Origin of the sequence: Salana multivorans (genome assembly GCF_003751805.1) — a bacterium.
Taxonomy (GTDB): domain Bacteria; phylum Actinomycetota; class Actinomycetes; order Actinomycetales; family Beutenbergiaceae; genus Salana; species Salana multivorans.
This window is the reverse complement of sequence record NZ_RKHQ01000001.1, coordinates 1,030,931-1,087,480: the sequence shown is the minus strand read 5'-3', so window position 1 is coordinate 1,087,480 and position 56,550 is coordinate 1,030,931. Positions and strand designations below refer to the sequence as shown.

Annotated in this window: 51 protein-coding genes and 1 tRNA gene (2 of these 52 only partly in view); 21 read left to right on the top strand and 31 right to left on the bottom strand. The window is 73.4% G+C overall.

The window, feature by feature from the left end:
* The 3 genes from EDD28_RS04940 to EDD28_RS04930 all read left to right on the top strand — a co-directional run.
* On the top strand, positions 1-416 hold the final stretch of the coding sequence (locus EDD28_RS04940; protein WP_245968034.1) for a Gfo/Idh/MocA family protein. 721 nt of this gene lie to the left of the window's left edge; only the last 416 of its 1,137 coding nucleotides appear in the window; its start codon lies off the left edge, out of view; the stop codon is at positions 414-416.
* A 91-nt stretch (positions 417-507) separates the two neighbouring features.
* Positions 508-1,212 carry a ThuA domain-containing protein gene (locus tag EDD28_RS04935; protein WP_123738595.1) on the top strand — a complete coding sequence of 235 codons (705 nt, stop codon included), beginning with the start codon at positions 508-510 and terminating at the stop codon, positions 1,210-1,212.
* Positions 1,185-2,297, top strand: a complete 1,113-nt coding sequence (locus tag EDD28_RS04930; protein WP_123738594.1) for a Gfo/Idh/MocA family protein — start codon at positions 1,185-1,187, stop codon at positions 2,295-2,297. The genes EDD28_RS04935 and EDD28_RS04930 overlap by 28 nt, the downstream gene beginning before the upstream one ends.
* Before the next feature lie 40 nt (positions 2,298-2,337).
* Here the strand turns inward: EDD28_RS04930 and EDD28_RS04925 are convergent, their stop codons facing one another.
* From EDD28_RS04925 to EDD28_RS04910, 4 genes are all read right to left on the bottom strand, one after another.
* Positions 2,338-3,339: a LacI family DNA-binding transcriptional regulator gene (locus tag EDD28_RS04925; RefSeq protein WP_123738593.1), complete on the bottom strand. Its 1,002-nt coding sequence runs from the start codon at positions 3,337-3,339 to the stop codon at positions 2,338-2,340.
* 127 nt (positions 3,340-3,466) lie between these two features.
* Entirely contained in the window at positions 3,467-5,299 is a 1,833-nt protein-coding gene (locus EDD28_RS04920; protein ID WP_123738592.1) for an amidase family protein, read from the bottom strand.
* Positions 5,300-5,349: 50 nt separating this feature from the next.
* Positions 5,350-6,177, bottom strand: a complete 828-nt coding sequence (locus EDD28_RS04915) for a cohesin domain-containing protein (RefSeq protein WP_123738591.1) — start codon at positions 6,175-6,177, stop codon at positions 5,350-5,352.
* Between the two features lie 156 nt (positions 6,178-6,333).
* The gene (locus EDD28_RS04910; protein WP_148059550.1) at positions 6,334-7,179 is read right to left on the bottom strand and encodes an alpha/beta hydrolase; all 846 of its coding nucleotides are present in this window, start codon (positions 7,177-7,179) and stop codon (positions 6,334-6,336) included.
* A gap of 87 nt (positions 7,180-7,266) precedes the next feature.
* Between EDD28_RS04910 and EDD28_RS04905 the strand changes: the two genes are divergently transcribed.
* Entirely contained in the window at positions 7,267-7,608 is a 342-nt protein-coding gene (locus EDD28_RS04905; protein WP_123738589.1) for a VOC family protein, read from the top strand.
* Positions 7,609-7,613: 5 nt separating this feature from the next.
* On the opposite strand, the gene EDD28_RS04900 is transcribed toward EDD28_RS04905, so the two are convergent.
* The 11 genes from EDD28_RS04900 to EDD28_RS04850 all read right to left on the bottom strand — a co-directional run bounded on the left by EDD28_RS04900 (position 7,614) and on the right by EDD28_RS04850 (position 19,506).
* Positions 7,614-7,705 (bottom strand) — tRNA-Ser (locus EDD28_RS04900).
* A 63-nt stretch (positions 7,706-7,768) separates the two neighbouring features.
* Positions 7,769-8,797, bottom strand: coding sequence for a LacI family DNA-binding transcriptional regulator (locus tag EDD28_RS04895; protein WP_123738588.1), 1,029 nt, complete (start codon positions 8,795-8,797; stop codon positions 7,769-7,771).
* Between the two features lie 142 nt (positions 8,798-8,939).
* Entirely contained in the window at positions 8,940-9,647 is a 708-nt protein-coding gene (locus tag EDD28_RS04890) for a gluconate 2-dehydrogenase subunit 3 family protein (RefSeq protein ID WP_123738587.1), read from the bottom strand.
* A 64-nt stretch (positions 9,648-9,711) separates the two neighbouring features.
* Positions 9,712-11,364 carry a GMC family oxidoreductase gene (locus tag EDD28_RS04885; RefSeq protein WP_123738586.1) on the bottom strand — a complete coding sequence of 551 codons (1,653 nt, stop codon included), beginning with the start codon at positions 11,362-11,364 and terminating at the stop codon, positions 9,712-9,714.
* Positions 11,365-11,425: 61 nt separating this feature from the next.
* Complete coding sequence (locus EDD28_RS04880) at positions 11,426-12,373, bottom strand: aldo/keto reductase (RefSeq protein WP_123738585.1); 948 nt, start codon at positions 12,371-12,373, stop codon at positions 11,426-11,428.
* Positions 12,370-13,464 (bottom strand): LacI family DNA-binding transcriptional regulator, encoded by a 1,095-nt coding sequence (locus EDD28_RS04875; RefSeq protein ID WP_245967921.1) that lies wholly within the window; start codon positions 13,462-13,464, stop codon positions 12,370-12,372. The genes EDD28_RS04880 and EDD28_RS04875 overlap by 4 nt, the downstream gene beginning before the upstream one ends.
* A complete protein-coding gene (locus EDD28_RS04870; protein ID WP_123738584.1) occupies positions 13,461-14,468 on the bottom strand; it encodes a Gfo/Idh/MocA family protein in 1,008 nt (335 codons plus the stop codon). Before EDD28_RS04870 ends, EDD28_RS04875 begins: the two co-directional genes overlap by 4 nt.
* Before the next feature lie 57 nt (positions 14,469-14,525).
* Positions 14,526-15,626 (bottom strand): nitrilase-related carbon-nitrogen hydrolase, encoded by a 1,101-nt coding sequence (locus EDD28_RS04865; protein WP_123738583.1) that lies wholly within the window; start codon positions 15,624-15,626, stop codon positions 14,526-14,528.
* A gap of 43 nt (positions 15,627-15,669) precedes the next feature.
* Entirely contained in the window at positions 15,670-16,746 is a 1,077-nt protein-coding gene (locus tag EDD28_RS04860) for a substrate-binding domain-containing protein (RefSeq protein ID WP_123738582.1), read from the bottom strand.
* A 107-nt stretch (positions 16,747-16,853) separates the two neighbouring features.
* Positions 16,854-17,960, bottom strand: coding sequence for an ABC transporter permease (locus tag EDD28_RS04855; protein WP_123738581.1), 1,107 nt, complete (start codon positions 17,958-17,960; stop codon positions 16,854-16,856).
* Between the two features lie 25 nt (positions 17,961-17,985).
* Positions 17,986-19,506, bottom strand: coding sequence for a sugar ABC transporter ATP-binding protein (locus EDD28_RS04850; RefSeq protein ID WP_123738580.1), 1,521 nt, complete (start codon positions 19,504-19,506; stop codon positions 17,986-17,988).
* Between the two features lie 336 nt (positions 19,507-19,842).
* On the opposite strand from EDD28_RS04850, the gene EDD28_RS04845 reads away from it, so the two are divergent.
* Positions 19,843-20,865 (top strand): ketopantoate reductase family protein, encoded by a 1,023-nt coding sequence (locus EDD28_RS04845; RefSeq protein ID WP_123738579.1) that lies wholly within the window; start codon positions 19,843-19,845, stop codon positions 20,863-20,865.
* 193 nt (positions 20,866-21,058) lie between these two features.
* Here EDD28_RS04845 and EDD28_RS04840 read toward each other — a convergent pair whose 3' ends face one another.
* Positions 21,059-22,027 (bottom strand): resuscitation-promoting factor, encoded by a 969-nt coding sequence (locus tag EDD28_RS04840; RefSeq protein WP_123738578.1) that lies wholly within the window; start codon positions 22,025-22,027, stop codon positions 21,059-21,061.
* 214 nt (positions 22,028-22,241) lie between these two features.
* Positions 22,242-24,797, bottom strand: coding sequence for a glycoside hydrolase family 31 protein (locus EDD28_RS04835; RefSeq protein WP_123738577.1), 2,556 nt, complete (start codon positions 24,795-24,797; stop codon positions 22,242-22,244).
* 161 nt (positions 24,798-24,958) lie between these two features.
* Here EDD28_RS04835 and EDD28_RS04830 point away from each other — a divergent pair, with 161 nt between their 5' ends.
* Both EDD28_RS04830 and EDD28_RS04825 read left to right on the top strand, forming a co-directional pair.
* Complete coding sequence (locus tag EDD28_RS04830) at positions 24,959-25,687, top strand: DUF5701 family protein (protein WP_245967920.1); 729 nt, start codon at positions 24,959-24,961, stop codon at positions 25,685-25,687.
* Positions 25,688-25,719: 32 nt separating this feature from the next.
* On the top strand, positions 25,720-26,199 hold the full coding sequence (locus EDD28_RS04825) for an NUDIX domain-containing protein (protein ID WP_123738576.1): 480 nt from the start codon (positions 25,720-25,722) through the stop codon (positions 26,197-26,199).
* A 24-nt stretch (positions 26,200-26,223) separates the two neighbouring features.
* Here the strand turns inward: EDD28_RS04825 and EDD28_RS04820 are convergent, their stop codons facing one another.
* Positions 26,224-27,957: an ABC-F family ATP-binding cassette domain-containing protein gene (locus EDD28_RS04820; protein WP_123738575.1), complete on the bottom strand. Its 1,734-nt coding sequence runs from the start codon at positions 27,955-27,957 to the stop codon at positions 26,224-26,226.
* Positions 27,958-28,090: 133 nt separating this feature from the next.
* Positions 28,091-29,599: an MFS transporter gene (locus EDD28_RS04815; RefSeq protein ID WP_123738574.1), complete on the bottom strand. Its 1,509-nt coding sequence runs from the start codon at positions 29,597-29,599 to the stop codon at positions 28,091-28,093.
* A gap of 62 nt (positions 29,600-29,661) precedes the next feature.
* Between EDD28_RS04815 and EDD28_RS04810 the strand changes: the two genes are divergently transcribed.
* From EDD28_RS04810 to EDD28_RS04800, 3 genes are all read left to right on the top strand, one after another.
* Positions 29,662-30,591 (top strand): aminotransferase class IV, encoded by a 930-nt coding sequence (locus EDD28_RS04810; RefSeq protein ID WP_245967919.1) that lies wholly within the window; start codon positions 29,662-29,664, stop codon positions 30,589-30,591.
* 126 nt (positions 30,592-30,717) lie between these two features.
* A complete protein-coding gene (glsA, locus tag EDD28_RS04805; protein WP_123738573.1) occupies positions 30,718-31,740 on the top strand; it encodes a glutaminase A in 1,023 nt (340 codons plus the stop codon).
* Positions 31,733-33,385 (top strand): MFS transporter, encoded by a 1,653-nt coding sequence (locus tag EDD28_RS04800; protein ID WP_245967918.1) that lies wholly within the window; start codon positions 31,733-31,735, stop codon positions 33,383-33,385. The genes glsA and EDD28_RS04800 overlap by 8 nt, the downstream gene beginning before the upstream one ends.
* A 14-nt stretch (positions 33,386-33,399) precedes the next feature.
* Here the strand turns inward: EDD28_RS04800 and EDD28_RS04795 are convergent, their stop codons facing one another.
* The 9 genes from EDD28_RS04795 to EDD28_RS04755 form a co-directional block, all read right to left on the bottom strand.
* Positions 33,400-34,749 carry an FtsX-like permease family protein gene (locus EDD28_RS04795; RefSeq protein WP_123738572.1) on the bottom strand — a complete coding sequence of 450 codons (1,350 nt, stop codon included), beginning with the start codon at positions 34,747-34,749 and terminating at the stop codon, positions 33,400-33,402.
* Positions 34,746-35,555, bottom strand: coding sequence for an ABC transporter ATP-binding protein (locus EDD28_RS04790; protein WP_123738571.1), 810 nt, complete (start codon positions 35,553-35,555; stop codon positions 34,746-34,748). The genes EDD28_RS04795 and EDD28_RS04790 overlap by 4 nt, the downstream gene beginning before the upstream one ends.
* Before the next feature lie 229 nt (positions 35,556-35,784).
* Positions 35,785-36,024 (bottom strand): hypothetical protein, encoded by a 240-nt coding sequence (locus EDD28_RS04785; protein WP_148059549.1) that lies wholly within the window; start codon positions 36,022-36,024, stop codon positions 35,785-35,787.
* A 16-nt stretch (positions 36,025-36,040) separates the two neighbouring features.
* Complete coding sequence (locus tag EDD28_RS04780) at positions 36,041-36,361, bottom strand: hypothetical protein (RefSeq protein ID WP_123738569.1); 321 nt, start codon at positions 36,359-36,361, stop codon at positions 36,041-36,043.
* Positions 36,362-37,069: 708 nt separating this feature from the next.
* A complete protein-coding gene (locus EDD28_RS04775) occupies positions 37,070-37,996 on the bottom strand; it encodes a PfkB family carbohydrate kinase (protein ID WP_123738568.1) in 927 nt (308 codons plus the stop codon).
* Entirely contained in the window at positions 37,993-39,066 is a 1,074-nt protein-coding gene (locus EDD28_RS04770) for an ADP-ribosylglycohydrolase family protein (RefSeq protein ID WP_123738567.1), read from the bottom strand. Before EDD28_RS04770 ends, EDD28_RS04775 begins: the two co-directional genes overlap by 4 nt.
* Positions 39,067-39,125: 59 nt before the next feature.
* Positions 39,126-39,695, bottom strand: coding sequence for a peptide deformylase (gene def / locus EDD28_RS04765; RefSeq protein ID WP_123738566.1), 570 nt, complete (start codon positions 39,693-39,695; stop codon positions 39,126-39,128).
* A 26-nt stretch (positions 39,696-39,721) separates the two neighbouring features.
* Positions 39,722-40,321 carry a 1-acyl-sn-glycerol-3-phosphate acyltransferase gene (locus EDD28_RS04760; RefSeq protein WP_123739933.1) on the bottom strand — a complete coding sequence of 200 codons (600 nt, stop codon included), beginning with the start codon at positions 40,319-40,321 and terminating at the stop codon, positions 39,722-39,724.
* Between the two features lie 91 nt (positions 40,322-40,412).
* Positions 40,413-42,896 carry a lysylphosphatidylglycerol synthase transmembrane domain-containing protein gene (locus EDD28_RS04755; RefSeq protein WP_123738565.1) on the bottom strand — a complete coding sequence of 828 codons (2,484 nt, stop codon included), beginning with the start codon at positions 42,894-42,896 and terminating at the stop codon, positions 40,413-40,415.
* A gap of 150 nt (positions 42,897-43,046) precedes the next feature.
* On the opposite strand from EDD28_RS04755, the gene EDD28_RS04750 reads away from it, so the two are divergent.
* Positions 43,047-43,802 carry an EF-Tu/IF-2/RF-3 family GTPase gene (locus EDD28_RS04750; protein ID WP_123738564.1) on the top strand — a complete coding sequence of 252 codons (756 nt, stop codon included), beginning with the start codon at positions 43,047-43,049 and terminating at the stop codon, positions 43,800-43,802.
* Here EDD28_RS04750 and EDD28_RS04745 read toward each other — a convergent pair.
* Complete coding sequence (locus tag EDD28_RS04745; protein ID WP_123738563.1) at positions 43,799-44,578, bottom strand: SGNH/GDSL hydrolase family protein; 780 nt, start codon at positions 44,576-44,578, stop codon at positions 43,799-43,801. The genes EDD28_RS04750 and EDD28_RS04745 overlap by 4 nt on opposite strands.
* A gap of 236 nt (positions 44,579-44,814) precedes the next feature.
* Here EDD28_RS04745 and dnaK point away from each other — a divergent pair, with 236 nt between their 5' ends.
* From dnaK to EDD28_RS04725, 4 genes are read left to right on the top strand one after another with little or no spacing between them, the layout of a single operon-like run.
* The gene (dnaK, locus tag EDD28_RS04740) at positions 44,815-46,677 is read left to right on the top strand and encodes a molecular chaperone DnaK (protein ID WP_123738562.1); all 1,863 of its coding nucleotides are present in this window, start codon (positions 44,815-44,817) and stop codon (positions 46,675-46,677) included.
* Positions 46,674-47,300: a nucleotide exchange factor GrpE gene (locus EDD28_RS04735; protein WP_245967917.1), complete on the top strand. Its 627-nt coding sequence runs from the start codon at positions 46,674-46,676 to the stop codon at positions 47,298-47,300. The genes dnaK and EDD28_RS04735 overlap by 4 nt, the downstream gene beginning before the upstream one ends.
* Positions 47,301-47,352: 52 nt before the next feature.
* Positions 47,353-48,405: a DnaJ C-terminal domain-containing protein gene (locus tag EDD28_RS04730; RefSeq protein WP_123738561.1), complete on the top strand. Its 1,053-nt coding sequence runs from the start codon at positions 47,353-47,355 to the stop codon at positions 48,403-48,405.
* Between the two features lie 27 nt (positions 48,406-48,432).
* Positions 48,433-48,852, top strand: coding sequence for a heat shock protein transcriptional repressor HspR (locus tag EDD28_RS04725; RefSeq protein ID WP_123738560.1), 420 nt, complete (start codon positions 48,433-48,435; stop codon positions 48,850-48,852).
* 36 nt (positions 48,853-48,888) lie between these two features.
* Here EDD28_RS04725 and EDD28_RS04720 read toward each other — a convergent pair whose 3' ends face one another.
* Entirely contained in the window at positions 48,889-50,028 is a 1,140-nt protein-coding gene (locus tag EDD28_RS04720; protein ID WP_123738559.1) for a glycoside hydrolase family protein, read from the bottom strand.
* 123 nt (positions 50,029-50,151) lie between these two features.
* Complete coding sequence (locus EDD28_RS04715; RefSeq protein ID WP_170169358.1) at positions 50,152-50,883, bottom strand: IclR family transcriptional regulator; 732 nt, start codon at positions 50,881-50,883, stop codon at positions 50,152-50,154.
* A gap of 212 nt (positions 50,884-51,095) precedes the next feature.
* Here EDD28_RS04715 and EDD28_RS04710 point away from each other — a divergent pair, with 212 nt between their 5' ends.
* The 6 genes from EDD28_RS04710 to EDD28_RS04685 form a co-directional block, all read left to right on the top strand.
* Positions 51,096-51,557 carry a MaoC/PaaZ C-terminal domain-containing protein gene (locus EDD28_RS04710; protein ID WP_123738557.1) on the top strand — a complete coding sequence of 154 codons (462 nt, stop codon included), beginning with the start codon at positions 51,096-51,098 and terminating at the stop codon, positions 51,555-51,557.
* 118 nt (positions 51,558-51,675) lie between these two features.
* Positions 51,676-52,875, top strand: coding sequence for a CaiB/BaiF CoA transferase family protein (locus EDD28_RS04705; RefSeq protein ID WP_123738556.1), 1,200 nt, complete (start codon positions 51,676-51,678; stop codon positions 52,873-52,875).
* 43 nt (positions 52,876-52,918) lie between these two features.
* Positions 52,919-54,253, top strand: a complete 1,335-nt coding sequence (locus tag EDD28_RS04700) for a sugar ABC transporter substrate-binding protein (protein ID WP_170169357.1) — start codon at positions 52,919-52,921, stop codon at positions 54,251-54,253.
* A 66-nt stretch (positions 54,254-54,319) separates the two neighbouring features.
* Positions 54,320-55,246 carry a carbohydrate ABC transporter permease gene (locus tag EDD28_RS04695; protein WP_123738554.1) on the top strand — a complete coding sequence of 309 codons (927 nt, stop codon included), beginning with the start codon at positions 54,320-54,322 and terminating at the stop codon, positions 55,244-55,246.
* Between the two features lie 2 nt (positions 55,247-55,248).
* Positions 55,249-56,103: a carbohydrate ABC transporter permease gene (locus EDD28_RS04690; RefSeq protein WP_123738553.1), complete on the top strand. Its 855-nt coding sequence runs from the start codon at positions 55,249-55,251 to the stop codon at positions 56,101-56,103.
* Between the two features lie 53 nt (positions 56,104-56,156).
* On the top strand, positions 56,157-56,550 hold the start of the coding sequence (locus EDD28_RS04685) for an MFS transporter (protein WP_123738552.1). It continues 1,079 nt past the right edge of the window; 394 of the gene's 1,473 nt are visible here — the first part of the coding sequence; its start codon is at positions 56,157-56,159; its stop codon lies beyond the right edge, outside the window.

Genomic DNA, 56,550 nt, shown 5'->3' with positions numbered 1-56,550 from the left:
CGGCGCGGTTCGCCACCGGGGCCCTCGGCGTCTTCGAGGCGACCCGGATGGCGACCGGACGGCGCAACGCCAACCGGATCGAGATCAACGGCACGCTCGGCTCGGTGGCGTTCGACTACGAGCGCAGCAACGAGCTCGAGGTGTACGACGCGACCGCGCCGGGGCCGGCGGGCTTCCGGCGGGTCCTCGCGACGGAGCCGGAGCACCCCTACATGTCGGCCTGGTGGCCGACCGGGCACGGCATCGGGTACGAGCACGGCTTCACGCACCAGGTGGTCGACCTGGTGCGCGCCATCGCGGGGCAGGGCGAGGCGTCCCCGTCGTTCGCCGAGGCGCTGCAGGTCCAGCGCGTGCTCGACGCCGTGCAGCGCAGCGCGGCGGACGAGTCGCGGCTGACCTCCGTCGCCCTGGACTGAGCCGGCCGCGTCGCGCGCCGGAGCGAGGACGACCGACCGGGACACCCGATCGGTCAACGAGAGCAACGAGAGCAAAGAGAGAGGAAGACGCATGACGCGACGCGCCATGGTGGTGCGCGGTGGCTGGGACGGTCACCAGCCGGAGGCTGCGACCGACCTGTTCATCCCGTTCCTGAGGGAGAACGGGTTCGAGGTGAGCATCGAGACCGACAACGAGGTGTACGCCGACGCCGACCGGATGGCCGCGCTCGACCTCGTCCTGCAGTCCGTGACCATGTCCGAGATCTCGTGGGACGCGCTCACGGGTCTGCGGCGGGCGGTCGAGCAGGGGCTCGGCCTCGCCGGGTGGCACGGGGGGATCGCCGACTCCTACCGCAACAGCTCCGACTACCTCCAGCTCGTCGGCGGGCAGTTCGCCACCCACCCGGGCAAGGAGCCGCACCTGCGGGAGGGCGACGCGAGCGACAACTACCTGCCGTACACGGTGGAGATCACCGAGCTCGGGCGGGAGCACCCGATCACCGCCGGGATCGAGGACTTCGAGCTGGAGACCGAGCAGTACTGGGTCCTGCACGACGACCTCGTCGACGTCCTCGCGACGACGACCCACCCGGTCCGGCCGTGGCACCCGTGGCACCGCCCGATCGTCTCGCCGGCCGTGTGGACCCGCCTGTGGGGCGCCGGCCGCGTGTTCGTCGCGACGCCGGGCCACTCGCCGGACGTGCTGGAGCACCCGAGCGTCCGCACGATCGTGGAGAGGGGGCTGCTGTGGGCGAGCCGCACGGAGTCGGCATAGTCGGTCTCGGGGTCATCCTCGAGGCCTACCTCGCGACGCTCGCCGACCACCCGCGGGTCCGGATCGTCGCCGTCGCCGACCTCGACCCGGAGCGGGTGAGGACGCAGGCGCAGCGACTCGGCGCCCGGGGCTGCACCCTGGCGGAGATGCTCGACATGCCGGAGGTGGAGACCGTCCTGGACCTCACCACGCCCGCGGCCCACGCCGCCGTCGCGCTCGCGTGCGCCGCCGCCGGCAAGCACCGGCTGGGCGAGAAGCCGATCGCGGCGACGCTGTCCCAGGCGTTCGACGTGGTCGAGGCCGCCGGCGCGGCCGGGACGATGCTCGGCTGCGCGCCGGACACCGTGCTCGGGACCGGCGTCCAGACGGCGCGGGCGTGCGTCGACGGAGGTCGGATCGGCCGTCCGACGTCGGCGGTCGCGACGTGGATCTCGCCCGGGCACGAGTCGTGGCACCCCAACCCCGACTTCTACTACGCGGCGGGCGGCGGTCCGCTCCTGGACATGGGGCCGTACTACCTCACGAGCCTCGTGCACCTGCTCGGGCCGGTCCGCGCCGTCACCGGTGCGGCGTCGAGCCTGCGCGGGACGCGCACCATCGGGTCGGGACCGCGCGCCGGGCAGAGCGTGCCGGTGGAGGTGGCGACGCACGTCGCGGGGACGCTCGAGCACGTCGACGGCGCGATCTCGACGATCACGGTGAGCTTCGACGGGTTCGGCTCGCGGGCGCGTCCGATCGAGGTCCACGGCGAGGACGGCTCGCTCGTCGTCCCCGATCCCAACGGCTTCGGCGGCACCGTCGAGGTGCTGACCCGCGGTGACGGGGAGTGGCGCGAGGTGCCGCCGAGCGCGGGGTTCGTCGACGGCTCGCGGGGTGTCGGTCTGCTGGAGATGGTCGGCGCGGCCGGCCTCCCGCGGCAGGGCGACGGCTCACCGCGCGCGAGCGGCGCCATCGGGCTGCACGTCATGGACATCATGAGCGGGCTGCTGGACTCGGCGCGCGAGGGGTCCCGCGTGCTCATGGCGACCTGCCCGCAGCGCCCCGAGATCGTGCCGCTGACGCCGTTCGACGTCTGGCACGGCTGACGGCCGACGGGTTGACGGGGCGGCCGTGCGCCGGGCGGGCTCAGCCGCCCGGCGGCGCGGTCGACTCGCGGACCACGAGCGCGGTGGCGAGGTCGACGCGCGGCGACCTCGCCACCGCGCCGCGGTGCAGGTCGAGCAGCATGATCGTCGCCTCCGCCGCCATCTGCTGGAGCGGCTGGTCGACCGTGGTGAGCCGGGGCGCGAGCCAGTCGGCGAACGGGAGGTCGTCGTAGCCGACGATCGAGAGGTCCTCGGGCACCCGCAGCCCGAGCTCGCGAGCCGCGCGCATGACGCCGACCGCCTGGTGGTCCGACCCGGCGAAGATGGCGGTCGGAGGGTGCGGGAGGGAGAGCAGCGACCGGGCGTGCTCGTAGCCGCCGCTGACCTCGAAGTTGCCCCAGCGCACGAGCTGGGGGTCGCACGGCACGTCCAGCTCGTCGTGCGCGCTCCGGTACCCGTCGACCCTGGCGCGCGAGCACATCATCGCGTCCGGACCGGAGATCATCCCGATCCGCCGGTGGCCGAGCGCCAGCAGGTGGCGCGTGGCGTCGAGCCCGCCGAACCAGTTGTTGGAGCCGACGGTCGGGACCGCCGCGGGCGGCGCTCCGAAAGTGTCGACGACGACGGCGGGGATGGAGCGGGCCGCCAGCAGCTCGTACTGCACGTCGGCCAGCACCGACATGACCATGATGACGCCGATCGGCCGCCGGAGGAGGACGCCCTCGGTCCACGACTGGGACGGCTGGTGGCGCCCGTGCAGCGTCGTGAGGACGACCCCGATCCCTGCGGCGGACGCGACCTCCTCGACGCCCTTGATCAGCTCGAGGGACCAGGACGTGTCGATGTCGTGGATGACGAGCTCGAGCTGGGAGGACGTCGAGCTCGAGCGGCGTCGGTAGCCCGTCGTCTCGAGCTCGCGCTCCACGCGCCGGCGGGTCTCCGGGGCGACGTCGGCGCGGCCGTTGAGGACCTTCGACACGGTGGGGACGGAGACGCCGACCGCCTCGGCGACGTCCGCGATGGTGACCCTCCGACCGCGCATGTCACCTGCTTCCCGAGCCCCGCGGTCGATCGACCGAAAGTTTCGGTCATCCTACCACCGCCGGGGTCGGTCCGGGCGGTGTCGCCCCCCGGATCGACCCCGGCCGAGGTCGGCCGAGCTGGACAGATCAGCCGAGCGGGCCGTAGCCCGTCGGCGTGACGCGGTGCTGGGTCGCCTGCTCGTAGGCGAACGCCAGGCCGAGCAGTCCGCCCTCGTCGAAGTCGCGCCCGAGCAGCTCCAGGTTGACCCCGGCGCCGGCGATGGTCCCGTCCTCTGGCGTCGCCTGGCCCATCGGCACCGTCACGGCCGGCATCCCCGTGTTGGGGCTGAGCCGCATGTTGGTCGAGAGCGACGCGTAGGGGTTGGTGCTCGGGTACACCAGGGCGTCGAGCCCGGCGTCGTCCAGCATGCCCGTCACCAGCTCCTTGCCGGCGGCGAGCGCGAGCGTGTGCGTTCCGTCGGGACCGGCCCACCCCTCGTACGTCTCGTCGGTCACCGCGGCGCGGGCGACGTAGGAGCCCTGGCGGCCCGTGACGAACCGACCGGAGTCGATGATCTCCTGCAGGCTCCGGTAGGGGACGGCCGGGTCGAGGTTGGCTGCGATGTAGGCGTCCAGGTCGTGGCGGAACTCGTTCGTCGAGCCGCTGGGCTCGGCGAGGACCGCGGCGAACCCGGACGGGGGCGTCACCGGGACGACGACGGCGCCCGCGTCTTCGAGGTCGGCGAGGGCCTGCTGGAAGAGCCGGACCGTCGTCGGGTTGGTGCCGACCATCGCGGGGACGTAGCCGATCCGGGCACCGTCGAGCGCGCCGGTGTCGAGGGAGGCGGTGTAGCTCTCCGGGACGAGACCGGCCTGCGCCTGCGTCACCGGGTCGGTCCCGTCGACGCCCACCACCGCGTCGAGCGCAACGGCGGCGTCCGTCACCGAGCGTCCGAGGGGCCCGGCGGTGTCCTGGCTGAGCGCCAGCGGGACGATGCCGGAGCGGCTGACCAGGCCGACCGTCGGACGGATGCCGACGAGCTGGTTGTAGGAGGACGGGACGCGGATCGAGCCGCCGGTGTCGGTGCCGAAGCCGACGGCCACCAGGCTCGCGGCGACCGCGGCGCCGGTCCCGCCCGAGGAGCCGCCGGCGCTCTGGGTCGTCACGTACGGGCTGGCGACCAGCGCCGTCGTCTGCGGGACCGTTCCCGGCGGGCCGGGCAGGAACGCCGAGAACTCCGAGACGAACCCGAACGCGAACTCGTCGAGGCTCGTCTTCGCGACGATGACGGCCCCCGCCTCGCGCAGCGCCGCCGCGATCGTGGCGTCGGTGGCCGTCTGGTTGGTCTCCCAGCAGGCGCAGCCCGCGGTCGTCGGCAGGTCGAACGTGTCGATGTTGTCCTTGAGGCCGACCGGGATCCCCAGCAGCAGGCTCGTCATCCCCTCCTCGGCGCGCACGGCGTCCGCCTCGGCGGCGGCCGTCAGCGCGGCGGTCGTCGAGGCGGTGATGACCGAGTTCAGCGCCCGGCCGCCGGACGGCACGCGGGTGTCGTAGGCGTCGATGCGCTCGAGGTAGGCCGAGGTCAGGTCCGCCGACGTGATGACGCCCGCGTTCATCGCCGCCTGCATGTCGACGAGGCTCGCCTCGACCAGCTCGAACGGCCCGTCGTCGTAGATCATGCGTCCCGAGACCGCCGCCAGGTCGGCGACGGTCAGGATCCCGTCCCCGTCGACGTCGGCGATCGGGTTCCACGCTGCGTCGCCGCTCACGGCGCCGAGCCCGGCGGCGACGACGTCGAGGTCGGCGACGGTGACCATGGCGTCACCCGTGAGGTCCAGCTCCGTGTAGAAGGGGGCGAGCATCGGTGCGGTGGCCGGCGTGACCGGTGCCGCCGAGGCGGGGAGGGCGGTGCCGACGCCGAGCGCGGTGCCGACGGCGAGGACGGCGACGATGGGACGGGCGCGATGCGCAGCTCGCATGGGGACCTCCGAGGTCGGGGGAGTCGGACCGGGGGCTCCGGGCTGGGTGGTCATCGCCGCGCCGCCTTCCGCCGCACGGCGAGGAACGCGCCGAGGCCGGTGAGCGCGAGCGCGCCCAGGAGGAGCGGGAGCACGTCGGCGCCGGTGGAGGAGAGGCGACCGCCGGAGGAGCCGGAGGTCGCGGTGTCGGTGGGGTCGGGGGCGGACCCGGTCGTCGAGGACGGGCCTGACGCGCCGTCCGAGGTCGTCGGGGAGGCGGACAGGGAGGCCGAGGTCGTCGGTGAGGGGGACGGGGAGACCGACGGCGCTGGCGCGAGGACGGTCACGGTCGTCTCGGGCAGCGTCTCGGGCGAGGAGACCTCGCCGTCGGAGCCGACCAGGTCGAGCGCGGTGACGACGAGCTGGGAGTCGCCGGGTGCGGAGGCGGTGAAGACCAGCTCGACGGACAGCTCGCCGGCGAGCCCGGGCGAGGTGCCGAGGCGGGAGTGCACGACCGCGACCCGTCCGCCGTCGGCGTCGGTCGAGTCGAAGCCGCCGTCGGGCGCGGTCGCGGAGACGAACGTGAGGACGTCGGCGTCGTAGGCGAGGTCGAGGGCGTAGGAGTAGAGGTCCGTGACCTCACCCAGGTCGACGACGACGGAGACGGTCTCCTCGACCGCCACCTCCGCCGGCGCCGTGATCGTGAGGGTCGACGTGGACGGCGCCGCGAGCGCAGCCGGGGCGATCGTCGCGGTCAGCGTCGCGAGCGCGAGGACCGCGATGGTGCGGATCGGCGTGGCGGTGCGGGCGGGCGTGGTGCTCGTGGTTGCGCGTCGGCCAGCGGTCGCGCCGGGGCGCTGGCGCCACCCCCGGGACGGTCGCGTCGGGGCAGGGCTCATGGTGGGGGGTCCTTCCGTGGGGGACCGGCGGGATCGACGCCCGCCGGTCGGGGCGCCCCCGTCGGCCTCCCGACTCTCCCGGGGACGTGTTGCCCCGCCGTTACCGTCGGCGGCGCGCGTCGTTTCGGGGAGGGACCCGCCGTGTTTCGCTACCGCCTACCCGCGGGGCCGTCCCGCGTCCCAGCCGGCGAGCAGCCAGCGCAGCGCGGCCGGGAGGCGCTCGGCCCAGGCGTCCTCGTGGTGCGGGGCCGTCGAGTCGTAGACGTAGCGGACCGGGACGTCGGAGGCGCGCAGGGCGCGCAGCGCCAGCTCGGAGGTGGAGACCTGGACCTCGGCCTCGAACGCGTTCGCGCCCTCGCGCCCGCCGACGTCGAGGTAGACGCGGGCGCCGGTGCGCGGTTCGCGCAGGGCAGCGGCGAGGTCGTCGATGGCGCGCTCGCCGGGGAACCAGAACGAGGTGGAGAACAGGCCCGCGCCGCCGAAGGACTCGGGCCGGGTCTGCCACAGGTAGGCGCTGGCGATCGCGCCGAGCGAGCTTCCCGCGACGATCGTCGAGGTCGGCCCCGGCTCCGTGCGCAGGGCGCGGTCGATCGCCGGCTTGAGGTGGTCCGCGAGGAAGACGGCGTACTCCTCGACGCGTCCGCCGCCGTGCTCGGCGTGGGGGTGCGGCGTGTACTCGCCCGCGCGGTCGGTCGGGTGGCTCGGGATGCCGACGACGATGGCGGGGATCCCCTCCGCGTCGAGGGCGCTCATCGCCTCGCCGACGCGCCAGGTCGCTCCGGCGAACGAGGTCGCGCGGAGGAACAGGTTGCCGCCGTCGTGCAGGTAGACGACGGGGTAGCGGCGGGCGCTCGCGGCCGCGTCGTCGTAGCCGCTCGGCAGCCAGACGGAGAGGTCGGCGCGACGGTCGAGGCCGGGCAGGTCGACGTCGGTCCAGGCGCGCAGGTCGCCCACGGTGTCGTCGTCGACGACGGGCGCGAGCCGTGCGGGGTCGAGGTGCATGGCGCTCACTGTAGGCGGGGGCGTCCGGCGGGGCGGGAGGAACGTTGGTCCCGGGGCCGGGCCGGTGCGGGGGACTAGCCTCGCGCCATGGCCCCGTTCGTCCGCGTCGACTGCGTCACGATCAACTCGCCCGACCCCGAGGGCCTGGCCCGGTTCTGGGCGCACCTCGTCGGAGGCGTCCCGCGGGACGCCGGCAACGGGTTCGTGCTGGTCGACCCGGGCGAGGGGCACGTCCGGCTGCTCTTCCAGAGGACCGGCGCCGTCCCGGATCGCCAGGACCGGGTGCACCTCGACTGCCAGGTTGCCGACCGCGAAGACGCGATCGCGCGGGTCGAGGAGCTGGGCGGGCGACTCCTCGAGCGTCGCAGCGACAGCAACGGCGCGTGGGCCGTCATGACGGACCCCGAGGGCAACACGTTCTGCCTCTAGGGCGATGGCGGAGACGGTGGGATTTGAACCCACGGAGGGCTTGCACCCTCACATCCTTAGCAGGGATGCGCACTAGACCTGACTATGCGACGTCTCCAAGGGCGGCCTGAGCCGCTCGGGAGAGCCTACCCGCCCACTCGCGCGCACACAAAGCGGCCAGTCACGCGCCCCGGTCGGAGTCCGCGCCGACGTGACTGCGGGGCGGCGCCGTCGACGATCGCACCACCAGCTCCGGGGCCGGTGGGTCGACGGCCTCCGTCCCGCCGTCGCTGCCTCCGTCGCCGAGCATGCGCAGGAGCCGTCGGAGCGCCGAGCGTCCGGCCGCCTCGAAGTCGAGCCGTAGCGTCGTGAGCGGCGGCAGGTAGTAGGCGGACTCGGGAGCGTCGTCGAATCCCACGACCGAGACGTCGTCCGGCACCCGCAGCCCCGCCTCGGCCAGCGCCCTGTAGACGCCGAGGCACATCGCGTCGTTGGAGACCAGCACGGCCGTCACGCCCGTCGTCGTCGCCAGCCGCTGCCCCGCGCGGTAGCCGGAGGCGACGCTCCAGTCCTCGCACGGGATCGGCTCCGGCGCGTGGCAGCCAGCGATGGTCAGCTCGCGGCGCCAGCCCTGCTCGCGCGCCTCGGTGGCCATCCAGCCATCGGGCCCGCGGACGAAGTGGACCGTGTCGTGTCCCAGGTCGAGCAGGTGCCGGGTGCCGAGTCGCGCCGCGAGCACCTCGTCCAGCGCGACGGCGGCGTCCGCACCCGTCGCCCCCTGCTCGAACGACACGACGGGCATCGGAAGGTCGAGCCCGGCCAGCGAGTGGGTGGTCTCGACCATCGGGGCGAGCAGGATCACGCCGTCGACCGCGTCGTCCGCCAGGTGCGCCAGCGCCGACCGCACGCTCTCTGGGCTCACCGAGTCGAGCGTCACGAGGTTCGTCGAGTACCCCGCGGCGCGCGCCTCCTCCGACACCCCGAGGAGTGCCAGCGACGGGCTCGTCACCGACAGGGCGTACGTGATGACGCCGAGGCGCTTCGTCCGGTTGGTCACGAGCGCGCGCGCGACCGAGTTCGGTCGGTAGCGGAGCTGGGCGATGGCCTGCTGGACACGCTCGCGCACCTCCGGCGTCACGTGGGTGTAGCCGTTGACGACGCGGGAGACGGTGGGGACGGAGACCCCGGCGAGCCGCGCGACGTCAGCCATCCGGGGTGTCCGCGCGGCTGGCTCTCCCACGTCTCGACTCCCTCGATCAGCCGAGCGCGCCGGTCGCGCGCCCTGTGGGGGAGCCTAGGGGAGGATGCGCCGACGGTGCCGCGCGATCCCACCGCCGGGTCCAGCCGCACCCTCAGCGGTACCGCAGGACGGCGGGGTGACGTTCGTAGGGCCAGGTGGCCTCCGGGATCATGTACTGGACGGTCGTGTAGCTCCCGTCGGTGGTGCTCCTGAGCGACGGCGGGCCGTCGAACCCGATGACGCCCCAGCCGATCCGGTCGAGGTTGCCGCCGTAGACGGGATCGGCGTAGAAGCCCTGGCGCGTGTTGAGGACCAGCAGCGGGAAGAACTCGAGGAAGTCCTCGTTCACCGGCTGGTTCCCCGCCGGCGCCCCGCCCGTCCCGGTGGCATCGCCCGGCACCTCGTACGGCTGCGGTTTCGGCTCGCCCGACAGCTGCTCGAGCACGCGGTCCTGCGCGTCGTCGTCAAGGTCGGCGAAGTCGCGCTCGCCCTCCTGGCGGGCCAGCCGATCCAGCTCCGCGACACCGTCGCGGTAGAGCCGGCCGCGGTGCGCGATGCGCTCGGCCCAGGCCGCGTCGTCCCTGCCGGTCATCCGCAGGAAGCCGGAGCCGTCGGCCGAGGCGAACACGTAGTCCGTGCCGGCGAGCATCCGGTCGATGAATCGGACCACCTTGGCCTCCCGGGCGCCCGGGTGGTGGTCGGTCGGGATGATGCGTGCCGTCGCGGCCTCGACCGTGCGCCACTCGTGGTCGGTGAAGAAGATCGGGTCGTCGTCCGCCGCAGCGGAGATCGGGATGGTGACCCACTCGGCCTGTCCCATGGTTGCTCCTTGGAGTCTCGTTCGTGTCGTGGGATGCGTCGTCCGCGCGTCGGGGGGCCGGTGCTCAGGCCCAGCCGCGCCGGTCGTAGGCGAGCATGTGGTCGACGCACCGCCACGTGTTCGCCATGATCGTCAGCGCCGGGTTGATCCCGGTGGCCGTCGGGAAGAAGCTTGCATCGAAGACGTAGAGGTTGGGCACGTCGTGGGTGCGGCACCAGCGGTCAACGACGGACGCCGCCGGGTCGTTCCCCATCCGGGCCGTCCCCAGCTCGTGCGAGGTGTTCCCGGTGATCCGCTCCATGTTGACCGGGATGACGCGGCTCGCCCCCGCCGCCTCGAGGATCTCGCCGTTCTTCGCGATCTGCCAGCGCTCCTGGGCGTAGTCGTTCGGGTGCGGCGTGTGGGTGATCCGCGCGACGGGCAGCCCCCACGCGTCGACGACGTCCGGGTCGAGATCGACGCGGTTGCTCTCGACCGGCAGGTCGTGCAGCAGTACGCCGATCTTCATCGAGTGGTTGAAGAACTCGCGGTCCGCGTCCTTGGCTGCCTGGCCCCAGGTCGGCTTGCCGGGGAAGGTCCAGTTGATCGGATGGCCGATCATCGAGGGGAAAATGAGCGAGCCGAGCACGTGCCCCCGTGACTCGTCCGTCTGGTAGAAGTCGAACGAGCACAGGTTCATGTAGTGACCCGACCAGCCGTAGAGCGGGTCGTGCAGCTCCCGGTCGAACAGGCCCACCGAGAACGAGTACTGGTGGAACGTCGCGTTCCTGCCCACCATGCCGGAGGAGTTGGCGAGCCCGTCGGGGAACTGCTGGCTCGTCGACATGAGCAGCAGCCGCGGCGTCTCGATGCCGCCGCCCGCGACGATGACGGCCTTCGCCTCCTGGACGAGCTCGGTCCCGTCCGCGTCCTGGTAGAGCACGCCGGTCGCCCGGCCATCCCGGCCGACGAGGATCTCCCGCACGTAGCAGTCCGGACGCAGGTCGAACAGGCCCGTGGCGAGTGCGTCCGGGACGAACGTGATGAGCGTCGAGCTCTTGCCGCTGCCCGGGTCGGGGTACTGCTGCCAGAACCCGTTCTCGCTGAACGGCTCGCGCCCGCGGTACGGCTCGGTCACCATGCCCTGCGGCATCGGGAACGTGCTGTGCCCCAGCCGCTCCATCGCCGTCGCGAACACGCGACCGATCTGGCTGAGGTTCGACGGCTTCGTCGGATAGCCGCGGCTGCGCGGCCCCTCCCAGCGGTTGGCGCCGGCCAGCCCCGACGTGCCGAACTCCCACTCCACCCTCGAGTAGTACGGCTCGAGCTCCTCGTAGGTGATCGGCCAGTCCACGAGGCTCGCCCCCTCGATGTCTCCGAGCAGCGAGTGCATCCGAAAGTCGTCGACCGTCATCCGGGGCACCATCCCGCCCCAGTGCGTCGTTCCGCCGCCGACCACCTGCGGGGTCGCGGAGAAGTTCGTGACGACGGCCTGCTCGGACTCGCTCGCGCGGAACGTGCGCGGCTTCAGCCTGGGGTCCTGCCACAGGTAGTTGCGGTTGAGGATCTTGAGCTCGTCGCCGGACGCGTGCTCCGGCGTGAGCCACGGTCCGCGCTCAAGTCCGACGACCCGCAGCCCCGCCTCCGTGAGCACCTTCGCGGCGGTCGCGCCGCCTGCTCCGACGCCGATGATGACGACGTCGGTCGGCTCCGGCTTCCTCTTCGTGTGCTTGATCATCTCGTCACGCCCTCCTTGGTCGCGATGTCGTGCTGGTCATGGCTGCCCGGTCCGACGCGGCTCAGCCGTCGGCCGCCGGGTGGAAGCCCGCCCTGCCGGGGGCGATGAGGTCGGCCAGGTCCGACCACATCCCGTCGGGGATCGGTGTCTCGAGGAGGTCGCGCACCTGCGCGAGACGCTCCGGCGACGACATCCCGACCACCGTCGACGCCACCCGGTCGTCCCGGGTGGAGAACTGCAGCGCGGCCGCGGCGAGCTGGACGCCGTGGTCGGCGCACACCTGCTCCATGCGGCGGACGCGGGCGATCACCTCCTCGCCGGCCGGCTGGTAGCAGTATCGCGGCACTGCCTGCGGCCCGCGCGCGAGCATCCCGCCCCCGAACGGTGCGGCGTTCACGAACCCGACGCCGCGCGCGGCGCACTCGGCTATCAGCTCCTCGGCGCTGGAGTCGACGAGCGTGTATCGGTTGTGGCTGAGGACCACCTCGAACGCGCCGGTGCGCAGGTAGGCCAGCTCGAGCTCGATGGGTCCGCCCGCGACGCCGAGGTGCCCGATGACGCCGGCCTCCCGCAGGTCCAGCAGCGCCTCGAGCGCGCCGCCGGGTCCCGTCGCCTCCTCGAACGTGATCTTCTCCGGGTCGTGCAGGTAGACGAGCGGCAGCACGTCGAGCCCGAGGCGCTCGCGGCTCTCCTCGACGGATCGACGTACCCGCTCGCCCGAGAAGTCCTGGCTGCCGGGGAGCGGGTCGACCTTGGTGGCGACCAGCGCGTCGGACGGCAGGCCGCCGTGCTCCGCGATCGCGCGGCCGATCCGCAGCTCGCTCGCGCCGCCGCCGTACTCGTTCGACGTGTCGATGAACGGGAACCCGTGCTCGAGCGCCGCGAGGATCGTGTCGATCGCCGTGCGTTCGTCGACCTCGTAGCCGTACTGTGCCGGGAAGCTGCCGAGGGCGCTGGTGCCGACGCAGATCGGCGGGACGGTCAGGCCCGTGGTGCCGAGCGGTCTCATGGGTTCTCCTTGGGAGTGGTGGGGATCGGTGGGGTCGACGACGTCGCCGGGGGCGTTCCCGTGCTGGCGCGGACGACGAGCGTTGGTGGGGTGAGCGGGTCGCTGACCTCCTCGCCCTCGATGAGCGCGAGGAGCTTGCGCACGGCGAGCCGGCCGAGCGCGGCGAAGTCGACGCGCACGGTGGTCAGGGGCGGGGAGAAGTACTCCGACTCGGGGAAGTCGTCGAAGCCGACGACCGAGACGTCCTCCGGGACGCGGACGCCGTGCTCGGTGAGACCGCGGATCAGCCCGAGGGCCGTCTGGTCGTTGGCCGCGAAGACGGCGGTCGAGCCCGAGGCGATCACCCGGTCGACAGCCTCGAACCCGGACGCCGCCGTCCAGCTCGTGGCGACGGGTGCGGGGGCGTGCCGACCCGCATCGGACAGAGCCTCGCGCCACCCGCGGATCCGGGCCGTCGTGGCGAGCCACCCGGCAGGCCCGGACAGGTGGAGGACGGTCTCGTGACCGATGTCGAGCAGGTGCTGCGTCGCGAGCCGGGCTCCGAGCACCTCGTGCGCCGCGAACCCCGCCGGCCGCGGCGGGGCGCCGGGTTCGAAGATGACGAGCGGCACCTCGGTGTGCAGCCCCGCGACCGCGTGGACTGCATCGTCGACCGGGGCCAGGAGCACGATCCCGTCGACGTAGTCGTCCATGAGGTGGCCGAGCGCCCGGCGCAGGGCCGCACGGTCCAGCTCGACCAGGCCGACGAGGTTCGTCGTGTAGCCGGCCTGGCGCGCGGCGTCCGCGATCCCGGTCAGGGCGACGGACGGCCCGTGCTGCGCCAGGCCGTAGGTGACGACGCCGAGGCTCATCGTGCGCCGGGTCGCCAGTGAGCGGGCGGCCGGGTTGCGACGGTAGCGCAGCGCCACGACGGCTTGCTGCACCCGCTCGCGGACCTCGGCCGAGACGTTGGGGTGGCCGTTGATGACGCGCGAGACGGTCTGCGGCGACACCCCGGCGAGGCGGGCGACGTCGGCCATCCGCGGGGCGCGGGCCGGATCGGTCGGTCGGTCGGCGGGCTCGGACGTGCGGCGGTGCGTCGTCCCGGTCATGTCGCGTCCCCCAGGGGCGGCAACCCGGTGGCGTCGCGCAGGTCGAGGAGCAGTCGGAGGCTGCGGGCGTGCTCGGCGACGTCCGTCAGCACGGGCACCCCCGCGATCCCGGCGAGGAACGTGCGCAGGACGTCCGCGAGGTCGGTGTCGTCGTGGACACCCGGCGTCACCGCGCGGGCGGGAGCCACGACCTGGTCGTCCCGGAGCACCGCGAGGTCGCGCACCTCGACGAGCCCGCGCTCGCCCCGGAACGTCCAGTCGCCGTCGTACGGGGTCTCGCGGCCGCGGGCCGCCCACGTGCCGTGCATCGCGACCGTCGCGCCGCCGGACAGGCGCAGGAGCGCCGCGGCGTCGGGGGTGCCGTCGTAGCTGGTCCACGGCGGTCGTGAGCTGGTGGCGGCCAGCACCTCGGCCTCCTGCCCGGTGAGGTGGCGAAGGAGGTCGACGTGGTGGATGGCAAGGTCGTCCAGCAGCGGGTGGGCCAGGGCGCCCCGGCCGCCGTCGAGGAGCTCCCGTCGGGCGATCTCGACCGTGACGTGCGTGAGCGGCCCTAGCGTCGTGAGCTCGACGCGCACCCGGCGCGCCCAGGGGCGCTCGCGGTAGTTCTGGCAGACCATGACGACCCCGGGGGCGCGCGCCGCGACGTCCTCCAGCGCGGCCAGCTCGCCGCGAGCGAGCACGGCGGGCTTCTCCAGGAGCACGTGGAGGCCCCGAGCGGCCGCCTCGCGCGCCGCCGCGAGGTGCAGCGGCACCGGCAGGGTGACGAGGACGGCGTCGAGATCGTCCAGCGCGTCCTCCCATCGCCCGACGTGGCGCACGCCGGTACGCAGCGTCGGGTGGGAGGACGCGCCGGACGGGCCCGTCGCGCCGGACAGTCCGCCTGCGACGGCGACGACCTCGACGTCGGGCTCCGCCTCGAGGACCGGGAGCCAGGTCCGACCCCAGCGCCCGAACCCCAGCACGCCGACGCGGATCGCGTCGCCGGTCCGGCTGCTGCGTGACATGTCGGGCCTCCTTCGTGGTGCGGGTTGACGGGGCGGTGGGGTCGGATCGTGGCCGGCTCAGGCGCCGGGGGCGCGGTACCCGGTCGGCGGAGTGAGGACGCCGCGCTCGATGAGCCGCTCGATGTTCCCGGCCCTCGTGCGCTCCTCGCGGGCGAGCCAGCCCTCGCTCGGCGGAGCGTCGAGGTACTGGTTCTTCGGGTAGATGGGCTCGTCGTAGATCGCGCGGTACTGCTCGGTCCGCAGGTCCTTGAACTGGTTGTAGAGCCCGTTCGCCACGCGGGCGCGGCGCAGCGCCTCGATGTCCAGCGTCGTCGTGACGAACGAGTCGCCCGTCGTCCAGCCCTGCTGACGGGTGAGGATCTGGCCGCGGGGACCGACGATCATCGAGTTCCCGCCGAACAGGTCCTGGACCCCGCCGTCGTCGCGGTACTCGGGACCGAGATTGGGCGCGACGACGTACGCCGAGTTGAACATGGCGTGGGCGCGGTTCTGCAGCTCCCACATCCCGTTCTGGACGGCCGGCTCGATGAGGGTCGGCCGGATGATGATCTCCGCGCCGTTCATCGCGAGCCCGCGCACCACCTCCGGGTAGACGCCCTCGTGGCAGATGGCGATGCCGATGTTGCCGATCTCCGTCCGCGCGACGGGGAAGATCGCGTCCATGACGCTGCCGTCGCCGCGCTTGGCGATGAACTCGTCCCACACGTCGTGCGGGTTCATGTTGCCGAGCATGCCGCCCTCGTAGGCGTCGCTCGTCGCCTTGTACCGCCGGTAGACGATCTCGCCGCGCGGGTCGATGATGAACGCGACGTTGAAGTAGCGGTCCGGGAAGTCCGGATCGGCGACCATGTAGAGCTCGGCCGCGATGAAGGCGTCCAGCTCGACGGCCTTCTTGGCCAGCTCGTCGGTCTCGGGGCCAGGGATCGTCACGGCGAAGTGCTTCTCCCGGGCGCGGTTGCCCGGTGTGTTTGCGATCATGCCCTGGATCGCCATCTCGGGGATGACGACGAGACGGACCGGGGCGCCCTCCCAGGCGCCCACCATGCAGGCCGTGTCGATGAACTGGTTGATCCGCTTGACGTTGCGGACGCCGTCGCCCGGCTGCTTGACGGTGAACGTGCGCGGCGAGACCGCCACCACGGCGTAGGGGTCGATCATGGGTTCCTCCTTGTGTCGAAAAGGGATCGGCTGGTCGGGCTCGTCAGAACTGCCGCGTCGGGTCGTAGAACTCGGCGGCATTGGCGGGCGTGGCGAGGAACGTCTCGATCCAGAACTCCCCGCCGGGGCAGACGGCGTCCTGCGTCTCGCCCTTGATCGCGGCGATGGCCTTCTCCACGGCGGTCTGACCCTGCTTGTACGGCTCGTTCGACGCATTGGCCTGGACCGGGCCGGTGGGGTTGTCGATCATCTCCTTGACGACGGACATCTGGCCGTCGTAGCTCCCGATGACGACCTGGTCGAGGATCCCCGCGTCGTCCAGGCCCTGCTTGATGCCCGGCAGCATGACGTCGCTGAGACTCAGCACGACGCGCAGGTCCGGGTTCGCCGTCGCGATGTCCCGCACCGGCCCGAGGGCCTTGTCGGGCAGCCACTCGCCGTACCGGATCGGCAGCCACTCCACGTCGCCGCTGTAGGACTCGAAGCCCTCGACGACACCCTGGTTGCGCAGGTCGGTCACGGTCTCGCCCGAGTATCCGCCGATGACGACGGCCTTGACGGGCTCACCGCCGAAGTTCTCATCGGCCCACGCCGCGATCTCCTCGCCCATCCCCCGGGCGACCTGGACCTGGTTCTCCGCGACGTAGCAGAACTGCTGGGGCGCCAGATCCTCGGAGAGGTTGGAGTTGACGACGACGAGCGGTACCCCGGCGTCGGTCACCGCGGCGACGCCGGGCGCGACGCCCGTCGGGTCGTGCGGGTTGAGGATGACCGCGTCGACACCCTGCGTGAGCAGCGTCTGGATGTCTGAGTTCTGCTTGACGGTGTCACCGCCGGCGTCGGTCACGATGATCTTCGCGCCGAGCTCGGCCGCCTTGTCCTCGGCGCCCTGGAGCAGGGTCGCCCACCAGTCGCTGCCGGCCAGCCGGCGCTGGGAGAAGCCGATGACGATCGTCTCGCCGTCGCCCTCCCCGGCGCTAGCCGTCTCGCCGGAGGTGGTCTGACCGTCGCCCGACGCGGTCGCGCCGCCGTCGGAGCCCGTGCCGCAGGCGGCGAGCAGGGTGAGGGAGGTGAGTGCTGCGGCCGCTGAGGCGAGCCGCATCGTTGCGTGCTTGCGCATGGTGGTTCCTTTCGTGGTGGCAGGTCGGGACGCGCCGGCGATGACCGTGCCGTTGGTGGGTGGAACGGGTGGAGCAGGTGCGTGGGTCGGTGGCTGACGGGTCGGCGTCAGGGCCGCGGGGTCGGGGCGTCGATCGTCTTCACCGGGGCGTCGATCGGTTCCGGTTCCGGTGCCGGGACGTCGCGTCGGAACCGGCGCAGGAGGGTGGCGATGCCGTCCCTGATCCGCTGGATGCCGCGCCCGGAGGTGAGGAACACGGCGAGGAGGATGACGATGCCGCGGATGACGAGCTGGGGCTCCGACTGGATCCCCATGAGGTTCATGATGTTGCCGATCATCCCGATGACCAGGGCGCCGAGGACGGTGCTGACCGGGTCTCCGGTGCCGCCGAAGAGTGAGGTCCCGCCGACGACGGTGGCCGCGATGGAGTCGAGCTCGTACCCCTGGCCGACGAGCGAAGACCCCTGGGAGAGTCGGCCGGCGAGCATGAGTCCGGCCAGCCCGGCCAGCAGGCCCGACGTGACGTACGCCATGAGCGTGTCGCGGTTGACCGGGAGCCCGGACAGCCGCGCCGCCTCGGGGTTGCCGCCGAGCGCGTAGAGCCGTCGCCCGAGGGGACTGAACTTCATGGCGAACGCCGCGACGACCGTGACGGTCAGCGCGATGATGACGACGTTGGGCACGCCGGCGGAGCGCCCGCCGAAGAGCTGGAGGAACTCCTGGTTGCTGATGACGATGAGCGTGCCGACCTGGACGATGAACGCCACCCCGCGTGCGATCGACATCATGGCGAGCGTCGCGACGAACGGCGTGATCCGTGCGTAGACGACGAGCACGCCGTTGACGAGGCCGCAGAACGCGCAGGACATGACGGTCACGACGATCGTCGTCCACACGCCGTTGCCCTGGCGGAGCATGACGGCGGCGATCACCGTCGCGAGGGCCGCGATCGAGCCGACGGACAGGTCGATGCCGCGGGTGACGACGACGAAGAACTGGGCGACACCGAGGACGGCCACGACCGAGGCCGCGACGACGATGTTCTCGATGTTGCGCACCGTCAGGAAGTAGGGGGACGCGAGCGTCCCGACGATGGCGACGGCGATGAAGACGCCCACGAGGTAGACCTGGGGCCCGATGCGGACACCGCGTCTGCGGCGCTCGGGCGTCGGCTCGGGGACCGCGGTGGTCGGCTGGGTCGAGGTGGTGGACATGGTCTCTCCTGTGCGACTGATCGGCTCAGCGCAGGTGCGCGAGGAAGGCGTCGTGGTCCCGTTGGACCTGGTCGTGGTCGAGCTCGGCCACCACGCGGCCGACGGACATGACGAGCACGCGGTCGCAGAGCGCTGCCTCCGAGACCTCGGAGGTAACGATGACGGCGGCACCCCCGCGCCGCAGGTGCCCCCGGACGAGGCGGTAGATCTCCTCCTTGGCCGCGACGTCGACGCCGCGGGTGGGTTCGGCCAGCAGCAGGACCCTGCTGTCTCGCGTGAGCCAGCGGGCGAGGAGCACCTTCTGCTGGTTGCCGCCGCTCATGGTCCGCACGTGCTGGTGGACGGAGTGGCAGGCGATCTGCAGCTCGCGGACGTACTGGCGTGCGTGCTCGGCCTCGGCGCGGGTCCGCAGCACGCGAAACCGCGTGAACCGTCCGATGGAGGCGAGCGTCATGTTCTTCATGGCGCTCATGTCCAGGACGAGGCCCTGGGTCTTGCGATCCTCCGGGATGAGACCGAGGCCGCGAGCGATGGCGCGCCGGGGGTTGCCCGGCGGGACGACCCTGCCCCCGACGCGGACGGTTCCCGCCACCGACGCCCGCATCCCGAAGATGCACTCCGCGAGCTCGTTCTGTCCGGCACCGAGCAGCCCCGTGATCCCGACGACCTCGCCGCTGCGCACCTCGAACGACACGGGCGCGACTCGCTTGCCGTCGGTGAGGCCGTCGACCTCGAGGGCCACCTCGCCGGGCGTGATCCCGCCCAGCCGGCCGGCGGCTCCCTCGGCGGCGGCCGCGGCGAGCGAGTTCTCGTAGCGGTCGCCGACCATCGCCCGGACGATCTCGTGGTGGGACGGGACGGCGTCGAACCTGCGGATGCGGTGACCGTCGCGCAGGACCTCGACGCTGTCGCACACGGCCGTCACCTCGTCGAGCCGGTGCGAGACGAAGACGAGACCGACCCCGCCGCGGGCGAGGTCGCGCATGACGGTGAGCAGCGCGTCGACATCGTTCGGTGGAAGTGTGGTCGTCGGCTCGTCGAGCAGGAGGGCGGCCGGGTTCCCCTTGAGCGCCTTGGCGATCTCGACGAGCTGCTGCTCGGCCATCGTGAGCGACCCGACGGTGGCGTGGATGTCGATGTCGGCGCCCAGACGGTCGAGGAGACCGCGGGCGGTCTGCTCGAGGCCACGGCGCCGCACGACGAGGCCGCCGGAGCGGAAGCCGTCGAGGAAGATGTTGTCGAGCACGGTCATGCCTGGAACGAGGCTCATCTCCTGGTAGATCGTGTAGATCCCGGCCTGTCGGGCGGTGTGCGGGCTGACCACGCGGGTGGGGGTGCCGCTGACCAAGATCTGACCGTCGTCGGGTTGCTCGGCGCCCGAGAGGATCTTGACGAGGGTGGACTTGCCGGCGCCGTTCGCGCCACAGAGGCCGACGATCTCGCCGCGGTTGACCCGAAGGTCGACGCCGCGCAGCGCCTGGACGCCCGGGTAGGACTTGCGAAGCCCGCGGACCTCCAGTGCGGGGACCACGTCGTTGAGCGACATCTCCCACTCCCTCCGAAGCTGCTCTGCTTCAGATCGGTCGGTGTTGATAGCGCTATCAACGTAACAGCGTGACGTAGGTCACGCAAGACCCCCGGCGGAATCGGCGGTGGCCGAGCTCGTTTCTGTCGCACCGGAAACCGAGCAGATCCGCGGTTTTTCGGGCATCATCCGAGACGGGCGGCCGCCGGAGCGGGTTCGACGGGCCTGCTGGGCGAGCAGCGTCGGGCATCGGATCGGCCTGGGCGACGGTGTGCCATGTGAGCGATATCAATGTCATTGGCTGGACGGTGCGCCGTATCGACCACACCGGACCCGCTGACCTGGGACGATCGGGGGATGGACCAGCCCGACCCCGCCACCACCCCCCGCATCCTCGTCGTCGGCGCCGGAGCCGTCGGCGGCTACCTGGGGGCGCGGCTCGCCGCCGCCGGTCGCGACGTCACGTTCCTGGTCCGTCCCACGGCGGCGGACCGGCTGCGCGCGACCGGCCTCGTCCTGCGCGACCTCCCGGCCGGCGCCGAGCAGCGGCTCGCGCCGCGCGCCGTCACGCCGGAGGACCTCACCGCGGCCGTCGCGGCGGACGGGCCGTTCGACGTCGTCCTCGTCACCGTCAAGGCGCCCGGTCTCGACTGGGCCGGGAGCGCGCTGGCGACCCCGGGCCTCCTCGCTCCCGGCGCCGCGGTCGTCCCGCTGCTCAACGGGATGGCGCAGCTCGACGTGCTGGCGGCCGCGCTCGCCGGCGTCGCGCCCGGCGCGCTCGTCGGGGCGACCGTCCGCATCGTCGCGAGCGTCGACGACGACGGCGCGGTCGTCCTGCACCAGCCGATCCACCGCGTCACGCTCGGCGCGCTCGCCCAGATGCCTCCGGCCGACGACGACGCCGCCGATGCCGACGACGCACCCGTCGCCCGCGCCGCGGCCGTGCTCGACGTCAGCGGCATCGACGTCCTCGTCACCGGCGACGCCGTCGGCGAGCTGTGGAACAAGTGGTACTTCATCGTCGCGAGCGGCGTCCTCGGGGTGCTCACGCGCGGCACGGTCGGGCAGGTCGTTGCGACGCCCGGCGGGGTCGACGTCGTCGACGCGATCCTCGCGGAGACCGCCGCCGTCCCCGCCGCGGCCGGTCACGTGGTGCCCGCCGCCGACCTCGACTTCTCCCGTGGCTTCCTCACGGCGCCCGGCTCGGGGTTCGTGTCGTCGCTCTACCGCGACGTCGTCGCGGGGCGCGCGGGGGAGTCGGAGCACATCGTCGGCGACTTCGTGGCCCGCGCGCGCCGGCTCGGGGTCGCGACGCCGCTGTGCGACGTCGCGCTGCTCCAGATGCGGGTCGTCACCGCGGACCGGCCTGGGACTCGCTGAGCGCTGGACCCGCTGTGCCGTTCGGTGCGACCGTCGTGACCCGCGTGGTTCGTGCACGTCGCGTCGCGACGTCGCCGCCGAGGCCCTGACCTGCTCGGATACCCGAGAGCTCAGCTACGCACACGATGCGTTCCGGACGGAAACCCCCGTGGGCCGCCGGCGCTGGCGGCGAGCGCGCGGCGCCCGCCGTCCGTCAGCGCACGTAGACGTCGTAGTGGTTGCCGACGGTCCCGCGGTCGTAGACCTTGCCCTGGTACCCGAACGGGGTGTCGATGACGGTCCCCTTCGCGGCGGAGCTGGCGAGCACGATGTAGCCGTCGCCGTCGCTCACGTACCCGTCCTCGTTGACGTGCCGGCCGGGGATCGACAGCCCGCCGCCCGGCAGCACGCTCTGCGAGTAGTAGGTGAACTTGTACCCGCCCCACGTGACGACGCCGGCGCTCATGAACTGGCTGAGCGTGTAGAGCTTCGCGGGCCCGACGCGCGTGCCGACCTCGACGATCTCGGGCACCGCCGGCGTGGTCTCGACCGACGCGAGCTGGGTGCGCGCGACCTCGGTCCCGTCGACGAACGACACCCGGCTGGTCACCTGCGCGAACCCGTCGACCCCGGCCTGGACGACGCGGGTCTCGCCCTTGGCGAGCGACGAGGTCTCGCGAGTCTCGCTCGTGTGCGGCGTCGTCACGTCCTCGGTGACCGTCTCGACGCTGGACCGGCCGACCGTGACCGTCGTCCCCGCCTGCGGCGGAGCGCTGAGGTCGGCGTCGACGACGTCGTCCCAGCCCAGAACGATCCCGGCCTCGGCGAGCGCGTCGGCCAGCGTCGCGGCCTGCGTCGTGACGTCGCGGGTCTCGCCGTCGACGACGACGCCGAACGTCACGCCCTCCCCGTCCGCCAGGGCGGCGCGGGCCTCCCCGCGCGAGGCGGGGGTGAGGGCGACGAGGTCGCGGGCCTCGAGCTCGGTGTTGAGCAGGGGGACGTCCGCGCTGACCGCGGTTCCGTCCACCGTGTCCGAGGTCGACGCCGGGTCGGCGAGCTGGGCCGACGCCGCGCGCGCGTCGAGCGCGTTGAGGACGCCGCCGCCGGCTGCGAGCAGGACGCCCGCGAGGACGCCGGCGCCGACAGCGATCCGGCCCGCGCCGGGCCGCCGATGAGAAGTCACGCCCTCGACCGTAACGGAACGTCCGGCCGACGGCGAGGGCAGGGCGGTCGACCGGTGCGCACGCTCACGGAACCTTCGCAGGAGCTGTGGCCCCCGTCACGACACGTCGAGCCCGACCGCCCCCGCCCACTCCGACAGTGGGGTGGATCGGGTCGCGAATCGCGATCGAACCCACCCCGATATCGGAGCGCGGGGGTGTCGGACCCGGGCTCGGCTACCAGGGGCGCACGACGGCGGCGCGCTCGATCAGCGCTCCGCGCAGCGCGGCCGGGATCTGCAGTGCGCCGATCTCCTGCGCCAGCTCGAGCCCGGTCAGCTCCTTGACGGTGCGCCAGGCGTGCTCCTTGTTCCAGAACGGGATCTCCGCCGCGTCGAGCAGGGCGAAGGTGTCCTCGACCAGCGTGTCGGGCGCCGCCTCGAGCCCGATCAGCCGCACCTCGAGCCCGCGGGCCAGGTCGACCTCGCCGAGCCGCACGCGCAGGGCCGGCGCCAGCAGCTCGTCCCGGTGCACCGCGACGACGGAGGCGTCGGTCCCGGACAGCTCGACCGTCGGCAGGTCGGCGCCGCTCGCGCCCGCGGCGGCGTCCTCGTCGTCGGCCGCCGGCGTCCCGAGCGCCCCGAACGGCGCCAGCACGACGCGCTCGACGCGCACCGCCCCGACGACGTCGAGCGTCACCTCGCGCACCGCGAGCGGGTCCGGCCCGGTGGTCGGCTCGATGCGCAGGACCAGGTCCGCGAGGCGCCCGGCCCCGTAGCCCGCCTCGCCCGCGTCGCCGGTCGTGAGCGTCTGGACGAACCGCGTGACGTTCCGGTCCGCCAGACCCGGCGCGGCCTCGCCGTGGTCCTCGACCAGGTGGGAGACCCCGTCGCCGGGGAAGACGCGCAGCTCGAGCGCGTCGGGCACGTCGCCGACGGGCGCGAACGGGTCGGCCGCGAGCGGCAGGACGGCGCCGGCGCGCGCGAGGACCGGGTAGACCTCGAGCGGGCGGTGGAACGTGGCGAACCGGCCGCCGCGGTAGCGCTGACCCGTGAACAGGTCGAACCAGCCGCCCTCCGGCAGCCAGGCGCGCGTCGTGCCGAGCCCGGACGCGGGCTCCTCCGGCCGCGTGATCGGCGCGACGAGCAGGTGCTCGCCCAGCATCGCCTGGTTCGGGATCGTGCGGGCCTCGACCCGGTCGGGGTGGTCGTGGTACATCGGCCGCACGACCGCGACGTTGTCCGCGTGCGCGGCCCACGCCGCCGTGTACAGCGCGGGCACGAGGCGGTGCCGCAGCCGCAGGAACCGCGACATGATCCCCTGCGCGCGCGGTCCGAACGCCCACGGCTCCTTCGTCGTGAACGGGCTGTTGGACGAGTGGAGCCGGTTGATCGGGGAGAACACGCCGTACTGGTACCAGCGCGTGGCCATCTCGACGTCGCGGCCGCCGAACATGTGGCCGCCGATGTCGTGCGACCACCACGTGAAGGCGACGTTCGCCGCCGTGTTCGTGAAGTACGGCTGGAAGTCGAGCGAGTCCCACGTGATGATCGTGTCGCCGGAGAAGCCGACGGGGTAGCGGTGGCTGCCGAGGCCGGCGTACCGCGAGAACGTGAGCGGACGACGTGCCCCGTCGGTGCGCTCGCGCCCGGAGTCGCGGAAGTGGATGTGGTTGAGCATCCACAGCGGGTCCAGCCCGGGCACCGAGGTGACGCCGCCCGACTGCCAGTCGAGCCACCAGAAGTCGACGCCCTGCTCCTCCAGCGGGTGGTGGAGCAGTCGCAGGTAAGCGTCGACGAACGTGCGGTCGGTGATGTCGAAGCCGACCGGGAGGCCGCTGGCCGGGTCGATGCCGAGGGCGCGCGCCATCTCGGGGTAGGCGTCCTCGTGCCGGCGCACGCCGTCGGCCGGGTGGACGTTGAGGGTCACCGCGAGGCCGCGCTCGTGCAGGGCGGCGAGGAAGCGCTCGGGGTCCGGGAACAGCTCGCGGTCCCAGGAGTACCCCGTCCAGCCGGTGCCGATCTCGGGGTCGACGTCCACCTGGTGCCAGTCCATGTCGATGACCGACACGCTCAGCGGGACGCCCTCGTCGCGGAACCGGTCCATCAGCTCGACGTAGGAGTCCTCGGTGTAGCGCCAGTAGCGGCTCCACCAGTTCCCCAGCGTGTACCGGGGGACGAGCGGCGTCGGGCCGGTCAGGTGGTGGTAGGCGTCGAACGCGCCCCGGATGTCGCGGCCGTAGGCGAGGAGGTAGAGGTCCTTGCGGCCCGCGCCGCCGTCGGGGCGGGGCGTGATCCAGCCGTCGTCGGACAGCAGGACGGAGTGGGAGTCGTCGACGAGCGCGAACCCGAACGTCGAGAGGATGCCCTCGTCGAGCTCCGTGGCGCCGTCGACCTCGTCGAGCGTGCGGGCCGTGCCGAGCAGGTTGCCGCGGAACGGGAGGTCCTGCGGGTAGCTCATCCCGTAGTGCCACACGGAGTAGTGGGCGTCGAGGGCGTCGCGGGTCAGCGTGACCGACAGGCCGCCGCTGGTGAACTCGCCGCCGTCGTAGCGCAGGCGCAGGTAGTCCGTGAGGATCTCCAGGCCGCCGCCCGGCACCTGCGTCACCGTGAACGCCGGCACCGGGAAGTCGCGGTCGACCACGAGCTGCGAGCGCTCGTCGACGAACCGGCCGTCGGGGCTCCACTCCATCCGGATGAGCCGCGGGGTGAGGACGGTGAAGCGGTACGTGTCGCCCTGGACGACGGCGGCGGGGTTCGCGGGCGCGGGGCGTCCGTCCGACATGGCGAACATGCGTGGCTCCGGAGGGGTGGGTGCTGAGGACTGCGCCCCATTGTCCTACGTCCGGCCCCGGCGCCGGTCGGGTGCCGTCGCGTCCGGGAACAGGGAGCTGCCGCGCGGCGTTGTCACCCGTCCGGCGCGCGCGACGCCGGCCCCCGACGCGAGGAGCGCCCGTGACCACGACCCAGACGAGCACGACCCGGCCGACGACCGCCCAGCCGACCCCCACCCGGCCGACCCCGACGACGCTGCCCGCGCTCGACGTCCAGCTCGACCGGCTCCTCGCTCTCGGCCTCGCCGACCTGGCGGGGGTGCCCGAGGCGGAGCTGCGCTCGACGGTCGCGGCCGTCGTCGGTGACGAGGGGATCGGCGCGTCCGACGTCCCGGGCGCGGACGATCCCCTGCTCCTCGCCATCCACCCCGACCTCGTCCCGGCGCGAGCGCTGGCCCCGCTGCTGGAGCGCGCCGGCCGTCCGGGCTTCGTCGTCGTCGACTGGACGGACCTGGAGGACTTCCGGACCGTGCCCGACGTCGAGCTGCCGGACCGCGCGCTCTACGTCGTCCGGGGCGCGGACCGGGGCGACGACCTGCGGGGCGCGTCGCCGGAGGAGGCGCTCGCGGAGCTGACCGGTCGAGGTCGCACGCCCCTGACGCTGCACGAGGGGATCGGCTGGCTGATGCAGGACCCGAGCCGGCTCGAGCCCAACCACTGCTTCATGTGCCTCGCGACCCGCAAGCCGCGCCCGCGCGGCGCGTTCGACGCGCGGACGCCGGCCCTGTGGATCAGCGGGGGCACCGGACGCGACGGCGTCGAGCGGCGCGGTGCGCCGAAGGTCGGCTGGTGCTGGTGGCGCAACCGGCACACCTGGCTCGGCTTCGCCTCGGCGACCGGCCGCGGCTGAGCCCCGGTGGACCGATCGGGAAGGATGGGCGCGTGGCAACGGTGAGGAGCGCGGCGCTCGCGGTGGTGCGCCTGCGCGAGGCCGGCCCCGAGGTCCTGCTCGGGCACATGGGCGGCCCGCTGTGGACGCGCAGGGAGCGGTCGTGGTCGATCCCCAAGGGGCTGTACGGCGATGACGAGGACCCGGCGTCCGCCGCCCGACGCGAGCTGGCGGAGGAGACGGGGTACGTCTGGCCGCAGGACCGGGTGCTGACCGACCTCGGCGACTTCCGGGTGACGAGCGGCAAGGTCGCGCGGGTCTACCTCGGCGTCGAGCGCGACCCGGTGCCGTGGGCCGAGGCGGACTTCGTCTCCAACACCTTCGAGCTGGAGTGGCCGCCCCGGTCGGGTCGCGTCCAGTCCTACCCGGAGATCGACCGGGTCGAGTTCTGCCGGTTCGACCGGGCCCGGGACGTCCTCGTCGCGGGTCAGGTCCCGGTCGTCGACGCGATCGAGGCGGCCCTGCGCGGCTGAGCCCCGCGGCCGAACCCCTCCGGCTCAGCCGAGCCGGAGCGTCCGCCCGGCCCAGTCCCGGCGCAGCCAGCGGTCGTGCGACGCGACCACGACGGCCCCGGGGTACCGGTCGATCGACGCCTCGAGCTGTGTGAGCAGCAGGAGCGAGAGGTGGTTGGTCGGCTCGTCGAGCAGCAGGACGTCGGGCGGATCGGCGAGCACGGCGGCGAGCGCGAGGCGTCGCTGCTGACCGACCGACAGCGCGCCGACGGGCCGCTCCAGGTCGCGGCCCGCGAGCAGCGCGAACGTCTCGACGGGCACCCGGGCGGCGACCTCGGCGCCGACCAGCTCCTCGTACGCCGCCCGCACGGTGGTGCCGGGCAGCACGTCGAGGTCGACCTCCTGGGTGAGCAGCCCGACGCGCAGCGCCCGCGGGTGCTGCACCGACCCGGCCGACGGGGCCAGCCGGCCGGCGAGCACGCCGAGGAGCGTCGACTTGCCGGAGCCGTTCGGTCCCGTGACGAGCCACCGCTCACCCGCGCTCACCGTGAGCGAGGTGGACGCCAGCCGGCCGGCGACCGCGACATCGCTCGCCACGAGCACGGGTCCGCTCCACCGGGACCCGCGACCCGCGCGTCGGGTGTCAGCCGCCGCGTCCAGCCCCGCGAACCACTGCCACGCCGGGGGCTTGCGCACCTGCGCCGCCTCGAGCTCGGCGAGCCGCGTCCTGGCGTCGTTGACGCGACGGGACACGACGGCGGCGTTCCGGTCCGAGTAGAACTTCTTCGACGCGTTGGCCTCCGTCCGCGGGGCCCGGCCGACGTGCCCGACCGTCTGCTGCTCGCGCACGCTGCTGCGCAGACGGCGCAGCTCGGCCTGCTCGTCGCGGTAGCGCCGCTCCCACCGCTCGCGCGCGTCGAGCCGCGCGTCCAGGTAGGCCGTGTACCCGCCGGTGAACCGGACCAGACCGATCCCCGAGCCGTCACCGTCCCCGACCAGCGGTCCCGACACCGCGTGCGGGACCTCGCTCGGGTCGAGGTCGACGAGACCGGTCACGGCCTCGTCGAGGAACGCCCGGTCGTGCGAGGCGAGCAGGACCGGACCCCGCCACGCGGTCAGCACGGAACGCAGGTGGGCGACGGCGTCGTCGTCGAGATGGTTCGTCGGCTCGTCGAGGAGCAGGACGTCGGGCTGGGACAGCAGCAGCCAGGCCAGCGACAGCCGCGCGAGCTGGCCACCCGAGAGCGTCGAGACGGGCCGGCCGGGGGCGATGTCCGCCAGCCCGAGCCCGGCGAGCATCGCGGCCTCGCGCGCGGCGAGGCCCCAGACGTCGAGCGCCTCCGCGCGCTCCAGGGCGCCGGCGTACCGGGCGGTCGTCGCGTCGTCGTCGGGGGTGGCGGCCAGTGCGCGTGCCGCGTCGTCGAGCTCGGCCTCGGCGTCGCGCACGACGGCGGTCGCGCCGGCCAGCGCCTCGGCGAGCGTGACGTCGGCGGGGAACGGCGGCTCCTGGTGGAGGAGCCCGACGCGGGCGGCCGGGCCCGGGCCGGCCACGGTGGCGGTTCCGGCGTCCGGCGTCAGGAGGCCGGCCGCGACGCGCAGGAGCGTCGACTTGCCCGAGCCGTTCTCGCCGATGAGGCCGAGGCGCTCGCCGGGCGAGACCACCAGGTCGACGTCGGTGAGCACGCGGCGCTCGCCGTAGGAGACGGACACGCCGTCGAGCCGGAGCTGGACGCCGGACGTGCCGGGCGCGGGGGAGAGGTGGGGTGCTGGCTGGGACATGAGGAACCCTTGGGTCGCGCGGGGGCGCGCCGGGGCGGAGCCGCGCGGCGAGCCGGGACGGGGGTCTCAGATCAGCACCCCTCGACCGTAGGCGCCCGCGCCGCGACCCGGCAAGGTGTTTCCGGGTGCTGCCCTAGCGCGGGCGCTCGCGCTCCACGGGATCGGTCGCGGCCTCGTCGAGCGCCTCGATGGTCTCGACGGCGTCGACCGCGCGGTCCCACCAGTGCGCGACGACGGGCACCCGGACCTCCAGCCCGTCCGCCAGTCGTTCGAGCACGCTGCGTCGCAGACCGAGCGTCGAGACGACGACGAGGGCGGTCGAGACGAGGGTGAGCACCGCCATCGAGGAGAGCGCGATCCGGTAGTCGGTCAGGCTCGGCTGGGCGGTGCCGGAGAGCTGGTCGAGGATGACGCCGATGCTGATGGCGCCGAGCATCGTCCCGGAGAACCCGCCGGCGTTGACCAGGCCCGTCGCGGTCGAGATGCGGTGCGCCGGGTTGTAGTCGCGAGCGAGGTGGAAGCCGATCTGCGACCCGGGGCCGCCGGCCGCCATGACGACGAACGCCACGACGACGACGCCGACGGGCGGTCGGCCGCCCGGCCAGGCGAGCAGCACGGCCCACGCCGCGACGATCGCGAGGCCGATCCCGATCGCCAGCGGGACGCGCGACCCGGGGCGGCGGCCGGCGAACGGGCCGATGAGGAAGCTGAACCCGACGTTGCCGAGGACGAGCACCGAGACCATGGCGGCGGCCTGCGAGCCGGGGTAGCCGAGCCCCTCGGTCAGGTAGGGGAACCCCCAGACCATGCCGAGGACCATCCCGGAGGCCATGGTCGCCTGGTGCACCCAGAAGCCGACCTGGGTGCCGCGGCCGTGCTCGTGCCCGCGCCAGGTCTCCGCGATCGTGTGCGCGAGCTCGCGGGTGGCGGACCGCTGGCCACCCGCCCCGTCGGGCTCGGCCCCGGCTCCGCCGGGAGTGGCCCCGCCGGGAGCGGCCGCGACCTCGCGGAACGGCGCGGCGACGGCCGGCCGCAGCAGGAGGAGGGCGTAGACGAGCGAGGTCGCCCCCGTCACCGCGAACGTCCGCGTCCAGCCGAACTCGTCGAGCGCGAGCGTCAGCGGGACCGTCGCCGCGAGGTTGCCGAGCATGCCGAGCAGCCCCGTCCACATCGCCATGACGGCGTACCGCGAGCGCGGGAACCACGTCGCCGCGAGACGCATGACGGAGATGAACACGAGGGCGTCGCCGACCCCGAGGACGGTCCGGGCGAGCAGGGCGACGGGGTAGGTGGTGGCGAGCGCGAACGTCACCTGCGCCGTGCCGAGGATGAGCGTCGCGAGCAGCAGGACGCGCCGGGCGCCCCACCGGTCGATCGCGAGCCCGGCGGGAATCTGCATCGCGGCGTAGACGCCGAGCTGGAGCATGACGAAGGCGCCGAGCTGCGCCGAGCTGATCTGCAGGCGCTCGACCGCCTCCGGCCCGGCGACCCCGAGCGAGGCGCGGTGCACGACCGCGAGGACGTAGACGCCGCACCCGGTGAGCCACACGACGTACGGGTTGCGGACGGCGAAGCGCATGACGCCGCGGGCCACGCCGGGGCGGCGCGTCGGAAGGGCGTCGTCGGCGCCGGTCGTGCTCACGGGTCCCCATTCTTCCTTGGTCCTCGCACGTGTCCGGCCGCCGGATGTGTGAGGCTCGGGGGATGGCTCACGACCTCGCCGCGCCGCCGGCCGTCCTCGCGATGATCGACCGCCCCTGCCGCTCGTCCGCCGCGGACGCGACCTCGGCCGAGGCGCCCCCCGCGTTCCGGCTGGTCCCCGCGCGCTCCCCGCAGCTTCGGGTGACGGACCTGGCGGTGACCAGGGGCGACGGGATCTTCGAGAGCGCGACGGTCCGCGACGGGGTCATCCACTCCGAGGAGCGGCACCTGCACCGGTTCGCCCGCTCGGCCGCGATGCTCGACCTGCCCGAGCCCGACCTCGACGTCTACCGGGCGGCCACCCGCGCCGCCGTCGCCGCGCTCGACCTCCCGCCCGGGGCCGAGGCGTACGTCAAGTACTGCCTGTCGCGCGGCGACGAGGAGCTGACGGACGTCGGCCCGATCGGCTGGGCGTACGCGACGCTCTCCGGCGACTTCACCGCCGCGCGGACCGAGGGGATCGCGGTCGTGCTGCTCGACCGCGGCTACGCCAGGACGGTCCCGGCGACCTCGCCGTGGCTGCTGGCCGGGGCCAAGACGCTCGCCTACGCCGTCAACCGCGCGGCCGTGCGGGAGGCGGTGCGCCGCGGAGCGCAGGACGTCGTGTTCACGACACCCGACGGCTACCTGCTCGAGGGGCCGACGTCGACCCTCGTGCTGCGCATCGGCGACACGCTCGTGACGCCGCCGCCGGAGGTCGGGGTGCTGCCCGGCACGACGCAGGAGGACCTGTTCGCGTCGCTGGACGACCTCGGCCTGCGCGGCGAGGAGCGGGACGTGCGCGTTCCCGAGCTCGCGGCGGCCGACGCCGCCTGGCTCATGTCGAGCGTGCGGCTCGCAGCCCCGGTCAACGCGGTCGACGGGGTCGCCGTGCCCGTCGACCACGAGCTGACGGCCCGGATCAACGAGCTGCTGCAGACGCGTACCGGCTGAGCCGCGCCCGCCGCCCGGCTGACCACCGTTCGACGGGCGCGCAGGCGCCGCCGGTCGTACGATCGCGGCGTCGGGGCAACGGAGTCGGACGCTCGCCGGACGAGCGCCGGAGGAACGAGAAGGCGCATGTTCGACGAAGACGTGCTCAGCATCGCGCAGCGGGCGTCGACCGGCGCCCTGCCGCCCGGACGGACGGTCGACGAGCTCGTCCGCCTGGCCCACGAGCGCTACGCCGGCGTCGACGACGGCGCGGTCGCCGACTACATCCCGGTGCTGGCGGAGGCCGACCCGCGTCGGTTCGGCCTCGCCGTCGTCGGCGTGGACGGCGAGCGCCACGAGGCTGGCGACACCGACGTCGCGTTCTCGATCCAGTCGATCTCGAAGGCGTTCGTCCTCGCGCTCGTGTGCGAGGAGCTGGGGCACCGGGCCGTGCGCGAGCGGGTGGGGGTGAACAACACCGGCCTACCGTTCAACTCGGTGATCGCGCTGGAGCTGAACGCCGGCAGCCCGTCGAACCCGATGGTCAACGCCGGGGCCATCGCGACGACGGCGCTCCTTCCGGCCGCGTCGGCCGAGGAGCGGTGGGAGCGCGTGCGGGACGGGCTGTCGCGCTTCGCGGGCCGGGATCTCGAGCTGGACGAGACCGTCTACGTCTCGGAGGCGGAGACGAACCAGCGCAACCGGGCCATCGCCAAGCTGCTGCAGAGCTACGACCGGCTGGACGTCGACCCGCTCGAGACCGTCGACGTCTACACCCGGCAGTGCGCCCTGGCCGTGACCGCGCACGATCTCGCGGTCATGGGCGCCACGCTCGCCGACGGCGGCACGAACCCCGTGACCGGCGAGCAGGTCGTCTCGGCCGAGGTCTGCCGCGACACGCTGGCCGTGCTCGCCTCGTGCGGTCTCTACGAACGTTCCGGCGACTGGCTGTTCGAGATCGGGCTGCCGGCGAAGTCCGGCGTCTCCGGCGGGATCGTCGCCGTCGCGCCGGGCAAGGGCGCGCTCGGTGCCTACTCGCCCCGGCTCGACGCCGCGGGCAACAGCGTTCGCGGCCAGCGGGCCTGCGCGTACCTGTCCCGGGCCCTCGGGCTCAACCTCTTCGCCTCCTCCCGCTGGTCCGCGTCCGAACAGGAGACCCCCCATGTCTGAGACCGCCCGCCCCGCCGCCGGGATCACCGCTGACGGCGCGGAGGCCGACGAGCGCCGGTCCTGGGTGCCGATGATCGGCCTGTTCCTCGCCCAGGTCCTCATGTCGTTCAACGTCTCCGCCCTGCCGATCTCCCTCGGCGGGATGGTCGCCGACTTCGGCGTCGCGCCGACCGTCGCCAGCTCGACGATCGTCGTCTACGGCCTGGCGGTCGCCGCCCTCGTCATGACGGGTGCGAAGCTCGGGCAGCGAGTCGGCTGGGTGCTCATCTTCCGCGTCGTCCTCGTCGTCTTCGCCGCGTCCTCGCTCCTCATGGTGTTCGCCCGATCGATCGGCTGGGCCATCGCGGGGCAGGCGCTCGCGGGCTCCGCCGCGGCCATCATCGTCCCGGCCCTCGTCGCCCTCATCGCCGAGAACTACCGGGGTGGTCAGCAAGCGACGGCGGTCGGCTCGCTCGGCTCGGCCCGGGCGTTCTCCGGGATGAGCGCCTTCCTGATCGGTGGCACGCTCGGCACGCTGGTCGGCTGGCGGCCGATCTTCCTCATCACGCTGGGTCTCGCGGTCGTGGTGTTCGTGCTCAGCTTCAAGCTGCGCTCGGACCGGGGCAACCCCGACATCACGATCGACGTCGTCGCCTCGATGCTCATCGGCGCGGCGATCGTGCTGCTGACCCTCGGCTTCAACAACCTCAACGGCTGGGGCATCCTGCTCGCCGAGCCGGGCGCGCCGTTCAGCATCGCAGGGGTCTCGCCGGCCCCCGTCCTCGTCGTCGTCGGGATCGTGCTGGGTCAGGCGTTCTTCCTCTGGACCCGCCGCCGGACGCGGCAGGGACGGGTGCCGCTGGTCGACCTCAGCGTCCTGCGCCGCCCGACGGAGCGCGCCGCCGTCTACGCCATGTTCGTCATCGTGGCGATGGAGGCGGCGGTCAACTTCACGGTGCCGACCTACATCCAGATCGTGCAGGGACGAACGCCCTTCGACACCTCCCTGGCGATGATGCCGTTCAACCTGACGGTGTTCATCACGGCCACGCTCATCGTCCGCTTCTACGGCCGGTTCTCCCCGCGTGCCATCGCCCTGTTCGCGTTCGGCCTCACGACCGTCGCGCTGGTGTGGCTGGCCTTCGTCGTGACGAACGACTGGGAGACCCTCCCGACGATCGCGGGGCTGGTCGTGTTCGGCATCGGCCAGGGGGCGCTGGTGACGCTCGTGTTCAACGTCCTCGTGACCGCGGCGCCCAAGGAGCTGGCGGGCGACGTCGGCTCGGTCCGCGGGACGACGCAGAACCTCGCCTCCGCCGTCGGAACGGCCGTGATGGGCGCGATGCTCGTCACGACGCTCAGCCTCGGCATCGGTGCGGCCACGCAGGAGCACCCCGAGCTGCCGGCGGAGCTGGTCGCGCAGGTCGACCTGGACAACGTCAACTTCGTGAGCAACGATGACCTGCGCGCGGCGCTGGAGGAGACGACGGCCACGCCCGACCAGATCGAGGCGGCCGTCGCCCTCAACGAGGAGCAGCGTCTGCGGACCCTGCGGATCGGCTTCCTCGTCCTGGCCGGCATCAGCATCCTCGCGACGCTCCCCGCCTCGCGCCTGCCGCGCTACCGGCCCGACGAGATCCCCGCGTCGGCGGTCGGGTCGGACTGACCCGACCGCCCGGGTCAGGCGGCCTGCGCCGTCATCCGGTGCGCGACGACGCGGGTCGCCGCGCCGCCGAGCAGCACCAGCGCGCACGCGGCGAGGATGCTGAGGGCGTAGCGCAGGACGACGCCCGGCTGGGCGAACGCGCTCATGCCGAGGATCGGGACGAGGAAGATCAGGATCGCGACCGTCGCCGTCCCGACCGCCGTGAGCAGCGGGATGAGCGTCTCGCGGAACCGGGCGCCGTCGAGCGTCGCGCGCGGTGTCCCCGCGAGGACGAGGTTGGCGTACTCCTGCCGCTGGTCGATGACGCGCCCGGCCTGCATGACGCCCGTCGAGACGCCGGCCAGGATGCCGGCGATGCCGAGCGTCAGCAGCCCGCCCGTCCCGATGTCGCGCAGGAACACCGCCTCGTCCGGGCTGGAGGCCATCGACTCGGGCACGATCGCGATGATCGACGTCACGCCCGCGACGAACGTCGCGATCGCGACGCCGCCGACGCTACGCCAGCCGGTCTTGGGGCTGTCGATGACGCGCCGGGCGGCCAGCAGCGTCGAGACCTTCCGCGTCCGGGACGCGACCATGCGGGCGACGAGCGAGAGCAGCCACGGCCCGACGAGGTTGAGCGTGAACATGCCGATCCCGATGAACCCCATGAGCACGAAGATGACGACCATCCCCGCGGCGCCCGCGAACTGGTTGACGACGACGATGGCCGCGACCACGACGACGACGGAGAGCCCGCGCAGCCAGGTGAGCGCCGGCGGGGACTGACGCGTCGCCACGCCGAGCGGCGTGACCGCGACGCGCTGCAGGCTCGACGCGGCCGAGACGAGCGCGATGACGAGCACGCCAGCGACGGTGAGCAGCACGTTCGGCACGCCGACCCAGAGCTCCGCCAGGTCGAACGTGCGGTCCTGGAAGCTGAGCCGGGCGACGAGCGGCAGGAGGGCGCCGTAGAGACCGATCCCGATCGCGGCCCCGATGAGCGCCTGGACGGCGGCGTCGAGCAGGGTGAGCAGCGTGACCTGCGTCGTCGTCGCGCCCACGAGCCGCATGGTGGCGAGGCGCGCGTCGCGCCGGGCCATGGCGAGCCGCGCGGCCGCGCCCCCGAGGGTGGAGAGCGGGACCAGCAGGAGGATGACGGCGAAGACGGCGAAGTTCACGTAGACCCAGCCGTCGTAGGAGGCGCTGCCGACGCCGGCTCTGGCCCGGTCGATGAACGCGAGCAGGCCGCCGAGCACGACGAGCGTGACGGCGGTGGTCGCGGCGAAGGCGATGACGGCGAGGGTCGAGGTGAGGCTCGCCGGGTCGCGGGAGTCGCGACGGGACCGGCGGCGCAGCAGGGCCCACAGGCGCAGCGTGCTCATCGCGCGGCCCCCTCGGTGCCCGTGGTGCCGGTGGCGCCCGTGGTGCCGGTGGCGCCGGTCGTCGGGACCTGACGCTGCTCGCCGACGACGAGCCCGTCGCGCATCTGGATGGTCCGGGAGCACCAGTGGGCGACGTCGACGTCGTGGGTCACGAGCACGAGCGAGGCGCCCTGGGCGCGGCACGCGGTGGTGAGGGCGTTCATGACCTCCCAGCCCGTCGTCTGGTCGAGAGCGCCGGTCGGCTCGTCGGCGAAGATGACGCCCGGGTTGCCGACGAGGGCGCGGGCGATGGCGACGCGCTGCGCCTGTCCGCCGGACAGCTCGCCCGGTCGGCGGCCCTCCATGCCCCGCAGCCCGAGGTGGGCGAGCCACTGGCGGGCGCGGGCCGTCGCCTCCGCGCGTGCAACGCCGGCGAGCATGAGCGGGAGCGCGACGTTCTCGTCGGCCGGCAGCTCGGGCAGGAGCTGGCCGGACTGGAAGACGAAGCCGAACTCCGAGCGGCGCAGCTTGGTCCGGTCGGCGTCGGAGAGGTCGGCGAGCGAGCGCCCGCGCCACATCGCGGTGCCGGCGGTCGGCGGGAGGATGCCGGCCAGGACGTGCAGCAGCGTCGTCTTGCCCGAGCCCGACGGGCCCATGATCGCGAGCGACTCCCCGGGCGCGACGCGCAGGTCGACGCCGGCGAGCGCGTGCGTCGCGGTGGGGCCGTCGCCGTAGGTCTTGGTCAGGGCGATCGCCTCGAGGCCGGTGGCGTCGGGGGTCGGGCGGGCGGGGTCGAAGGCAGGTCGGGTGCCGGTGGTGTCGGTCATGGTTCCAGCGTGCCGACCGGGGGGCCGCCGCCTCGTCCGTCGACGGTTCCGACGTCGGGGGTCGGGAGTCGACCGTGGTCGCAGCGCCGCCGTCCACCCCGGGGATGACCGGGCCGTCCCCGCCTACGACCCGTCAGGTCGGCGAGGTCGGCCGGTGCGTTCTCGGGGGGCAAGGGCCGGGGTGTCCTCAGTGGGCCGGTGCGTCGAGCCGAGCGCGGCGGCGGCGAGGCTACGTCGCGTCGATGCGCGACTTGAAGCGCTGCTGCGCCCCCTGCTTCGTGAGGCCGTAGAGCGCGCCGATCTTGCTCCAGGTCGCGCCCTCGCGACGCAGCCGCTTCACCTGCTCCAGCTCGAGCTGCTCGAACCGCTCGCGCGCCTCGCGGGCGGCGGCCAGCCGGACCAGCGGATCCTTGATGGCGGAGATGGCGTCGGCCACCTTCTCGAGGCGCTTGGCCTGCTGGCTCTGCATGAGGCGAGTGTAGGGGTCAGCCGACACCGGGGATGAGCGCGATCTCCTCGGCGCGGACGAGCGCCAGCGTGAGGTGGAGGCACAGTCCGAGGCACAGGCCCGTGCCGATCCACAGGACCGAGCGCGCCCAGCGCTGCCGGTGCGCGACGCCAACGAGGCCTGCCAGCATCATCGCGGCGACCGCGGTCCAGGCGATGGGGCCGCCGCCCCCGATGAACAGCCCGATCGCGAAGGCGAGGCCGGCCCAGAGCCAGCGTGCCGCGCCTCCGCCCGAGGGCCGGACCGCGTGGCCCGGCAGCATCGGCGACTCGACCTGGGACTCGCGAACAAGCGCCATCGCGCACCTCCTCGAGCACGTCATGGGCCGGCCGTGTGACCTGCCTCACGCCAGTGTTACCGAATCGTGACCTTTCGTCCATCACCGCCACGCCGGGGTCAAGGACGGCCCGGGCGCGTTCCGCCCAGTGAGGCGGCCGGTCGGTGGCCACGGCGGTGGCCGTGGCCACGGTGGGACCGGGTCGCGGGGGGAGACGCGGTCGTGGCGTGGCCATGCTGGTGGCCGTGGCCACGGTGGAGCCGGGTCGGTGCGGGGATGCGGTTGTGGGGTGGCCGTGGCCGCCGCGGAGCCGGGTCCGTGACTCGTCCTGCGCAGACGGTCGTGGTGACGGCTCCGGACGGGAGATGTGATGCCCGATGCGGTCGTGGGGTGGCCACGGTGGTGGCCGTGGCCACGGTGGAGCCGGGTCGGTGCGTGGATGCGGTTGTGGGGTGGCCATGGCGGTGGCCGTGGCCACGGTGGGGCCGGGTCGCGGGGGCGATGCGGTTGTGGGGTGGCCGCGGCGGTGGCCGTGGCCACGGTCGAGCCGTGTCCGTGACTCGTCCTGCGCAGGCGGTCGTGGTGACGGCTCCGGACGGGAGATGTGGTGCCCGACGCGGTCGTGGCGTGGCCATGCTGGTGGCCGTGGTCACGGTGGGGCCGGGTCCACGCGTGCATGCGGTTGTGGCGTGGCCATGGCCGACCTCAGCCCGGCCCGCCTACCCGGACCTACACCCCGAGGGCGTCGAGCTCCGCGGCCGTCGGGCAGGTGGCGGGGCCGCGGCGGGTGACCGTGATCGCGCCGGCGAGGTTGGCTCGTCGCACGGCCGCCGACAGCTCCCACCCCGCGGCGAGGCAGGCCGCGAGCACGCCGGTGTGGGCGTCCCCGGCCCCGGTCGTGTCGACGACGCGGTCCGGCTCCAGGTGCAGCGACGGCACGGACACCTCGGCCAGGCCACCGTCGTTCGTCTCGACCCGGGTCCCGGCGGCGCCGAGCCGGTGCAGCACGGCGGCGCCCGGGTTGCCGAGCGAGCCGAGCCGCGACCGCACCGCCGACGCCCCGCCGAGCAGGCCGGTCTCCCGCTCGTTGAGGCTCACGACCGCGGCACGCGCCAGCACGCGGTCGAGGAGGTCGGGTGCCACGACGTCGCACACCGGGCTCACGTCCAGGACGATCCGGCCCCGGACGGCGTCCGACTCCAGCCAGTCGGCGAGCACGGCCCCCGAGTCGTAGGCGAGGTCATAGCCGGAGACGACCACGACGTCCGCCGGGCCGGCCGCGATCGGCGCGAGCCACTCGGGACGCAGGTCCGCCTCGACCCCGGCCGCCGTGAGGAAGGTGCGCTCGCCGTCCGGCTCGACCACGGTGACGCACAGCCCGGTGTCGCCGGCTCCGCCGTCCGCGGTGACCGGGCAGGCGACTCCCTCGGCCTCCAGCGCCGCCCGCGCGAGCCGGCCCCACGCGCCGGTGCCGAGCGGGCTGGCGAGCACGGTCACCGCTCCCTGGCGCGCGGCGGCGAGCGCCGTGTTGACGCCCCCGCCGGGGGTCGGGTCGGCCGCGGTCCCGAGCACGTCCCCGCCGCGCTCGGGCAGGTGCGGCATGGCGAGCGGCAGGTCGACGATCGCGGACACGGTCGAGTACACGGTGGGGCTCATTGGCCGGCCCCCTCGGCGGCCCCGGTGGAGCGCCCGGCGCCGAGGCGCAGCTCGACCAGGCGCACCGCGAGCCGGTCGAGCGCTGACGGCCCGTCGGCCAGGGCCGGGTTGGCGGCGAGCAGGGCGGCGACCACGTCGTCCGGCCAGCTGGCCCCCGCGGCCCCCGCGATGGCGCCGACGATCGCCGCGATCGTGTCCGAGTCGCCGCCGAGCGAGGCGGCGGCGCGCAGGGCGAGCCAGGGATCGGGCGTGAGCGAGAGGATCGCGAACGCCGCGGGGACGGACTCCTGCGTCGCCATGCTCGTGCCGACGAGCTCGGAGATCAGCTCGAGCCCGGCCTCGAGCGGCTGCTCGCGCACCACGTCGAGCGCCCACTCGATCCGCATCGCGACGTCGGCCCCCGGCACGTACTGCCCGAGCTCGCCGCCCAGGTGCGCCGCCTCGACCGCGAGGTCCGTCGCCTCGGCGACGTCGGCACCCTCCAGCGCGGAGCTGACGGCCGCGGCCACGGCGGCCGCACCCGCGACGGCGACGTTCGTGTCGTGCGTCGGCCGGCTCACCTCGTGCACCCGCCGGGCCAGCTCCTCGAGCGGTCGCGGCGGGACGAGGATGCCGACGGGCGCGACGCGCATCGCGGCACCGTTCGTGTCGCCCCAGCGGCCCGTCGTGAGCGGGTCGGCGCCGGCGGCGATGGCCTCGACGGCGCGCAGCGTGCTCGGCCCGAGCAGGTCCTCGGAGCCGGTCTCGACCATCCGGCCGTGCCACGCGAGGAGCTCCCGCGCGAAGGCGAGCGGGTCGACGCGGCCGGGCCCCGCCGCGTCGTCGTCGAGCAGGGACCGCGCGAGCAGCACGGTCTGCTCCGTGTCGTCGGTGATCCGGCCGGCCGCCATGCCGCCCGAGATCGGGTTGTCCGCCGGGCCGGGCTCGAACCCGGCGAGCAGGCCGTAGCGCTCGCGGACGAGCGCGAACGGGAGGCACTGCGTCGGCATGCCGAGCGCATCCCCGACGGCGAGGCCGGTGAGGCAGCCGCGGGCGCGGTCGAGGAGCTCGCGGGACTGAGTGTCGTCCATGTCGCGACGCTAGCCCACGCCCCCGACACTCACGCCGGTTCGCCGCGACGGTCTGTGGATCAGCCCTCGCCGACCTCGTCGACGCCCGGCGTCCACGACACGCCCTCGACGCCCCAGCCGCGCTTCTTCGAGATCTTCTGGCAGATCTGCCGCTCCTTGCGGGAGAGCCGGTCCGTGTAGAGGTAGCCGAGCAGGTGGTCGAACTCGTGCTGGAGGATGCGCGCGCGCCAGCCGGTCACGTCGAGCCGGACGGGCTCGCCGTCGAGGTCGATCCCGGTGACGACCGCGTGGTCGGAGCGACGCAGCGGGAAGCGCTCGCCCGGGAACGACAGGCAGCCCTCCTCCTCGGTCTCCTCGTCGGGCTCGCCCGGCTCGAGCGGCGTCATCCACAGCTCGGGGTTGAGGACCACGCCGCGCCACGGGGCGTCGTCGTCATCGACGTAGCTGTAGGTGAAGATGCGCAGCCCGACGCCGACCTGCGGAGCGGCGAGCCCGACGCCGGGGGCGGCGTCCATGGTCTCGTACATGTCGGCGACGAGGGTGCGGACCTCGTCCGTGATCTCGGCGACCGGCTCGGCCGGGCGGTGCAGGACGGGGTCGCCGGAGACGACGATGGGAAGGATGGCCACGGGGTGATTCTCGCAGGCCGACCGGGTCAGGCCGGCTCGACCGGCCGGTCGTCCCCGCCCCGCGGCTCCTGCGCGAGCCGCGGCTCGGAGCGGTTGGCCGGGCGCAGCCCCGACTTGTCGGCGTAGAAGGCGCGGATGACGTCCATGTCGGCCCCGACGTTGCCCGTCAGCTCGATCGTCGGCCCGAGCCCGCACGTCATGGTGTCCCGGTCGACGTAGCCGAGCGTGACGGGCAGGTCGGCCTCGCGCGCGATCCGGTAGAAGCCGGACTTCCAGCCCCCGCCGCCGCGCCGCGTGCCCTCCGGCGTCACGACGATCGAGAACGGCCGCTCGCTCTGGCCCGCCACGATCTCCTCCACCAGCCGGCCGGGGTTCGCGCGGTCGACCGGGATCCCGCCGAGCGCCCGCGTGAGCAGGCCGAGCGGTGGAGCGAAGAGCTGCTTCTTGCCGAGCCAGTGCAGCTCGATGTCGTAGGTCCAGGCGATCGCGACCATGAGCACGCCGTCCCAGTTGGACGTGTGCGGGGCGCCGATGATGACGCGGGCCGTCGTGGCGGGCGGCTGCGGCTCGCTCACGAGCGTCCACCGGCTGAGCCGCCAGTACAGGCGGGCGAGGGAGCGTCGGATCACCGGCCAACCCTACGGCCGTCGCCGTCGCCGTCGCCGACCGCGCGACGCTGCGCCGTGCGACGCTGCGCCGCACCCCTCGCGGACCGCACTAGAGGATCTCCCGCTTCGTCAGCACGCGGAACGAGACGAACCCCGGCGGGATCGGCAGCCAGAACGTGACCAGCCGGTAGAGCAGGACCGCGGCGAGCGCCGCCGACGTCGACATCCCGATCGCCACGAGCGCCGCCGTCAGCACGGCCTCGACGGCGCCGATCCCGCCCGGCGTCGGCGCGGCACTCGCCAGCGACCCGGCGGTCAGCGACACCAGCACGACGGCGACGAGCGGCGTCGTCGCGTCGAAGGCGCGCGACGCGGCGAACAGCGAGAACGCGTAGCCGAGCGGCAGGAGCGCCACGCCGACGACGAGCTGCGTCATCTTCCACGGCGACGTCATGACGGGCTGGAGCGCCTCGATGCCCTGCCGCGCCGACGGCAGGACGTGCGAGCGGAGCAGCGAGCGGACGCGCGGGACGGCGAGCAGCACCGCGACGACCACCACGACGGCGACGCCGGCGCCGACGAGCACCCGCTCGGACGGCAGGTGCGAGACGAGATCGGCGAACACGCCCGTCGTCCCGCCCCACAGCGCGAACACGACGATGAGGACGACCTGGACGGCCACGACGGCCGCCTCCTTCGCCGCGCTCGCCGAGATGGCGACGGGCAGGGGATAGCCGCGCTGCTGGAGGAAGCGGACGTTGAGGCCGATGGTCGACAGGCCGGGCGGGGAGAACGTCGCGACGAACGAGCTGGCCAGCGCCACCAGGCCGGCGTCGACGGGCGGGACGCGTCCGGGGGTCGACCCGGCGAGCCCGATCCCGCACCCGACGTAGGTGAGCGCGGAGGCGACGAGGAGCAGTGGCAGCCAGCCCCAGTCGGCGTGCCGGACGGAGTCGATCATGGTCGGCCACTCGGCCAGCTCCGGGACGAGGAAGTAGAACGCGACGACGAGCGCGAGCGCCGCGACGAGGGTCCGCGGGCGGAACCGCTCGATCGGCAGCGGCTTCTGCCGGGGGACGCCGGTCTGCGTCGCGATCTCCTCCAGCAGCGGGTCGAGGCCGCCGGAGGTCCGCTTGAGCGCGTCGCGCGTGCGCCGGGGGAGGGCCACCGGGACGAGCAGCCGCGACGCGTCGCTCACCCGGTCGCCGCCCAGCACCGCGACGGCGGGGGCGACCGCGCGCGCCGGCCCGACCTGCGCGTACGTCGAGGCGAGGAGGTCGGCGACGTCGCCGAGCAGCGCGTCGTCGTCGGCTCCCGCCTGGCCGCGTCCGAACGACGTGATCCACACGGTCGGCGCCGCGTCGTCGTCCGCCGGGACGTCGTCGTCCGCGCCGTCGTGGACGAGCAGCGCCCGCGAGGTGAGCGCGTGGTGGGCGATCCGGTGGGAGTGCAGCGCCGCCACCTCGGACCAGACGGCGCGCAGCACGGACTCCGTGACGTCGGCGTCGGCGACGTCGGCCAGCGGGATGCCCGCGACGTCGTCGACGGCGAGGAGGGCCTCGCCCTCGGGCGCCCGGGCGACGACGCGCACCCGCGGGACGTGGACGCCGCGGTCCGCGGCGAGCAGGCCGATCATCGCCTCCGACGTCACGGCCGCCACGGGCGAGGCGGTCCGGCCGCCGGAGAACACGCGCAGGCGCAGGCGGCGGTACGTGCCGGCGAGGTTCTCCTGGCGCCAGGTGTACCGGTCGACGACCCGCAGGAGGAGCGTGTCGCCGCCCGCGGGGGTGTCGACGCCGAGCGCCGTCCCGGGGGCCGTCCGGGCGAGCCACTGCCACGAGTCGAGCGCGGGGGCGCTCGGGCTGAGCGCGACGACGGGGGTGCTCGCCTCCGCCAGCGTCGCCGCGACGCCCGCCGCCGTGAGCCGGTGGACGACGCGACCGAACGCGAGCAGCACGCCCGTCCCGATCGTGCCGCCCACGCCGATCGCGAGGACGACGTCGAGCGGGGCCTCGGGCGACGCGAGCGTCCGCAGCACGGCGAGCAGCGCGAGCCACGTCCACAGGGGGCCGAGCCAGGCGGCCGAGGAGACCGGGCGCAGCGTCGCGACGACGGCCGCGGCCGCGGCGATGAGGATCGACGACGGCGCCGGGCCGAGGCCGGCGGCGATCGGGGTGAGGTCGGCGCCCGGCTGGAGCAGGTGCAGGTGGGTGAGCGCCCAGAACGCCCCGCCGCCGGCGACGCCGGCGAGGACGGCCCGGCCCAGCAGACCCCAGTGCCGCGCGAGGGCGAGAGCCGCCGGGAACGCGACGAGGCCGACGAGCGCGAGGCCCTGGAGCAGGACGAGGGCGATGTGCAGGATCGTCCGGGGCGCCCCGGCGAGCGCGTTGCGCAGGTCCTCGTCGAGCCCGGCCGTCGCGTTGCGGGCGACCGACGCCATGACGAGGCCGGCCAGCGCGAGGAGGACGAACCAGGCGAGGGCGCGCAGGTCGATCCAGGCGCTCCGGCTCGTGACGTCGCGGTAGGCGGGGCCGCTCGGCTCCGTCCAGGTCGGGTGCCACGCGGCACGCGGCCGCGCGGTCGGGTCTGCCATGCCCGCGAATGTACCGGCGCGGGCGCCGTCGTCCGGGAAGGTTGCCGGGCCGGGCGGGGCCGGTCGGGGCATGGCTGCCGGGCCGGGCGGGGCCGGACGCGGGCCGGTCGGGGCTCGGCAGGGCCGGGCGCGGGCGAGTAGCGTCGAAGGATGAGTCCCTACGACGACCCCCGTCAGCCGTCCGACGCCGCCGCGTCCTCGGGCGGCCGGAACGCCGTTCCGCCGCAGAACCGCGCGATCATCCGGGCCGCCTTCGTCAACATGGTCCTGCTCGTCGCCGCGACGGTCCTGTTCATCCGCCTCAGCGGGTCCGGCATCGGGCTGTGGGTCCTCGTCGGCGTCGCGCTCGTGTGCGGGCTCAACATGACGCGCGCGGTGTTCCGGAGCCGTCCCACGAGCCAGCCGACGCCGTCGGCGGCCGCTGCGGCCGCGGCGTGGGAGGCGGGTGGCGCGACGAGCACCGTGCCCGGTCAGGTCGACGGCGTCGCCGACGGCGGGGTCCGGGGGCCGACGTCGTACGCCGACCTCACCGGGCCCGGGTCGTACGTCCCGCGCGGCGACGCCGGGGCGGGACACGGTGGGACGGCGAACCCCTACGGGTCCCCGAGCCCGTTCGGCGCGCCGGCCGGCTCGGAGTCGGGCGAGCTCGCGCTCGAGGTCGAGGACGTCTTCTCGATCACGGGCCGCGGGACGGTCGTGACGGGCCGCGTCGCCGCCGGGACGGTGCGGGTCGGTGAGTGGGTCCGGGTCGTGCGGGAGGGCCAGGAGGTCGCCCGCGCCGAGGTGAACGGGATCGAGCAGTTCCGCAAGGTGACGGACGTGGCCGTCGCGGGCGAGCTGGTCGGTCTGCTCCTCGCGGGCATCCGGCGCGACCAGGTGACCCGCGGCGACCTCGTCACGTTCTAGGCGTCCCCGGCTCCCGTGGTGCCCGCCGTCACCCGCGTCCAGGTCGGCAGCTTCGCGACGCGGCCGTCGCCGGACGAGCGCCGCCACAGCCGCCGGCCCAGCCACGGCAGCACGTACCGCCCGTAGAACGCCGCGTCGTCGACGAGGCGCGGCCGGGCCGCGAGCGGCGGGACGGACCCGCGTGCCGGCTGGGGAATCCCGAGCCCCGCGAGCACGAGGTCGGCCGCGCGACGGTGCCCGTGCGGGTTGAGGTGGAGCCGGTCGGCCGACCAGTACCGGGGCTCGCGGATCTCCTCGTCGGCGAAGACGTTGACGAACCGCGTACCGGTCTCCTCGGCGAGGGCCGCGACACCGTCCGTCAGCTCCGCCCCGCGGTCGTGGACGAGGGCCGGCATCGGCAGCCGCGCCGACGGGTCGGGGCCGGCGAGCAGCACGGGCTCGATGCCGGCGTCCGCCACGCGCGCGGCGGCCGTGCGGATGAGCCCGAGCAGCGTCGCGGCGTCCATGCCGCGACGCAGCATGTCGTTGCCGCCGCCGTTGATCGTCACCATCGTCGGCAGCGGGTCGAGGGCCAGCACCTGGTCGACCTGCGTCGTCGCGATCGGCCGGAGCAGCCGCCCGCGGATCGCGAGGTTCGCGTAGTCGATCTCGCCGTGGCGGTCCGCCAGCCCGGCCGCGACGAGGTCGGCCCAGCCCCGGGGCGTCCCGGCCACCTCGTCGCCGACCCCCTCGGTGAAGCTGTCCCCGATCGCGACATACCGAACCGCAGCACTCATCCCACGATCCTCGCACCGCCGCAGTGTGAGTCCGCTCACCTTCCGTGGCGTCGGCGCGCAGGAACCGCGGAATCTCGCCGATCGCCGGCCACCTTGAGTCGACTCGGCTCAACTCGTGCTTGACCTGTCCGTCAAGACGGAGCAAACTTGAGCGTGGCGGACTCAACCAGTCCGATGAACATCGCCGCGACCCGCACGGGTGGCGGAACCGAGTCACAGAAGTGAGGAACACACACATGGCACGAGCAGTCGGCATCGACCTCGGCACGACCAACTCCTGCGTGGCCGTCCTCGAGGGCGGCGAGCCCACCGTCATCGCGAACGCGGAGGGGTTCCGCACCACCCCGTCCGTCGTGGCGTTCAGCAAGAACGGCGAGGTCCTCGTCGGTGAGATCGCCAAGCGGCAGGCCGTCACCAACGTCGACCGGACCATCTCCTCCGTCAAGCGCCACATGGGCACCGACTGGAGCCAGGACATCGACGGCAAGCAGTACACGGCGCAGGAGATCTCCGCGCGCATCCTCGGCAAGCTCAAGAAGGACGCCGAGTCCTACCTGGGCGAGCCGGTGACCGACGCGGTCATCACCGTCCCCGCGTACTTCAACGACGCCGAGCGCCAGGCGACCAAGGACGCCGGCCAGATCGCCGGGCTCAACGTCCTGCGGATCATCAACGAGCCGACCGCCGCCGCCCTCGCCTACGGGCTGGAGAAGGGCAAGGAGGACGAGCTCATCCTCGTGTTCGACCTCGGTGGCGGCACGTTCGACGTGTCCCTCCTCGAGGTGGGCAAGGACGAGGACGGGTTCTCCACGATCCAGGTCCGCGCGACCAACGGCGACAACCGCCTCGGCGGTGACGACTGGGACCAGCGGATCGTCGACTGGCTGGTCAGCGAGGTGAAGAACTCCTACGGCGTCGACCTGTCCAAGGACAAGATCGCCCTCCAGCGTCTGCGCGAGGCGGCCGAGACGGCGAAGAAGGAGCTCTCCTCCGCGTCCTCGACCACGATCTCGCTGCAGTACCTGTCGATGACGGAGAACGGCCCGATCCACCTGGAGAAGACGCTCACGCGGGCGCAGTTCCAGCAGATGACGGCCGACCTCGTGGAGCGCACCAAGGCGCCGTTCCACAACGTCATCAAGGACGCGGGCATCAAGGTCGACGAGATCGACCACGTCGTCCTCGTCGGCGGCTCGACGCGCATGCCGGCCATCACCGAGGTCGTCAAGGAGCTGACGGGCGGCAAGGAGCCGAACAAGGGCGTGAACCCGGACGAGGTCGTCGCCATCGGCGCCGCGCTCCAGGCCGGCGTCCTCAAGGGCGACCGCAAGGACGTCCTGCTCATCGACGTCACGCCGCTGTCCCTCGGCATCGAGACCAAGGGTGGCGTCATGACGAAGCTCATCGAGCGGAACACGGCCATCCCGACCAAGCGCAGCGAGGTCTTCTCCACGGCCGAGGACAACCAGCCCTCCGTCCTCATCCAGGTCTTCCAGGGTGAGCGCGACATGGCCTCGGACAACAAGGCCCTCGGCACGTTCGAGCTGACCGGCATCGCGCCGGCGCCGCGCGGCCTGCCGCAGATCGAGGTCACCTTCGACATCGACGCCAACGGCATCGTCCACGTCTCCGCCAAGGACCGTGGCACGGGCAAGGAGCAGTCGATGACGATCACGGGCGGCTCGGCCCTGCCGAAGGACGAGATCGACCGGATGATCAAGGAGGCCGAGGCCCACGCGGCCGAGGACGCCAAGCGTCGCGAGGAGATCGACACCCGCAACCAGGCCGAGCAGCTCGTCTACGCGATCCAGAAGCAGCTCAAGGACAACGAGGACAAGATCCCGGCCGACGTCGCCAGCACGGTGAACGAGGCGATCAGCGAGGTCAACTCCGCGCTCGGCGGCACGGACATCGAGGCCGTCAAGGCCGCGACGGCCAGGCTGACCGAGTCCGCGCAGAAGATCGGCGAGGCCGTCTACGCGGCCGACCAGGCGGCCGCCTCCGGCGCGACGCCGGACGAGGGCGCCCCCGCCGGCGCCGCGTCCGACGACGACGTGGTGGACGCCGAGGTCGTCGACGAGGAGGACGAGAACAAGTGACCACCGACTCGCAGCACGAGCCGGGTCAGGACGAGGTGGACGGGCAGGCCGGCGTGCCGTCGGCCGATGCCGCCGCGTCCACCGCGGGCGAGCGCCGCGAGGGTCCCGCCGGGACCGCGGCCGACGGCACTACGCCGTCGGCCGCGGCCGACGGCGCGGACGCCGAGGGCGACGCGGAGCGCGTGCTGGCCGACGTGCTCGACCTGCAGGACCAGCTCGCCAGGGCCAAGGCCGACGCCTACAACATCGACCAGCGGTTCAACGCGTTCGTGAAGCGCTCGCGCGAGCTCGAGGCGCAGGCGAGGGAGACCGGCCGCGCCGACGTCGTGGAGGCGATCGTCCCGGTGCTCGACGACATCGAGCTGGCCCGCCGGCACGGCGAGCTGTCCGGACCGTTCCTCTCGATCGCCGACAAGCTCGAGCAGGTGCTCGAGACCCGGTTCGGCGTCGTGCGCTACGGCGCGACCGGGGACGAGTTCGATCCCGAGCTCCACGAGGCGCTCATGCACACCGACGACCCGGACGCCACGACCACGACCGTCGCGATGGTCGCCCAGCCCGGCTACCGCCGGGGTGACGTCGTGATCCGCCCCGCCCGCGTCGGCGTGGCGGGTCCGGCGTGACGCAGGCACCGGCACGTGTGCGCGGGGCGCTGGCACCAGGAAGGAGGCGGTCATGAGCGGTGGCCAGGACTGGCTCGAGAAGGACTTCTACAAGATCCTCGGCGTTGCGAAGGACGCGGATGAGGCCGCCATCAAGAAGGCGTACCGCAAGCTCGCCCGCCAGTACCACCCGGACCAGAACCCGGGTGACGACGTGGCCGAGGCGCGCTTCAAGGAGGTCGGCGAGGCCTACGCGGTCCTGTCGGACCCCAAGGAGCGCGAGCAGTACGACAGCCTGCGCGCCATGGCGTCCGGCGGGGCCCGGTTCGCCGGTGGACCCGGCGGTCCGGGTGCCGGCGGCGGGTTCGAGGACGTCTTCTCCGGCATGTTCGGCGGCGGAGCCGGCGGTCAGCGGATGCGGTACTCGACGGGCGGCGGGGGCGGCTACGGCAGCCCCGACGTCGACCTCGACGACATCCTCTCCGGGATGTTCGGCGGGGCCGCCGGGGGCGCGCGGGGCGGGGCCGGCTACGGCTCCGGCTTCGGCGGACGCCGGGCCGGCTTCGGCGGCCCGGAGCGCGGGAGCGACCTGCACGCCAGCCTCACCATCCCGTTCCGCACGGCGGTCGAGGGCGGTGAGATGTCGGTGACGGTCGAGGGCCGTCCCATGACGGTCCGCATCCCGGCCGGCGTGCGCGACGGGCAGAAGATCAAGCTGCGCGGCCGGGGACGCCCCGGGGCCGGCGGCGGCGAGCCCGGCGACCTCGTCGTCGACGTCACGGTTCCCGAGAACCCGGTCTACGGGATCGAGGGGCGCGACCTCACGATCACGGTGCCGATCTCCTTCGCGGAGGCGGCGCTCGGCGCGACCATCGCGGTGCCGACGTTCGACGGCGGCACGGTCAAGGTCAAGGTCCCGGCGGGCTCCCCGTCCGGCAAGAAGCTGCGCGTGCGCGGCAAGGGGATCACGGCGAAGGCGGGCACGGGCAACCTCATCGTGACGCTCGAGGTCGTGGTGCCGGACCGGCTCACCCCGCAGGCGCGGGAGGCCGTCGAGGCGTTCGCCGCCGCCACCGCCGACGCCGACCCGCGCGCCTCGCTCCACGCGGCCGCGCGGGCACTCTAGGCACGGACAGCACGGACAGCACGGACGATGAACGCTCGGCACGACGCCTACACGGCCCCCGTCCTCCCGGTCTCGGTGGCGGCGGCGGTCGCGGGCATGCACGCCCAGACGCTGCGGCAGTACGACCGGCTCGGCCTCGTGGTGCCCGCGCGCGCCCCCGGTCGCGGCCGGCGCTACTCGCAGGCCGACATCGACGCGCTGCGCGAGGTCCAGCGGCTGTCCCTCGAGGGGATCAACCTCGAGGGCATCCGCCGGATCCTCTCGCTCGAGCGGGAGGTCGCGCGGCTCGAGCGCACGATCGAGGAGCTGCGCGGCTCGGCCGGCCGGGTGTTCGCGGCGTCGGCGACCGGTGACGTGGAGCCGCTCCCGCTCGGGCGGCGCTCGGCGCGGACGGCCGGGCAGGTCTCGGCCTCCCGCGCGCTGGTGCGCTGGCGCCACCCGCTCTGACGGTCGGTCGGGCCGGCCGCCGGCCGGGCCAGGTGGCTACCGCGCCTCGGCCGTCGCGGCTCGACCGAGCGCCGCGGCCCGCTCGACGGCCTCGAGGAAGTAGTAGTCGCCCCACATGTTGCTCTCCTGGACGCCGAGACCGTTCGCCCGGTGGTACGTCGCGAGGCGGATGAGCCCCTCCCACGCGGGGTCGTCGACCGCGAGGAACGGCGGCGAGCCCAGCCGGCCCAGCAGGCGCAGCCCGGCGCTCTCGTACCGGTCGCGTCGCTCGACGTCGACCTCCGCGAGCTGGAGCAGCGCGGAGCTCAGGATCGATCCGGCCGACGCCTCGTAGGGGTGCTCGGGGACCGGGTCCTCCCAGTCGTTGGGCGGGACCGGGTCGCCGTCGGCGTGGCGCAGGTAGGTGTCGGCGAGCGCGCGGGCCGTGTCGAGGAAGTCGGCGTCGCCCGTGCGGATGTAGCAGGAGGTGAACCCGTACAGCGCCCAGGCGTGTCCCCGGACCCAGCTCGAGTCCGAGCGGTACCCCTGGTGCGTCGCGTGGCGCTGGAACTCCCCGGTCAGGGGGTCGAACCAGCCCTCGTGCGCCGTCGTGGCGTCGCCGCGGACGAGGTGGCGACGGCTGGTCCGCGCGTGCTCGTAGGCCACGCCCGACAGGGACGGGTCGTCCGCGATGGCCGCGGCCTCGAAGAGGAGGTCGACGTTCATCATGATGTCGATGAAGGTGCTCCCCGGGTCGACCCAGGTACGGATGTAGCGCCCGTTCTCGTTGAAGTTGCTCGCGAGCGAGCGGGCGGCATCGACGAGCACGGTCGCCGTGCGCTCCGACGGTGCCGCCCGGTGCCAGCGACCCCAGCTCGGGGTGAACAGGAACCCGATGTCGTGCGTCCCGCGGTCGTGGCGCCGACCCTCGACGAGTCGCGAGTAGTGCTCGGCGCGCTCGCGCCACGAGCCGTCGGGGTGCAGGCCGGCGAGCACCCACATCTGGCCGGCGAGGAAGCCGCCGGTCCAGGACGGGGCCCAGGCGTCGTCGGCTATCAGCCAGCGGCCGTCACGCGTGTGGACGGGAATGGCGTCGGGATGGGTGTCGACGAGGCGACGCACCTGGTTCGCGGCGAATTCGATGATTCCCGCCGTGTCGATCGGTGACGGGTCGATCGCCATTCCTGGTCGCGTCATTCGAGAGGGCCCTTTCCGTCGTCGAGCGACCGTGCACCTCACCGTGAGAACGGTCGCCTCGAGAACGGTAGTGAGTTCCCGAATAGGGAAGCAATGACCCGCCGAATTTACGTTAGCGAGGTGCTACCGAGGGCCGAGGCCGGCCGAGATCGCCTCCGCCTCGGCCTCGAGGAGGTCGACGAGGGTGGCGGCGGTGCTCTCGTTGACCCGGGTCGCCGGCCCGGCGACCGCGAGCGCGGCGACGACGTCGCCGGCGTGGTCCCGGATGGGGACGCCGACGCTGCTCATCCCGAGCTCCTGCTCCTGCCAGCAGACGGCGTGCCCGGCCGCGCGCACCCGCTCCAGCTCCGCGCGCAGCTCGCCGGGGTCGGTGATCGAGTTCGTGGTGAACGAGCGCAGCGGCGTCGCCAGGACCTCGTCGATGAACGTCGCGGGCGCGTGGGCGAGCAGCACCTTGCCGGATGCGTTCCCGTGCAGCGACGAGCGGCGACCGACGTTGGCGATCAGCTCGAAGCCGGCGCTCGCCTGGCCGCGGTCGAGGTACAGCACGGCGTGCCCCTCGAGGATGCTGAGCAGGACCGCCTCGCCGGTCTGCTCCGAGAGCTGGTCGAGGTGGAACCGGGCGATCCGGGCCAGGTCGTTGGAGCGCACGACGGAGCTGCCCAGCTCCCACAGTCCCCAGCCGAGCTCGTACAGCCCGTCGTTCGTCCTCGTCACGGCCCGCTCCAGCGCCAGGGTGCGCAGGAGGTGGTAGGTCGAGGGCTTGCTGACGCCGATCCGTCGCGCGATGTCCGACAGGCTCATCGGCCGTCCGGCCTGCGCGAGCGTGCGGAGCGCGACGAAGGCGCGGCTCACCGACTGGACCGTGCGGGTCTCGGGGGAGGCCGGTGCCTGCGGCCACGGATTCTCGAGGGATCTCATGATTAGCGACTGCCTAACGCTAGTTTGCGAGACGATTGCGGTCACCATACCCGTCGACCTACTGTCGTGACGGGCCGGTGGCGGGACCGCATCGCGGCGCCCGCACCGGCACCCCGAGACGCCCCGAGACCGAGGAGGAGTGGGAGATGTCTGCCGACGAGACGCCCGACGTGTCCGGCGCCCCCGAGTGGACGCGAGCCGTGCCAGTCGGCAGCCGCGTGCTGCTCCGTCGCACGGTGAGCGAGAGCGACGTCTACCTGTTCGCCGGCCTCACCGGCGACCTCCACCCGAACCACATGGACGAGGAGTACATGGCGGCCGGGCGGTTCGGTCGCCGCGTGGTCCACGGCGCCCTGCTGGTCGGGCTGATGTCCGGCGCCTCGACGCGGTACGCGCTGAGCCGGCAGCCCGTGCCGGACAGTGTGAGCCTCGGGTACGACCGGGTGCGCTTCCTCGCGCCGGCCTTCATCGGGGACACCCTCGAGGTCGAGTACGTGATCGAGGAGATCGACGCCGAACGGGACCGCTCCGTCGCGGGCGTCAGCGTCCGCAACCAGGACGGCGGGCTCCTCGCTGTCGCCCGGCACCTCACGAAGTACGTGCGTTAGCCACCGGCTAAACGTAATTTCCATAGGCACTTGCTGCCCGCTCGCGCGGCTCCATAGTGTCCTGCGCACCGACGGAGACGGCTCCTGTGCGCGGGCGTGTATCGAGGGAGATACCAGAATGTTGGACGGAATCAAGGTGGTGTCCCTGACCCACTATCTCCAGGGACCTTCCTGCGTTCAGTACCTCGCCGATCTCGGTGCGGATGTCGTCAAGGTCGAGAAGGTGGGCGGCGCCTATGAGCGGCACTGGTCGGGGGCCGAGTCCTATCTCGGCGACGAGAGCGTCTTCTACCTGCTGGCCGGCCGCAACCAGCGCAGCATCGAGCTGGACCTGCGCGACCCGCGCGGGGCCGAGGTCCTGTGGCGGCTCGTCGAGGAGTGCGACGTCCTGGTGCAGAACTTCCGGCCGGGGGCGCTGGAGCGTCTCGGCTTCTCCTACGAGGCGGTCGCCGCCCGGAACCCGTCCATCGTCTACTGCGCGCTGTCCGGCTACGGGCCGCGCGGCCCGCTCGCCGGGGAGCCGGGGCAGGACCTGCTGATCCAGTCCATCAGCGGGCTGCTCGATCTCACGGGCGGCGCGGACGCCGGTCCGACGCCGGTCGGCACGGCCGTCGTCGACCAGCACGGCGCCACCCTCGGGGCGCTCGGCATCCTCGCCGCGCTGGTGCGCCGCGCCCGCACCGGGCAGGGGTGCCGCGTCGACGCGAACCTGCTGTCGGCGGCGCTCAACCTCCAGCTCGAGCCGCTGAGCTACCACCTCAACGGCACCGAGCTGTACCCGAAGAGCGCGACGGGGCTGGCCTCGCGCTTCCACCAGGCCCCCTACGGCGCCTACGAGACCGCCGACGGCTGGCTCACGATCTCGCTGTCCGCGGGCGACGCGCTCGCCGACGCGCTCGAGCTGGACGCGCTGCGGGGCTCGACCCGCGCGGAGCAGTTCCGCCGGCGGGAGGAGGTCAGCGACCTCGTCGGCACCCGGCTGCGGGAGCGCACGACCGAGCACTGGCTCGCCGTGCTGCCGGAGCACGGCATCTGGTGCGCGCCCGTGCGCACGTACGCGGACGTCGTCGACGACCCGCAGGTGCGCGCCAACGGCGCCTTCCTCGACGCCCACCTGGCGAACGGCGAGGACGCGCGCCTGCTCGCCCATCCCATCGCGTACGACGGTGACGTCCCGGGCCTGCGGACACCGCCCCCGGTCTCGGGTGCCGACACCGTCGACGTCCTCGAGTCGCTCGGGTACCCCCCGGACGTCATCCGGGACTACCTGGCCTCAGGGGTTGCAGGTCGGTCCGGCGCCCTCCCCCCAACCCCGTGAGCCCCAGCTCGTCAACCACAACCGGTCAGCAGAAGGAACGACAGTGAAGTCACAGCGAACGACCAGGACAGTCGGCGCCCTCCTCGGGGCGTCCGTCGCGCTCGGCGCCCTCGCGGCGTGCGGCACCCAGAGCGGCGGCGGCGACGCCACCGGAGACGGCGGCACCACGGACGGGAGCGGCGACACCGTCACGCTCACCCTCCTCCAGGCCAGCGGCGCCGAGACGTGGGAGCCCGTGATCGACGTCTGCGAGGCGGCCCTGCCCACCATCAGGGTCGAGCAGCAGGTGGTCCCGTTCACCGAGCTCATCGCGCAGATCCAGTCCCGCCTCGGCGCGCAGGACTCGTCGATCGACCTCATCGCGACCGACCCGCCGCGCATCCCGTCGATGGCGTCGAAGGGCTGGCTCGCCGACGTGAGCGACGATCTGCCCGCGATGGAGGAGGCGCTGCTGCCGGCGTCGCTCACCTCCGTCACGTGGGAGGGCAAGCAGTACGCCTATCCGATCTGGACGAGCGACGTCTTCGTCTTCTACAACAAGGAGCTCCTCGACGCGGCGGGCATCGCCTACCCCGGCCCGTCCGACGCGGACCGGATGACGTGGGAGGAGCTGACGTCCGACGCGGCCGCCGCCGTCGCGGCCGGAGCCGCCAACGGCATGCAGTTCGAGCAGGTCGACCGGTTCTACCCGCTGCAGCCCGTCATCGCCTCCGCGGGCGGCGGGCCCGGCCTGACGGGTGACGGCAACCTCGAGCCCGAGGTCGACACGCCCGCGTGGGTGGAGTTCGGCGAGTGGTACCGGCAGATCCACGCCGACGGCACGGCTCCGAAGGGCATCGACGCGACGCAGACGCGCGAGCTGTTCACGAGCGGTCAGCTCGCCTACTTCATCTCGATCCCCGCGCACATCCCCGACCTGCAGAAGAGCGAGCTGGCGGACGGGTGGGGCATGGCGCCCCTGCCGTACTTCGAGGGTGGCGACGTCTCCACGCCGACCGACTCCTGGTCCGTCGGCGTCAGCGCCTACAGCGAGAAGCAGGAGGCGGCCCGGGAGTTCGCGAGGTGCGCGACCCTGACGGCCGAGGGCGCGATGGCCCTCTCCAGCGTCTACGCGCTGCCGCCCGTCCACCAGGAGGCCCTCCCGGCCTACTTCGAGCGGATCGGTGAGATCGCGCCCGACGCCACGGCTGGGTACGAGGAGCTCTTCGCGATCGACACGGCCGAGCACGCCGTCCACCGTCCCGCGAGCATTGGCTACGTCGAGTTCGAGACGATCATCAGCAAGGCCTTCGCCGACATGCGCAACGGCGGCGATCCCGCCTCGGTCCTCAGCTCGACGCAGGACTCCCTCGAGCGTCAGCTCAGCGAGCTGCGCTAGCCCCTCAGCCCAGCGCGCGGGGGCGGACGAGGTCCGCCCCCGCGCGCGGTCCAGGAGAGAAGACAGATGACCCAGTCCGACGGCCTGCCCGCCCCGGGGCGACCCCTCGCCGGCGGCGCCCGGCGGGCACCGCGGCGCCCGCACCTCTCGGCGCGGACCCGCGTCGGCGTCGCCGCCACCGGATTCCTCCTGCCCGCCGTCGCGCTGCTCGTCGTGCTGCGGGTCGTGCCGCTCGTGCGGGCCGGGTCCGACGCGTTCACGAGCCGGTCGGGGGCGCTGACCCTCACGGTCTTCGAGAACCTGTTCGGCGACCCCGACTTCCTCAACACGTTGAAGGTGACGCTGCTGTTCTCGCTCATCGTCAACCCGTTCCAGATCGGGCTCGCGCTGCTCCTCGCGGTCGTCCTCGTCCAGCACATCCCGCTCGTCGGCGTGTGGCGCGCGCTGATCCTGCTGCCGATCGCGATCCCGCAGACCGTCTCCGCCATCGTCTGGGGCGTGCTCATGCGGCCGGACGGGCCGCTCAACGCCATCCTCGGTGCCGTCGGGATCGAGCCGGTCCCGTGGCTCATCAGCCCCGACCTCGCCCTGTTCTCGATCGTCATCGTCGCGAGCTGGGTCGGCGTCGGCTACTGGATGACCTTCCTCGTGGCCGGCATCAAGGACATCCCGCCCAGCCTGTTCGAGGCCGCCGAGCTCGACGGGGCGACCGGCGTCCAGCGGTTCTTCCGGATCACCCTGCCGTCCATCCGACGACAGCTCCTCTTCGTCCTCGTGGCCGACAGCGTCGCCAACTTCCTGCTGTTCGTCCCGGTGCGCATCCTGACGCGCGGCGGGCCGCAGGGGTCGACCAACACGATCATGAACAACATCTTCGAGCGGGCCTACCTGTTCGGGAACTACCCGAGCGCCGCGGCGGCGACGCTCGTCCTCATCGTCATCGTCATCGCGGTCGTGGGCCTCCAGTTCCGACTGCTCCCAGGGAGGGAGTGACCATGGACACCGAGCCGATCTCGGCGCGCCAGCGTCGCGCCGGTCGCTGGTCGCTGCTCCTCGCGGTCCCGGCCGCGCTCGTGAGCATCGGGCCGCTGGCGTGGAGCATCACCTCGTCGCTGCGACCGACGCGGGACATCCTGGCGAACCTCTACCCCCTGAGCTGGGAGACGATCGTCCCGACCAGCCTCACGCTGGAGAACTACGCGGGCGTCCTGAGCGGGAACTTCGTCGCGGCGCTCGGCAACTCGGTGGTGGTCGCGCTCGCCTCCATCGTCGTCGGGCTGCTGCTGTCGTCGTCGGCCGCGTTCGCGCTCGCCGTGCTGCCGTTCCGCGGTCGCGGCGTCGTCTTCTCGCTCATGGTGGTCAGCTTCCTCATCCCGTTCGAGGCGATCGCGATCCCGCTGTCGTCGAGCTTCCGCGACTGGGGCCTGAGCAACACCTACCTCGGGCTGATCCTCCCCGCGGTGGGGAACGGGTTGGCGATCTTCCTGCTGCGGCAGTTCTTCCTCGGCGTCCCGGCCTCGCTGGGCGAGGCCGCGCGGATGGACGGCGTGTCGTGGTTCGGGGTCTACTGGCGGATCTACCTGCCGCTGTCGCGGGCGGCGCTGGTCGGCGCCGGGCTCATCATCTTCGTCTTCCAGTGGCAGTCCTTCCTCTGGCCGCTCCTCATCGCGCCGGCGCCGCAGATGAAGGTCGCCTCGGTCGCGATCGCCGACTTCGCGCAGGAGCTCGGGGTCGACTACGGCCAGATGTTCGCCGGGGCGGTCCTGACGGCCCTGGTCCCGCTCGTCCTCATGCTCGTGTTCCAGCGGCAGTTCACCGGGTCCCTCGCGTCGTCCGGGAGCAAGGAGTAGCCCGAGGTCACCACCGGTCGTCCGATGTCGGAGCCGTGCGGCAGGATTCCTCCATGACTCAGTCGTCACCGCGGACGGGTAGGGCTGCCCGCTCCCTGGCGCTCGCGGGCGGCATCGTCGGGGCGCTCGCCGTCGTCGAGTTCGCCTCCGGCGTCCTCCAGGGCTACTACGCCCCCGTGCTCAGCGACATCGCCCGCCGCCTCGACATCCTCGACGCCGACGTCAACTGGCTCGAGGCGGCCCAGCTCCTCGTCTCGGCGATCGTCGTCCCCGTCCTGGCGAAGCTCGGCGACATGCTCGGGCACCGCCGGGTGCTGCTGTGGTCGCTCGCCGTCACCGCGCTCGCCTCCTGGGGCGTCGCGGTCGCGCCGACGTTCGGCACGTTCCTGCTGCTGTGGGCGCTGCAGGGCTTCTACGTGGTGTGGCTCCCGCTCAACGTGGCGATCA

Bases quoted from the DNA above. Each gene is read 5' to 3' on its own strand.
- EDD28_RS04935 (WP_123738595.1), top strand. From the start codon at position 508: ATGACGCGACGCGCCATGGTGGTGCGCGGTGGCTGGGACGGTCACCAG.
- EDD28_RS04925 (WP_123738593.1), bottom strand. From the start codon at position 3,339: ATGCGCGGTCGGAGGGTCACCATCGCGGACGTCGCCGAGGCGGTCGGC.
- EDD28_RS04920 (WP_123738592.1), bottom strand. From the start codon at position 5,299: ATGCGAGCTGCGCATCGCGCCCGTCCCATCGTCGCCGTCCTCGCCGTC.
- EDD28_RS04915 (WP_123738591.1), bottom strand. From the start codon at position 6,177: ATGAGCCCTGCCCCGACGCGACCGTCCCGGGGGTGGCGCCAGCGCCCC.
- EDD28_RS04910 (WP_148059550.1), bottom strand. From the start codon at position 7,179: ATGCACCTCGACCCCGCACGGCTCGCGCCCGTCGTCGACGACGACACC.
- EDD28_RS04905 (WP_123738589.1), top strand. From the start codon at position 7,267: ATGGCCCCGTTCGTCCGCGTCGACTGCGTCACGATCAACTCGCCCGAC.
- EDD28_RS04895 (WP_123738588.1), bottom strand. From the start codon at position 8,797: ATGGCTGACGTCGCGCGGCTCGCCGGGGTCTCCGTCCCCACCGTCTCC.
- EDD28_RS04890 (WP_123738587.1), bottom strand. From the start codon at position 9,647: ATGGGACAGGCCGAGTGGGTCACCATCCCGATCTCCGCTGCGGCGGAC.
- EDD28_RS04885 (WP_123738586.1), bottom strand. From the start codon at position 11,364: ATGATCAAGCACACGAAGAGGAAGCCGGAGCCGACCGACGTCGTCATC.
- EDD28_RS04880 (WP_123738585.1), bottom strand. From the start codon at position 12,373: ATGAGACCGCTCGGCACCACGGGCCTGACCGTCCCGCCGATCTGCGTC.
- EDD28_RS04875 (WP_245967921.1), bottom strand. From the start codon at position 13,464: ATGACCGGGACGACGCACCGCCGCACGTCCGAGCCCGCCGACCGACCG.
- EDD28_RS04870 (WP_123738584.1), bottom strand. From the start codon at position 14,468: ATGTCACGCAGCAGCCGGACCGGCGACGCGATCCGCGTCGGCGTGCTG.
- EDD28_RS04865 (WP_123738583.1), bottom strand. From the start codon at position 15,626: ATGATCGACCCCTACGCCGTGGTGGCGGTCTCGCCGCGCACGTTCACC.
- EDD28_RS04860 (WP_123738582.1), bottom strand. From the start codon at position 16,746: ATGCGCAAGCACGCAACGATGCGGCTCGCCTCAGCGGCCGCAGCACTC.
- EDD28_RS04855 (WP_123738581.1), bottom strand. From the start codon at position 17,960: ATGTCCACCACCTCGACCCAGCCGACCACCGCGGTCCCCGAGCCGACG.
- EDD28_RS04850 (WP_123738580.1), bottom strand. From the start codon at position 19,506: ATGTCGCTCAACGACGTGGTCCCCGCACTGGAGGTCCGCGGGCTTCGC.
- EDD28_RS04845 (WP_123738579.1), top strand. From the start codon at position 19,843: ATGGACCAGCCCGACCCCGCCACCACCCCCCGCATCCTCGTCGTCGGC.
- EDD28_RS04835 (WP_123738577.1), bottom strand. From the start codon at position 24,797: ATGTTCGCCATGTCGGACGGACGCCCCGCGCCCGCGAACCCCGCCGCC.
- EDD28_RS04820 (WP_123738575.1), bottom strand. From the start codon at position 27,957: ATGTCCCAGCCAGCACCCCACCTCTCCCCCGCGCCCGGCACGTCCGGC.
- EDD28_RS04810 (WP_245967919.1), top strand. From the start codon at position 29,662: ATGGCTCACGACCTCGCCGCGCCGCCGGCCGTCCTCGCGATGATCGAC.
- glsA (WP_123738573.1), top strand. From the start codon at position 30,718: ATGTTCGACGAAGACGTGCTCAGCATCGCGCAGCGGGCGTCGACCGGC.
- EDD28_RS04800 (WP_245967918.1), top strand. From the start codon at position 31,733: ATGTCTGAGACCGCCCGCCCCGCCGCCGGGATCACCGCTGACGGCGCG.
- EDD28_RS04795 (WP_123738572.1), bottom strand. From the start codon at position 34,749: ATGAGCACGCTGCGCCTGTGGGCCCTGCTGCGCCGCCGGTCCCGTCGC.
- EDD28_RS04790 (WP_123738571.1), bottom strand. From the start codon at position 35,555: ATGACCGACACCACCGGCACCCGACCTGCCTTCGACCCCGCCCGCCCG.
- EDD28_RS04785 (WP_148059549.1), bottom strand. From the start codon at position 36,024: ATGCAGAGCCAGCAGGCCAAGCGCCTCGAGAAGGTGGCCGACGCCATC.
- EDD28_RS04780 (WP_123738569.1), bottom strand. From the start codon at position 36,361: ATGGCGCTTGTTCGCGAGTCCCAGGTCGAGTCGCCGATGCTGCCGGGC.
- EDD28_RS04775 (WP_123738568.1), bottom strand. From the start codon at position 37,996: ATGAGCCCCACCGTGTACTCGACCGTGTCCGCGATCGTCGACCTGCCG.
- EDD28_RS04770 (WP_123738567.1), bottom strand. From the start codon at position 39,066: ATGGACGACACTCAGTCCCGCGAGCTCCTCGACCGCGCCCGCGGCTGC.
- EDD28_RS04755 (WP_123738565.1), bottom strand. From the start codon at position 42,896: ATGGCAGACCCGACCGCGCGGCCGCGTGCCGCGTGGCACCCGACCTGG.
- EDD28_RS04750 (WP_123738564.1), top strand. From the start codon at position 43,047: ATGAGTCCCTACGACGACCCCCGTCAGCCGTCCGACGCCGCCGCGTCC.
- EDD28_RS04745 (WP_123738563.1), bottom strand. From the start codon at position 44,578: ATGAGTGCTGCGGTTCGGTATGTCGCGATCGGGGACAGCTTCACCGAG.
- dnaK (WP_123738562.1), top strand. From the start codon at position 44,815: ATGGCACGAGCAGTCGGCATCGACCTCGGCACGACCAACTCCTGCGTG.
- EDD28_RS04730 (WP_123738561.1), top strand. From the start codon at position 47,353: ATGAGCGGTGGCCAGGACTGGCTCGAGAAGGACTTCTACAAGATCCTC.
- EDD28_RS04725 (WP_123738560.1), top strand. From the start codon at position 48,433: ATGAACGCTCGGCACGACGCCTACACGGCCCCCGTCCTCCCGGTCTCG.
- EDD28_RS04720 (WP_123738559.1), bottom strand. From the start codon at position 50,028: ATGACGCGACCAGGAATGGCGATCGACCCGTCACCGATCGACACGGCG.
- EDD28_RS04710 (WP_123738557.1), top strand. From the start codon at position 51,096: ATGTCTGCCGACGAGACGCCCGACGTGTCCGGCGCCCCCGAGTGGACG.
- EDD28_RS04705 (WP_123738556.1), top strand. From the start codon at position 51,676: ATGTTGGACGGAATCAAGGTGGTGTCCCTGACCCACTATCTCCAGGGA.
- EDD28_RS04695 (WP_123738554.1), top strand. From the start codon at position 54,320: ATGACCCAGTCCGACGGCCTGCCCGCCCCGGGGCGACCCCTCGCCGGC.
- EDD28_RS04690 (WP_123738553.1), top strand. From the start codon at position 55,249: ATGGACACCGAGCCGATCTCGGCGCGCCAGCGTCGCGCCGGTCGCTGG.